This window comes from Achromobacter animicus, from assembly GCF_902859585.1.
In the GTDB taxonomy this organism is placed as follows: domain Bacteria; phylum Pseudomonadota; class Gammaproteobacteria; order Burkholderiales; family Burkholderiaceae_B; genus Achromobacter; species Achromobacter animicus.
Window position 1 is genome coordinate 683803 of record NZ_CADIJM010000001.1, and the last position, 56604, is coordinate 740406.

Genomic DNA, 56604 nt, shown 5'->3' on the forward strand with positions numbered 1-56604 from the left:
GCGGCGTGCGGCCGATCTGCACGGGCACCAGCTTGGGCAGCAGGTAGGGTCCGATGGTGTGGATCACGCCAACGCGTAGCGGGCCGGCCAGCGGATCGTGGCCCTGCCGGGCGATCTCCTTGATGCTGGCGCTTTCCTCGAGCACCTTCTGCGCCTGCGCGACGATGCGCTGGCCGATGGGCGTCACGCCGACTTCGGAGCCGCCGCGTTCGAACAGGGTCACGCCCAGTTCGTCCTCGAGTTTGCGGATGGCCACGGACAGCGTCGGCTGGCTGACGAAACAGGCCTCGGCCGCGCGGCCAAAGTGCCGCTCGCGGGCGACGGCGACGATGTACTTGAGTTCGGTGAGAGTCATGGTGGACTACGCCCCCGGGGTTACGCGCCGGCCCGATGGCCGGCGCTTGAGGATTCAAGAGAGTGGATGGGCCGCATGTCAGGTGCGCAGGAAGTCTTCGCGGCCACGCATCCAGCGGGCCAGATGGGCCTCGACGACGGAGGGATGTTCGGCGCGCAACCACACGGCAGCGTCGCGCGCGTCTTCGGCGATCGCGGCGTCGGTCTCCAGGTCGGCAAAGCGCAGGAGCGCCATGCCCGACTGACGTGTGCCCAGGAATTCACCGGGGCCGCGCTGTTCCAGGTCGCGCCGGGCGATCTCGAAGCCGTCGGACGTTTCGAACATGGCACGCAGCCGTTCGCGCGCAACCTGCGAAAGCGGCGTCTGGTAGAGCAGCACGCAAACGGACTCGGCCGTGCCCCGCCCCACGCGCCCGCGCAACTGGTGAAGCTGGGCGAGGCCGAAGCGCTCGGCGTGTTCAATCACCATCAGCGACGCGTTCGGCACGTCCACGCCGACTTCAATGACGGTCGTGGCGACGAGCAGGTCGATGTCGCCGTCGCGGAATGCCTGCATCACGGCGGCCTTCTCGGCCTGCGGCAGGCGGCCGTGCACCAGTCCGATCCGCAGGTCCGGCAGATCGGTCCGCATGCCTTCGTAGGTGTCGACGGCGGTTTGCAATTCGAGGGCTTCGCTTTCCTCGACCAGAGGACAGACCCAATAAGCCTGCTGGCCCCCGCGCGCGGCCTGCGCGATATGGGCGATAACCTCTTCGCGCCGCGCGTCCGAGACCAGCTTGGTCACGACGGGGCTGCGGCCGGGTGGCAACTCGTCGATCACGGACACGTCCAGATCGGCGAAAAAAGTCATGGCGAGCGTGCGCGGAATGGGCGTGGCGCTCATGTTGAGCTGATGCGGCACGATGCGGCCGCGCACGGTTTCGCCCTTGCGCGTCAGTGCAAGACGCTGGCCGACGCCAAAGCGATGCTGTTCGTCGACGATGGACAGGCCCAGCCGGTGGAACTCGACGTGATCCTGGATCAGCGCCTGCGTGCCGACCACAAGCTGCACGCTGCCGTCGGCAGCGGCGGCCGCGGCTTCGCGCCGGGCCTTCGCGGTCAGGCTGCCGCTCAACCACGCGACGTTCACGCCCAGCGGGGAAAGCCAGGACACCAGCTTGCGAAAGTGCTGCTCGGCCAGGATTTCCGTGGGCGCCATCAGCGCCACTTGCGCCCCGCCCGCAATGGCCTGCGCCGCCGCGATGGCCGCCACGACGGTCTTGCCGCTGCCCACGTCGCCCTGCAACAGCCGGTGCATGGGATACGGCTTGGCCAGATCCGCCGAGATTTCCTCCACGACGCGCTGCTGCGCGCCAGTCAGCTTGAACGGCAGCGTTTCATACAACCTTGCGACCAGCCCGCCTGCGCCGTTCTGCACCGGCAGCGATTCGGCTTCCTTGATGCGGCGTGCCGCACGCGCGGCGGCGAGCGAGAGCTGCTGCGCAAGCAGCTCGTCGAACTTGATGCGGCGCCATGCCGGGTGCACGCGATCCATCAAGGCCTGTTCGGATTCGCCCTGCGCGGGCGTGTGCAGCGCGCGGATGGCGGGCTCGAACGGCGGCAGGTCGTAGCGCGCGCGAGCCTCCTCGGGCAGCGTGTCGGATAGGTCAGCAGTGTTCAGCGCCTGTGCAATGGCGCGCCGCAAGGCCGGCTGAGGCAGCCCTTCGGTAGTGGGATAAACGGGGGTGAGAGCAGTCGGCAGCGGCGAATCCGCGTTGGTCAGCCGCGGATGCACCATCTCGCGGCCGAACAGCCCGCCACGCACTTCGCCGCGGGCGCGCAGGCGCTTGCCCACGGTCACTTGCTTCTGCTGGCTGGGGTAGAAGTTCAGCCAGCGCAATTGCAGTTCGCCGCTGTCGTCCGCCAACGTGGCGGTGAGCTGGCGGCGCGGCCGGTACAGGACTTCGGATTTGGTGATCTCGCCTTCGACCTGGCCGGCAAAGCCGGGGCGCAGCGAGCTGATCGGGATGACGCGTGTTTCGTCTTCGTAGCGCAGCGGCAGGTGCAGCACGAAGTCCTCGGGCAGCACCAAACCCAGGTTACGAAGCTTGCGCTCCGTATCTGTCATCGGTTTGCCGGCGCCGTTCTTGTCGGCGCCGGTACGCTTGGAGGCCACGGCTGCGGCCGGCATGTAGGAACGAACCCCTGAAATGAAACGTCCGGGCGCGCCTTACAGGACCATGATGGCTTCGACTTCGAACTGTGCGCCCTTGGGCAGGCTGGCCACGCCGATCGTGGAGCGCGCCGGGAACGGCTGGGGGATGATCTCGGCCATGATGGCGTTGGCCGCCGTGAACTTGCCCAGGTCGGTCAGGAACAGCGTGAGCTTGACCACGTTTTCCAGCGTGCCGCCTGCAGCCTTGATGACTTCCTGCATGTTGGCAAACGCCTGACGCACCTGCGCGTCGAAGTTTTCAGAGACCAGGTCGCCGGTGCCAGGCTCCAGGCCGATCTGGCCCGAGAGATAGACAGTCTTGGTGCCGCTGACGGCAACCGCTTGCGAGTAAGGGCCGACGGCGGCGGGCGCGGTGTCGGTATGAATGATTTGCTTGCTCATGGGCGGAATCCTTCTGGTGACGGATAGAAGCTACAACTATCGGAGTTTATCCAGCAATAGACTTTTGCGAAAGTAGCGGTTCGCCGTAAAGAGGGTTTAGGACTGATCCTGCGCGGCCGGCGGATGCCCTGCCCCGCCGATATCGCCACGATGCGCAATCAGCAGTTCGGCTAGCGCCTGCGCGGCCACTGACAGGCTGCGTCCTTTACGGCGCACCAGATACAGCGGCCGCGTCAAGGCGCGGCCCGCCAAAGGTACGACGCGCAGATCGGCGCTGCGGAAATGAAAAAGCGTCATCGCGGGTACGACCGACACACCCAGCCCCGCACGCACAAGACCCGTGACGGTCGCCAGATGCTCGACCTCGAAAACCGGCAGCGGCGCCTCGGCGCCCAGCGCTTCGTCCAGATGTTTGCGCACACTGCTGCCGCGCGCAAGCTGGATGATCGGATGCCGCAACACGTCGCGCAGCCGCACGCGAGACTGGTCCGCCAAAGGATGGTCCACGCGGCACACCAGAAAGTAGCGATCGGCATGCAGGAATTCGCTATCCAGATCGGTCATGTCAGGCCGCCTCGAGGCCACGGCAAAATCGGCCACCCCGCTCTGCACCATGTCCAGGCAAGGATCGAGCAAGGCGTCCCGCAGGTCCAGCACGATGCCAGGATGATCTTGCCGGAAGCGCGCCAGCAGATCCGGCAGCCAGCCCGCCGCAAGCGACGGCAGCGCGGCCAGCGTCACCCTGCCCCGCCGGCGGTCCGCCATATCCCGCAAATCGCCCATTGCAAGGTCCATGTCCGCCAGCAGGCGCCGCGCGGTCGCGTCCAGCACGCGGCCTTCGGCAGTCAGCTCGACGTGCCGCGTGCTGCGATCAAAGAGCCGGACCCCAGCACTGTCTTCCAGCGAACGGATCAACGCGCTGAAGGCCGGCTGCGTCAGGTGGCAGCGCTGCGCGGCACGCGTGAAGTGCCGTTCATCGGCAAGCGCCACGAAGGCACGCAATTGGCGGGACGATAGATTCATGGCTTTCTTGTATTAATCAATCCGATTTTTCTATTTTACGGATGATCGTGCCTTGCCTATAGTCGTCCCAACCCCTTGAACGCGCCTGGACTGCTCATGCCTCAATCTCCCTTGCTTATCGGCTGCGCCTCCGGATTTTCCGGCGATCGCACCGATGGCGCCGCGGCCGTGGTCCGCACCTTGGCCGCCCAAGGCGGCGGCACGCTGATCTTCGAGACGCTGGCTGAGCGGACGCTGGCGCTGGCGCAGCTTGCGCGCAACGACGATCCGAACCGCGGCTATGAACCCCTGCTGGACGAACTGGTGGGTCCGGTCCTGGGCGACTGCCTGCGCCACGGGATCAACATCGTCAGCAATTTCGGCGCGGCCAATCCGCCCGCCGCCGCACGCCGTATTGCTGAACTGGCGCGTGAACAAGGCTTGCCGGTTCCGCGCATCGCTGTCGTGTATGGCGACGCACTGAACGGCGCCGAGCATCGCGACCTGCTGGCGCATCGACTGGGCGCCGCACTGGACGGCCTGGACATCGTGAGCGCCACTGCCTATCTGGGCGCCACCGAAATCGCCGAGGCGCTGGCCGCCGGCGCGCAGATCGTCGTGGCCGGCCGCGTGGCCGACCCGTCGCTGACGCTGGGGCCGGCGCTGGCGCACTTCGGCTGGGATCCCGCCGACTGGCCGCGGCTGGGACGTGCCACCATGGCCGGCCACATGCTCGAATGCGGGCTGCAGGTGACCGGCGGCTATTTCTGCGTGCCGGGGCTGAAAGAAGTGCCGGACGTCCATGCGGCCGGTTTCCCCATCGCCGAGATCCAGTCCGACGGCGAATTCGTGATCGGCAAAGCAGACGGCACCGGCGGCGCCGTAGATGCGCGCACCGTGAAAGAACAATTGCTGTACGAAGTCCACGATCCGGCGCGGTATCTGACTCCCGACGTGGTGGCGGACCTAAGCCAGGCGCGTGTCGTCGAACTGGGCGGCAACCGGGTTGCGGTCCATGGCATTACGGGTCACACCCGGCCCGACGAACTGAAGGTGAACGTCTGCTATCGCGGCGGCTGGCTGGCTGAAGCGGAGATTTCGTATGCGGGCGTGCAGGCCGAAGCCCGAGCACGGCTCGCGGCAGATATCGTCCAGAAGCGCCTGGGCTCCGACTACAAGCTGCGCGCGGACCTGATCGGCGCGATCAGCATCCTGGGCGACGACGCGGGCGAGATGCGCCGCGCGCTGCCCGACAGGCACGCCCGCGACGTGCGGCTGCGTCTGGCCACCGAAAACGCCGATCGCGCACAGGCCGAACGCGTGTTGCGCGAAGTGACCGCGCTCTATACCTGCGGCCCGGCCGGCGGCGGCGGCGTGCGCACTGCACTGCGCCCGCGCTTGAACATGATGTCCTGCACCATTCCCCGCGAAGCCGTAAAGAGCGGCTGGAACTTCCTGGAGGAGATCGCGCCATGAACCAGACTTTGCTCGCCGTGCCGCTGTACCGCCTGGCCCACAGCCGATCCGGGGACAAGGGAGATATCTCCAACCTGAGCCTCATCGCCTGGGATCCCGAATGCTATGACGTGCTGGCCGCGCAAGTGACCGAAGCGCGCGTCGCACAGTGGTTCGCGTACCGCCATCCGAAGCGTGTGACACGCTATGCGCTGCCGATGCTCAACGCAATGAATTTCGTGCTGGAGGGCGTGCTGGACGGCGGCGTCAATGACGCGCTGAACCTCGACACGCACGGCAAGAGCCTGTCTTTCAGATTGCTGGACATGACGGTGGAGGTCGGCGCAGCGCTGGCGAGCCGTCTGCCAGACATACCCGGCGACCGTCCCGCGGCCGCCTGATTTGCAGTTCCGATAAAAAAACACCACAGGAGACACACATGCGCATCGCTACCAAGGGCCGGCTGGCCCTGCTGTTGGCCGCCGCCCTGCCCCTTTCGGCCATGGCGCAATTCCCGACCAAGCCCATCACCTTCATCGTCCCGTTCGCTGCCGGCAGCGCCACCGATCAGATCGGCCGCGCCATCGGCCAGGGCGTCACCGAACAAACGGGCCAAGCCGTCGTCATCGAGAACAAGCCCGGCGCCAGCGCAATGATCGGCGCGGCAGCCGGCGCGCGCGCAACGCCCGACGGCTACACGGTCCTGATCACCACCAACACCACACATGCAGCCAACGAGCACCTGTACAAGTCGTTGACCTACGATCCCGTCAAGGATTTCGCGCCCCTCACGCTGCTGGGCAAGGGCGGACAGATCATGGTCGTCAATCCCAGTTCGCCCGCCAAGACGGTGGGCGACTTCCTGGCTCAGGCCAAGCAGTCGCCGGGCAAGCTGAGCTTTGGCAGCGGCAGCTCCAGCAGCCGCATCGCTGGTGAACTGCTGCAGCAGATGGCCAATGTGCAACTGCTGCACGTGCCCTACAAAAGCAATCCGCTCGCCGTCACCGACCTGCTGGGCGGCCAGATCGACATGATGATCACCGACACCGCCACGGGCTTGCCGCAGGTCAAGTCCGGCAAGCTGCGCGCACTGGGCGTCACGGGCCAGGCGCGCTCGCCGCTGGCGCCCGACGTGCCGACCATTTCGGAGGCTGGCGTGCCCGGCTACGAGATGGGCTACTGGTTTGCCGCCTATGCGCCGGCCGGCACACCGCCCGACGTGGTCAATCGCCTGAACGAATTGCTGGTCAACGCCACCAAGGCCAAGCCCGCTCAGCAGTTCTACGCGCAGACCGGCACGGACGCGGCGTCGTCGACACCCGACGAGCTGGCAAAGTTCCAGCAAGCGGAATCGAAGAAGTGGGGCGACATCATCAAGAAGGCGGGCATTCAGCCGGAGTGATTCACACCAGGCGTGCCAAAGCAAAAAACCCATCGCGCTTGCGATGGGTTTTTTTTAGAACCTGAAGGCCGGAACCGCTTGGCTTATTTGTCCACGAAGGCGCGCTCGACGACGTAGTCGCCCGGCTGGCCCACGCCCGGCGACACGGCGAAGCCACGGCTATCCAGCATGGCGCTGATGTCAGCCAGCATGTGCGGGCTGCCGCAGATCATGGCGCGGTCGGTTTCGGGGTTGATTTGCGGAATGCCGATGTCGGCGCACAGCTTGCCGTTTTCGAGCAGTTCGGTGATGCGGCCTTGATTGCGGAAAGGCTCGCGCGTCACGGTGGGGTAATACACCAGCTTGTCGCGCACGATGTCGCCGAAGAATTCGTTGTTCGGCAGTTCGTTTTCGATGTAGTTGGCGTAAGCCAGTTCGCTGACCCACCGCACGCCGTGCACCAGGATGACCTTGTCGAAGCGTTCGTAGACGTCCGGGTCCTTGATGATGCTCATGAAGGGCGCGAGGCCGGTGCCGGTGCCGAACAGGAACAGATGCTTGCCGGGCTTGAGGTCGTCGACGACCAGGGTGCCGACCGGCTTGCGGCTGACGAGGATGGTGTCGCCTTCTTTCAAGTGCTGCAGGCGCGACGTGAGCGGGCCGTTCTGCACCTTGATGCTGAGGAATTCGAGGTTTTCTTCGTAGTTGGCGCTGGCGATGCTGTAGGCCCGCAGCAGCGGCTTGCCTTCAACTTCGAGGCCGATCATCACGAAGTGGCCGTTGTGGAACCGCAAGGCCGAATCACGCGTCGTGGTGAAGGAAAACAGGGTGTCGTTCCAGTGGTGCACGCTAAGTACGCGCTCAGTGTTGAAAGCAGCCATGTCGTATTCAGTAAGGGCGGAACGTGGCCGGGCGAAGCCCGGCTGAGCCGCGAGGTCATTCCGAACCGCAAAAAAAAGGCCGCGGTCGGCATTAGGGTTGTCCCTATTCTACAGGGTCTTGATGATAACTGCTCTCATTATTCCGTAATACCCTTATTCCAGTTTGACGGGGATCAACGTCTTGAACCCAACGCTTACTGCTAGTTGAACGGCGCAATGCTTCCTGTTATTGTCGCGTTCTCACTTGATAATCATTTTCGTTAGCAGACCGCTTTTCGCATTGGCGCGCCTCGAATTAAGGCGGGGCCGTGCGGCAACACTCGTTTCGGCCCTAGCTGGAGTTCCTTCATGATCAAGCGTCCCCAATTGAATTCCCTGCTGCGCGCGCTGGCGCTCGCCGGCGCCGCTGCCTTCACCGTGTCGGCCAACGCCGCCGAGGAAGTCAGCCTGTACACCACCCGGGAACCCAAGCTGATCCAGCCGCTGCTGGATGCTTTCACCAAGGAAAGCGGCATCAAGGTCAACACCGTCTTCGTCAAAGACGGTCTGCTGGAACGCGTCAAGGCCGAAGGCGCCAAGTCGCCCGCCGATGTGCTGATGACGGTGGATATCGGCAACCTGCTGGATCTGGTGGACGGCGGCGTGACGCAGTCGGTCAAGTCCGACACGCTGAATTCGGTCATTCCCGCCAACCTGCGCGGCGCCGATGGCAAATGGTACGCCCTGTCGCTGCGCGACCGCGTGCTGTATGTCGAAAAGGACCTGAAGCTGGAATCCTTCCGCTACGAAGATCTGGCCGATCCCAAGTGGAAGGGCAAGGTCTGCATCCGTTCCGGCCAGCACCCCTACAACACCGCGCTGGTCGCTTCCATGATCGCGCACGACGGCGCCGAGGCCACCGAAAAATGGCTGCGCGGCGTCAAGGCCAACCTGGCCCGCAAGGCCGCCGGCGGCGACCGCGACGTGGCGCGCGACATCCTGGGCGGCATCTGCGACATCGGTCTGGCCAACGCCTACTATGTCGGCCACATGAAGAACGCCGAGCCCGGCACCGACGCGCGCAAGTGGGGCGATGCCATCAAGGTCATCCGCCCGACCTTCGCCAATGCCAAGAGCGGCGGCACGCACGTGAACGTCAGCGGCGCGGCCGTCGCGGCGCACGCTCCCAACAAGGCCAACGCGGTCAAGCTGCTGGACTTCCTGGTGTCGGAACCGGCCCAAGCCCTGTACGCGCAGGCCAACTACGAATACCCCGTCCGCAAGGGCGTGAAGCTGGACCCGGTGATCGCAAGCTTCGGCGAACTGAAGGTCGATCCCCTGCCCTTGACCGAGATCGCCAAGCATCGCAAGCAAGCCAGCGAACTGGTCGACAAGGTCGGCTTCGACAACTGATAAGCTGCCGGACCGCCGTGCCTTCGGGCATGGCGTGACCTTGATGCAGTGACACGCGAGCGCCCGGCACCGGGCGCAACGCGTAGGGCCTGTTCCCGCTTTTCCGGGGGAACAGGCCTTGCCATTGATGCAACCGACTTTGAAGCATGCACACACAATCCTTGCCCACGCCGCTGCGGCTGCGCTGGTCTGAACGCGGAACCGGCTGGCTGGTTGGCGCGGCCCTGATCGCGCTGGCGGTGCTGGCGCCGGTACTGACGCTCGGCTGGTGGGCGATGGGCGGCAGCCTGGAACACTGGCAGCATCTGGCCAGCTATGTGCTGCCGCAGGCCTTCGCGAACACCGTCATGCTGCTGGCCGGAGTGGGCGTCGTTGTGACCTTGCTTGGCACCGGCGCCGCATGGCTCGTGACCGCGTACGAGTTTCCCACGCGCCGGGTCCTGACCTGGGCGCTCCTGCTGCCGCTGGCGGTGCCCACCTACATCATCGCGTTTGCCTACCTGGACCTGCTGCACCCCATCGGGCCCATCCAGTCGGCGATCCGCGCCATGCTCGGCTTCGACAGCCCGCGCCAATTCCGCCTGCCCGATCTGCGCTCCATCTACGGCGCGATCTTCGTGCTGGGCTTCGTGCTGTACCCATATGTCTACCTGAGCACCCGCGTCATGTTCATGACGCAGGCCGCCAGCCTGCTCGAAGCTGCCCGCACGTTGGGCGCGGGCCGCGTGGCGGTGTTCTGCCGCGTCGCCCTGCCCCTGGCCCGTCCCGCGATCGTGGTGGGCGTGAGCCTGGCGCTGCTGGAAACCCTGAACGACATCGGGGCCTCCGAATTCCTCGGCGTGCAAACGCTGACCGTCTCCGTCTACACCACCTGGGTCACCCGTTCAGACCTGGCTGGCGCCGCGCAGATTGCGCTGACCATGCTGGCGATCGTCATCGGGCTGATTCTGCTGGAACGCCACGGCCGCAAGCGGCAGCGCTACGCCAACACGCAGCGCATGCGCCCGATGCAGCCGCGTCGGCTGCGTGGCGCGGCGGCTGCCGTCGCGGCCGTGCTGGGCTGGATTCCCGTCCTGATCGGGTTTGTCGCGCCGGCGCTGTATCTGGTCGTTGAAACCTACAAGCGGCTTCACCTGGTGGGCGGTGTGTCGGACCAGTTGATCGGCGGCCTGAGCAACACTCTGATCGTCGCGTCCAGCGCCACGGTGGTCACCCTGCTCTGCGGACTGATCGTTGCGTGGGCGGGCCGCACCCTGCGCGAAAGCGCAGGCTTCAATCCGGGCCGCGCCTGCGCACGCATCGCCAGCCTGGGCTATGCGGTGCCTGGCACGGTGCTGGCCATCGGCCTGCTGACCCCCTTCGTGTGGATCGACACCGCGGTCGCACGGGTGTTCGGCGGCACGGGCCTGTTCCTGATGGGCTCGATGGGCGCATTGGTGTGCGCCTATGCGATCCGCTTCCTGGCGATTTCCACCGGGGCGCTCGAAGCCGGCCTGGCGCGCATCCCGCCGTCCTTGGAACAAGCGTCGCGCCTGCTTGGCGAAACCTCCGGCGGCACGTTGCGCCGCGTCCACCTGCCGTTGCTGCGGCCCGCGCTGGCCGCGAGCGCGCTGCTGGTGTTCGTGGACGCCATGAAGGAACTGCCCGCCACCCTGCTGCTGCGCCCCATGAATTTCGACACCCTGGCCACGTGGCTTTATGCGGAAGCCGCGCGCGGCACGTACGAAGAAGGCGCCGTGGCCGCGCTGGCCATCGTGCTGGCCGGCCTGCTGCCGGTCATTCTGCTGGCGCGCACCAATCTGAAAATGGGACATTGATCATCGTGCCCGATCTGCTAGAAATCGACCACCTCTCCCTGGCCTACGACACGCCCACTGGCTTGAAACCCGTCGTGCAGGACCTGTCGCTGGGCTTGCCCGCCGGCCACATTGGCTGCCTGCTGGGCGAGTCCGGCTGCGGCAAGACCACCGTGCTGCGCGCCATTGCCGGGTTCGAGCCGGTGCGCGCTGGCCGCATCCTGCTGGACGGCACGGTGATCTCGTCGCCCACCGAACAGGTCGCGCCCGAGCTGCGCCGCGTGGGCATGATGTTCCAGGACTACGCGCTATTTCCGCACCTGACGGTGGCGCTGAACGTGGCGTTCGGCCTGCGCAAGCTGCCGCGTCCGGACCGCGCCCGCCGTGTCGAAGAAATGTTGGAACTCGTCGGCCTGGCACACGCCGCCAACAGCTATCCGCATGAGATCTCCGGCGGCCAGCAGCAACGCGTGGCCCTGGCCCGCGCGCTTGCGCCCTCGCCCGACCTGCTGCTGCTGGACGAACCGTTCTCAAACCTGGATGTGGACACGCGCGAGCGGTTGGCCTTCGAGGTGCGCGAGATCCTGAAGACCACAGGCCACACCGCGATCCTGGTCACGCACAACCAGGCCGAAGCGTTCGCGATCGCCGACCGCATCGGGGTGATGGCCAAGGGCCGCATCGCGCAATGGGATACGCCCTACAACCTGCACCACAACCCAGCCGACACCTTCGTGCGCGACTTCATCCGCCGCGAAGCCCTGGAAGAACAGCGCGAACAGGCGCTGGCGCGCGGCCGGTAGCGGGACCTGCGAGGCCCGCGCGGACCTCGGCGCCCCCCGCGTCCCGCATGCCCCGCACTGCAGATCAATCCGCCGACAGCTTCACCTTCTGCGACAAGGCCTTGAAGGCCTCGTGCTGGCTTTGGGTCAGCCGCTCGACTTCCTGCGGCGACGAGCCATAAGGCATGAAGCCTGCCTTCTCAAGCTTGTCCTTGACGTCCGGCATCGCAAGCGCCGCCTGGAAGGCGTCGCTCAGCACGCGCGTCACGTCGGGCGACATGCCGGCCGGCCCATAGACCGCGAACCACGGATCCACGACCGCGCCCGAATACCCCAGTTCGGCCAGCGTCGGCACGTCGGGCAACGCCGGCGCGCGCTTGCTGCCGGTGACCGCCAGCGCGCGGACCTTGCCCGCATTGATGTGCGGCAGCGACGCGGGCAGGTTGTCGAACATGACCGGCAAGTGTCCGCCCAGCAGATCGTTCAACGCCTGGGCGCTGCCCTTGTAGGGCACGTGCTGCATGCCGGCCCCGGTCAACTGGTCGAACATCACCCCCGCCAGGTGCATGGACGTGCCCGTGCCCGGCGTGCCGTACGACGTATTGGGATTCGCCTTGGCGTACGCGACCAGGTCCTTGACACTGTCCACCTTCACCGACGGGCCCACCTCCAGCACCACGGAAGACGCCCCCAGCATGCTGATGCCCGTGAAATCCTTGGTCGGATCGAACGGCATTTTCGGGTACACGAACGGATTGAGCGCGTTCGTGGATATCGCGCCGAAGCCGATGACGTAGCCGTCCGGCGCGGCCTTGGCGACGGCGTCCATGCCGATGTTGCCGCCCGCGCCGGGACGGTTCTCGACGATGACCGGCTGCCCGAGCTTTTCGGCCACTTTCTGGCCCGCCGTGCGCGCGACCAGATCGGTCGTGCCGCCCGCGGTGTACGGCACGATGAAGGTGATGGGCTTGGCCGGATAGCCGGCGGCGTGCGCGGGCACGGCGCCCTGGATCAACGCCAGCGCGGCCAGGCCGCGCAGCGCATTGTGGGTGTAGCGATGCATGATGTCTCCCTCCCGTTTGTCGTTATGCACGGGTAGCGCATCTTATCGCCGGACAGCGGCGTCGCACAGCGCGATCCGCCTCGCTTATTCCGCCAGGTATCAATTCATGTTCCGCCGCGGGCGTTTATCGCCTGCGCGCCCGCTCCTATAGTTCGGCTCACTGTCTGAGCGCGCAGGCACCCTCAAATGCCAAACCGGAGTATTGAAATGTCGAACAAGACTGTAGTGATCACAGGCGCGTCCAGCGGAATCGGATTTGCCCTGGCGCAGGAATACCTGCGCCGCGGCGACAACGTGGTGGGCAACGCCCGCAGCCAGGAAGGCCTGAACGCCGCCGCCGAGCGCCTGGCTAAGGAAGGCCTGGGCCTGCCCGACCGCTTCCTGGCCGTGGCCGGCGACATCGCCCTGGCCAGCACTGCCCGCGATATCGTGCGCCAGGCCACCGAGCGGTTCGGCCGCATCGACGTGCTGGTCAACAACGCGGGGATCTTCATTCCCAAGCCCCTGGGCGACTACACCGACGAAGACCTGGACCGCATCATCGATACGAACCTGAAGGGCTTCTTCCACATCACCCAGCAGGCCGCCGCGCACATGTCGGAATACCGCGACGGCCACATCGTCAACATCACGGCCAGCATCGCCATGCAGCCCAGCAGCCGCGTCCCGGCGCTGCTGCCCGTGCTGATCAAGGGCGGCCTGAATCACGCCACGCGGGCGTTGGCAATAGAACTGTCTGACCGGAACATCCGCGTCAACGCGGTGGCGCCTGGCATCATCGAGACGCCGATGCACGATCCGGCCACGTTCGGCTTCCTGAATTCGTTGCAGCCTGCCGGCCGCATGGGCAAGGTGGACGACATTGTCGGTGCGGTTACCTATCTGACCGATTCGGCCTACACCACCGGCGCGATCCTTCCGGTCGATGGCGGCGCCGCTGCGGGTCATTGGTAGCATCACCACGACCGCCCGCCGCGCGGCGGGCGTCCTCACCTCGAGAGACCCACCATGTCCATTGAAGCCAGACTGGCCGAACTTGGCCTGATCCTTCCGCCCGCGCCCCAGCCGCTGGGCCAGTACACCGCCGTCAGCCAGGCGGGCGACCTGCTGTTCATCTCGGGCCAATTGCCGCTGTGCGACGGGCGCGTGGTGTGGCAGGGCCGCGTCGGCGCGGAGCTGACCGTTGACCAGGGCCGGCAGGCCGCGGAACTGGCCGCGCTGAACGTGCTGGCGCAGATCCGCCAGCACACCGGCAGCTTCGACCGGCTGGACCACCTTGTCCGCGTCGAGGGTTATGTCGCCAGCGCGCCGGGCTTTCTGGATCAGCCCGCCGTGCTGGATGGCGCGTCCGGCCTGTTTGCACGGGTGCTGGGCGAGAAGGCCGGCCACGCGCGCACCGCCAATTCGGTCGCGCAGCAGCCAGGCAACGCGGCAGTGATCCTGGTGGTGATCGCGCAGTTGAAAGGCGTCTGACGCCGCTCAGTCCGCTAGCTTGTCGACCAGGAAATCGACGAACGCCCGCACGCGGCGCGATATGTGCCGGGCATGCGGGTACAACAACACGAACGGCCGGGTGCTGCCGCCATGTTGCTGCAGCACCTCGGTCAGCCTGCCCGCGCGCAGATCGTCTTCGACCACGAAGCGATACGTCTGAAAGAGGCCGGCGCCCGCACGGGCCAGCGTCACGCCGCCCAGTACATCCTCGGCCGTGCCATAGGCGCCGTCGGTCACGATGTCGACCGCTTCGCCCTCCACCTGAAATGTCCACGGAATGCGCCGCCCGCTGCTAGGCCGGTCGAACTGGATGCAGTCGTGCGCAGCCAGATCCTCCAGCGTTTGCGGCGTGCCGCGCCGGCGCAGGTATTCCGGCGCGCCGACCACCACCAGTTCCGCGTCCTCCAGCTTGCGCGCGATCAGCGCCGAGTCGTCGGGCGCGCGCCCGCGCACCGACAGGTCATAACCGTCATCGGCGAAATCGACATTGCGGTTGCTGATGTGCACGTGCACGTCCACGTTGGGATACTTGTCGCGAAATGCGGGCAGCAGCGGCAGAACGCGGTAATGCGCATAGGGCGTCGGCAGGCTGATGCGCAGCCGCCCGGCCGCGCCCTGCCCGCCCACCTGCCTTTCGGCGTCGACCAGTTGCGCAATGGCGGGGCGCACCTGCTCGAAGTAGGCACGCCCTTCGTCGCTAAGCCGGATATGCCGCGTGCTGCGCACGAACAGCCGAATGCCCAGCCGCGCCTCCAGCCGCGAGACGCTGCGGCTGACCGCTGCCGGCGTGACGCCCGCAGCATTGGCGGCGGCCGTGAAACTGCTGAGTTCCGCAGCCAGGCAGAACATCTCGATGCTGCCCAGCTGCAGGTCGTCAAAGTGGCGCGTCATGCGGGCTCCTGCCGTGAAATCCGGCCGGGGCAACCATCAGGCCGCCCCCGCCGGTCAGCGCCCCAACACATCGATGATGCGCTGGGCGATGTACTGGCCGTGAGTTTCCAGCGCGAAGTGGCCGGTGTCCAGCAGTTCAACCACGGCATCCGGATTGTCGCGGCGATAGGCCTCGGCGCCCGGCGGAATGAAGAACGGATCGTTGCGGCCCCAGATCGCCAGCGTGGGCACCTGGGCCTGGCGGAAGAACGCCTGGAAGGCGGGGTATTGCGTCAGGTTGTTCGCGTAGTCCAGGAACAGGTCGAGCTGAATATCCTTGTTGCCCGGCCGTTCAAGCAGGGCCGCGTCCAGCGTATAGCCTTCGGGCGCGACGCTGTCCGGGTCGGCCACGCCGTGCACATACTGCCACTTGGTGCCTTCGAAGTTCAGGATGGCATCGTGAATGGTCTGGCGGTTTGCGGGCGACGGGTCGTTCCAATAGGCGCGGATGGGGGCCCACGCGTCGCCCAGGCCGTCGAGGTACGCGTTGCCGTTCTGCGAAACCAGACCGGTCACCCGCTCGGGGTGCGCCACCGCCAGCCGCAAGCCGGTCGGCGCGCCGTAGTCGAAGAAATACATCGCGTAGCGGGTCAGCCCCAGTTCGTCGACAAACGCTTCCAGCGACTCGGCCAGGTTGTCGAAGGTGTAGCGGTAGCCGCGCTCGGCCGGAACCTCGGTAAAGCCGAATCCGGGCAGATCGGGCGCGATGACGCGAAAGTGTTGGGCAAGTTGCGGGATGACGTTGCGGAACTGATGCGAAGACGTGGGAAAGCCGTGCAGCAGCAAAAGCACGGGCGCCTGCGGGTCGCCGGCTTCGCGATAGAAGAAGCGCAGGCCGTCGGCTTGCGCATGGCGGTAATGGACGGTGTTGTCGGGCTGGGCGGTCATGAGGATCTCCGGTATTCGGACAAGGAATGACGATGGGATTTCGAAGCTTCACGGCACAGTCTACGCATTTTACGTAACCTGTCAACAGCCCGTTTGCTGGTTACTCAACATCGAATCGGCGTGTGATGCGGTGCTGGAATGTGGCGGTGCGGGCCGCCCGGCTCCCACATCAACCCGACGCCAACAATGAAAAAGCCCGGCATAAGCCGGGCTGAGAACCATCGATCGTTGTCATTTCGCCTTGGCACTGGCGTCCGCCGCCTCGCGCTGCCGGAACGCCGCCACCTTGTGCCGGTTACCGCACAGCGCCATGCTGCACCACCGCCGCTTGTGCGACCGCGTCCTGTCGTAGAACCACAGCGAGCACGCATCGCTTTCGCACTTGCGCACCAATCCAAAATCGCCATGCGCGAGCAGGTCGGCCGCCGCCTCGGCCACCGGCAGCAACCACTGTGCTGCGGTTTGCGAGGGGTAACGGCGCGACATCACCAGGCTGCCATCGTCTGCCGGCGCAAGCTCGAGGTGACTGCCTCCCGCCGCCAGGGCGCGATTCAGCGCGGAAAGCGCCAGCGGCGCGTGCGCCTTGCGCTGGGCGACCAATTCCCGGACGGTTTCGCGCAGGCCGCGCGCGCTTTCCAGCAGACCGGCCGGCGCGGGGCCCTGCGCGGCGGCGAATCCCGCCAGCGCCAGCCAGCCCGCCACGTCCGCGTCCGATTGCCATCGGTCGACCGGGCCGGCGCTACTCTGCTCGACGGTGTTGATCAGATCCAGGGCGACGTGGTCGCCCAGTTGGCGGAATTCGGGTGCGTGGCTGGTGTTCATGGTGATCTCCGGCGCCAGTGTAACCCTCAAAAACAAACAATAAAAGTTACACGATCATGAGGGGCATTACGCCCCCCATCACGCATGGTTATCCCGTCCCGCTCAGGCGCGGGCTTCCGGCAGCGGGATGTACTCGGTCTCATCGCCCGGCACGATCTGATCGAACCGCGTGCGTTGCCAATCCTGCTTGGCCTGTTCGATGCGGTCTTTGCTGCTGGAGACGAAGTTCCACCACACGAAGCGCGGGCCGTCGAGCGGCTCGCCGCCCAGCACCGCGAACCGCGCGGCCGTCCTGGCGCGGATCTGCACCGGCTTGCCCGGGGCGAACACGACCAGGCGCCCGCTTTCGTACGTCTGGCCGTCGATTTCGACCTCGCCCTGCGCCAGATAGGCGGCGCGCTCTTCGTGTTCGGCCGGCAGCACCGTGGTCGCGCCTGCCTGCAGTTGCAGGTCGCCATAGAACAGGGGCGACAGCGTCTTGACCGAGGAGGTCTTGCCGAACAGCGAACCGGCCACGACCTGGGCGCGCACGCCCTCGCCTTCGATCACCGGCTGCGCGTCCAGCCCGTAGTGCGTGAACCCCGGATCGGTCTCTTCGTGCGCCTTGGGCAGCCCGACCCAGATCTGCAGGCCACAGAGGGGCTGCGGCGCAAGCCGGCTTTCCGGCGAGGAACGTTCGGAATGGACGATGCCCCGACCGGCGGTCATCCAGTTCACTTCGCCCGGCAGAATAGTCTGCGTGTGACCCGCGCCGTCGCGGTGGACCATGGAACCTTCGTACAGGTACGTCACGGTGGACAGGCCGATGTGCGGATGGGGACGCACGTCGATGCCGGCGCCGACGTCGAAGTCCGCCGGTCCCATCTGGTCCAGGAAGACGAACGGACCGACGCTGCGGCGCTGCATGGAAGGAATGGCGCGGCGGACGGAAAACCCGCCCAAGTCGCTGGTGCGCGGCACCACAACGGTTTCGATCTGGCTTTCGCCGGCTTGGGACAGGGTCGACATGGTGCAATGCTCCGCAATGGGTAGGCCTGGGGCCATCTTAATGGCCTCGCGGCCGGTATTGTGTGAAACCGGGCGGATTGCAGGATCCGCCCGGCGGTTGGCGTCAGGCCAGGTCGAAGACCAGCACTTCGGCGTCCTTGCCGCCCGACACCTCGACGCTGGCGGCGTCGGTGATCGCCACGGCGTCGCCGGCATTCAGCGCGGCGCCGTTGACCGTCACGCTGCCGCGGGCCACGTGAACCCAGGCGCGGCGGCCGGCAGCCAGCGGCAGCGAGGCCGACTCGTCGCCGTCGAACAGACCGGCGTACAGACGGGCGTCCTGATGGATCGTCATCGATCCGTCAGCGCCGTCGCCCGTCACCAGGGCTTGCAGACGGCCGCGCTTTTGCTCATCGCTGAAGGCGCGCTCTTCGTATTCCGGCGCGATGCCGGTCACGTTCGGCTCGATCCAGATCTGCAGCATGTGCGTTTCGGCATCGGGACGGGGGTTGAATTCGGAGTGCATCACGCCGCGGCCGGCGCTCATGCGCTGGACGTTGCCCGGCTGGATTTCCGAGCCGCTGCCCATGCTGTCCTTGTGGGCGATGGCGCCGTCCAGCACGTAGGTGATGATCTCCATGTCCCGGTGGCCGTGCGTGCCGAAGCCGCGGCCGGCCGCGATGCGGTCGTCGTTGATGACACGCAGCGCGCCGAAGCCCATGTGAGCCGGGTCGTAGTAGTTGGCAAAGGAGAAGGTGTGGAACGAATCAAGCCATCCGTGGTTGGCATGACCCCGTTCTGCAGCGCGGCGAATCGTAAGCATCTTGAACTCCTGTTTCAATAATATGAATGATTAGGGGGTGCATCCTGGCTGGCTTTGCGCCTTGCCGTTTGTCTGCATCCCCGGCATGAGTGGTATTCTGCGCGCCTTGCCCCTCGGTTTTGGCGCTATATTTTGATGACTTCGTTCAAATTATTTGAATACCCACATTTCGCGCTCTGACATGCAGCCCATCACCCCGGAACTTCTTGTCCTTGTCGACGCGATCGCACGCCACGGCAGCTTTGCCAAGGCGGCGCGCGAACTGGGCAAGGTGCCCTCCGCCGTCACCTACTCCATCCGCAAGCTCGAAGACGGCTTGGACGTGCTGCTGTTCGACCGCTCGGGGCACCGCGCGCTGCTGACCCCGGCGGGCGAAGCGCTGCTCAAGGATGGGCGGCATCTGTTGCAATCGCTGGACGAGCTGGCCAGCCGGGTCAAGCGCATCGCCACGGGCTGGGAAGTGCAGTTGCGCATCGCCGTCAGCGCGGTGATTCCATGGCGGCCCATCTACGACCTGATCGACGAATTCCATGCGGTGGGCAGCGCCACGACGCTGCGCTTTAGCACGGAAGTGCTGAGCGGCAACTGGGATGCCTTGACCTCCGGCCGCGCCGACCTGGTGATCGGCGCGGGCGCGGCGGGCGAACCCACGGGCCCGTATCGTTCACAAGCGATCGGCGTGATGCAATTCGGATTCTGTGTGGCGGCGAATCACCCGCTGGCCTCATTGCCGCAGCCGCTCAGCCGCGCGGACATCACGCGTTACTGCGCCGTGGTGATTGCCGATACCTCGCGCAACCTGCCCGTGCAGTCGCGCGGCATCCTGTCGGAGCAGCCGACGCTGGTGATGCCGTCGATGCAGGCCAAGATCGACGCGCAGGTGCGCGGCCTGGGTTGCGGCTATCTGCCGCTGACGCTGGCCGCGCCTTACCTTGCGCAAGGGTTGCTGGTGGTGTGCGAAACGGATGAAGGCATGTCCCTGACGGAACACGTGGCGTACGCGTGGCGGGCGGAGCCGCCCGGCGAGGCCATGAAGTGGTGGCTGCAGAAACTGAAGTCGCCGCGCCTGTGCGAAAGCCTGCTCGGCTTGTAGGCCGGCCCGAGCCCACATGCGCTCGGGTCCGGCATCCGGAACCGGCCCACTGCCGGGCCGGCGCCGGATCGGTTACTCGTCTTCGATACCCAGCTCGCGCAGCTTGCGCGTGATGGTGTTGCGGCCGATCCCCAGGCGCGAGGCGGCTTCCACGCGACGGCCCCGGCTGGCATCCAGCGCGCTTTGCAGCAGGATCTTCTCGAACTGGCGCGTCAGTGTCGCCATGACTGCGGGTTCGCCGCGCTCAAGCCGGTACTGCGCATCGCGCAGCAGCGCATCCTGCCAATTGCGCGGCGCGCCGTCCTCAGCCGGTTCCGCGGCGTAGGCGCCCGACTGCACCACCGTACCCACGCCCGCCGTCGGCGTCGCGGGCCGCATGGGCGCGGATCCTGGCTGCGGCTGATGTTCCATGGCCCGGATTTCGGGCGGCAGGTCGATACGATCCACTGTCTGGCCCGGCGCCATCACCGTCAGCCAGTGGCAGAAGTTTTCCAGCTGGCGCACGTTGCCCGGGAAGTCGAACTTGGTCAGCACGGCCAGCGCCTCGGGCGTCAGCCGCTTGACGGGCACGCCCAGCGTGCGCGCACTGGCGGTCAGGAAGTGCTGGGCCAGCGCGGGAATATCCTCGACCCGCTCGCGCAGCGGCGGCAGCCGCAGGCGGATCACGTTCAGGCGGTGAAACAGGTCTTCGCGGAAGAGGCCCTGCTCGACCCGCTGCTCCAGCGGCTGGTGCGTGGCGGCCACGATGCGCACGTCCACGCGCACGGGCTGCGCGCCGCCGACACGGTAGAAGCTGCCCTCGGCCAGCACGCGCAACAGACGCGTCTGCAACTCGATCGGCATGTCGCCGATTTCGTCCAGGAACAGCGTGCCGCCATGCGCCTCTTCGAAGCGGCCGCGGCGCAGGTTATTGGCGCCCGTGAATGCGCCGCGCTCGTGGCCGAACAGTTCGGCCTCCAGCAGGTCGCGCGGGATGGCCGCGGCGTTCAGCGCCACGAACGGGCCGCTGGCGCGCACGCCGTGGCCGTGCAGCGCGCGGGCCACCAGTTCCTTGCCGGTGCCGGACTCGCCGGTGATCAGGACGGTGACCTTGGACTGCGCCAGCCGGCCGATCGCGCGAAAGACTTCCTGCATGGCGGTGGACGACGATTGCGTCATCATCCAGCGCTCGTTGTTCTGCGCCGCTTCGCCCTGCCCGTCCGGGCTTTCGGGTTGCGCCGATTCCTGCATGGCGCGCTGGATCAGCGCGACGGCCTCGTTCACGTCGAACGGCTTGGCCAGGTAATCGAACGCACCGCCCTGGAAGGCGGACACGGTGCTGTCCAGATCGGCAAACGCGGTCATCACGATGACCGGCAGGCCAGGATGCCGCTCCTTCAGTTGGCGCAACAGCTCAAGGCCGTTGCCGCCGGGCATGCGGATATCCGACACCAGCGCCACGGGCGTCTCACGCGAAAGCGCCTCGAGCACGTCGGCCGATTGGGAAAAACTGCGGGTGGTGACGCCAGCGCGGGCCAGGGCCTTTTCGAGGACCCAGCGGATGGCCTGGTCGTCGTCGACGATCCATACGGGTTTCATCAGTTTGCGGGCTCCATCGGAAGGACCAGGCGAAACTCGGTGCGCCCCGGTCGGGATTCAAATTCGATGATGCCGCCGTGCTGTTGCACGAAGTCCTGCGCCAGGCTCAAGCCCAGGCCGGTACCGCCAGCCCTGGCCGTGACCAGCGGGTGGAAGATGCGGTCACGGATGTGGTCCGGCACGCCCGGACCGTTGTCGATGATGGACAGCACGAGCGCCAGGCGGTGCTGCCGGTGCGCCAGCATGACCTGCCGCGCCACGCGGGTGCGCAGCGTCACCACGCCGGGTTCGGTCTGCGGGCCTTGCGGGCGCGCCACCAGTTCCTGCGCAGCGTTGCGCGCCACGTTGAGCACGGCCTGCATCAGGCGGGCGGCGTCGCCCTTCAGGTCCGGCACCGAGGCGTCGTAGTCGCGCTGGATCGTGACGTCGTTGCGGAACTCGGCCTGGATCAGCGCGCAGACGCGCTCGCAGATTTCATGGATGTTCACCGGCCGCGCATTGAGCGGCACACGTTGCGGGCCGCTCAAGCGGTCCACCAGCGCCTGCAGGCGGTCGGCTTCGGAAATGATGACCTGGGTGTATTCGGCCAGGGCTGCGCTGGGCAGCTCGGCTTCCAGCAGTTGCGCGGCGCCGCGCAGCCCGCCCAGGGGATTCTTGACTTCATGCGCCAGGTTGCGCAGCAGTTCGCGGTGGGCTTCGATCTCGTCCACCAGCCGGTGGTTGCGGTCGGCCAGCACGCGCTGCTCGATTTCGCGGGTCTCGATCAGCACCGGCCAACGCTGGCCGGTCAGTCCCACGGTGGTTACGGCGACTTCCACGGATTCGGCGGCGCGGCGCAACGAGGCCAGTTGCCTCACGTCGGCGTACCTGCCGCCCGCGGCGCGGTCGATGGATGACTGGATATTCTCGGGGTTGTCGAACAGGGTGGCGGCGGAATGCCCGCCCAGTTGCTTGCGCGAGCGGCCGAACAGGTCCTCGGCGGCGGCGTTGGCGTATTCGATGTGGCCGCGCTCGTTGACCAGGAAGACTGACGTGGCTAGCAGATCGAGAGCTTCAACATTCATTTTCAACGTACCCGAAGGGACAGGGGAAAGCGGAACGCGTCCGCGACGGGCGCGCCAACCCGGCGCCCTGCCCGCCGGCGCGGGCCGGGCGGGCAATTCGTCGGGCGGCTACCTGGTGGTGCGCGTGGTGTGTAAGCCGTGCTTCTGCCTACCTCATCGCGCTCCCCCCAGCCACGGCCTCAAACCATCAGAGGCTGTAGTACATGTCGAATTCGACCGGGTGCGTCGTCATGCGCAGACGCGTCACATCGGCCATCTTCAGGTCGATGTAGGCGTTGAGCATGTCGTTGCTGAACACGCCGCCACGGGTCAGGAACTCGCGATCCTTGTCCAGCGATTCCAGCGCTTCTTCCAGCGAGGCGCAGACGGTCGGGATCTTCGCGTCTTCTTCCGGCGGCAGGTCGTACAGGTTCTTGTCGGCCGGATCGCCCGGGTGGATCTTGTTCTGGACGCCGTCCAGGCCGGCCATCATCAGCGCCGAGAAAGCCAGGTACGGGTTGGCCAGGGGGTCCGGGAAGCGCGCTTCGACGCGGCGGCCCTTCGGGTTGCCGACGTACGGAATGCGGATCGAAGCCGAACGGTTGCGGGCCGAGTAGGCCAGCTTCACGGGCGCTTCGAAGTGCGGGACCAGACGCTTGTACGAGTTCGTGCCCGGGTTGGTGATGGCGTTCAGGGCCTTGGCGTGCTTGATGATGCCGCCGATGTAGTACAGGGCGAATTCGGACAGGCCGGCGTAGCCGTTGCCCGCGAACAGGTTCTGGCCGTCCTTCCAGATGGACTGGTGGACGTGCATGCCGGAGCCGTTGTCGCCAACGATGGGCTTGGGCATGAACGTGGCGGTCTTGCCGTAGGCATGGGCCACGTTGTGCACGACGTACTTGACGATCTGGGTCCAGTCGGCGCGCTGCACCAGCGTGCTGAACTTGGTGCCGATTTCGAGCTGGCCGGGAGCAGCCACTTCGTGGTGGTGCACTTCAACCGGCACGCCCATCTGTTCCATCAGCAGGCACATTTCCGAACGCATGTCCTGGAACGAATCGACCGGCGGAACGGGGAAGTAGCCGCCCTTCACGCCCGGACGGTGGCCGGTGTTGCCGCCTTCGAATTCCAGGCCGGTCGACCACGGGGCTTCTTCGGACTTGATCTTGACGAACGTGCCCGACATGTCGGTGTTCCAGGTCACGCCGTCGAACACGAAGAATTCGGGTTCCGGACCGAAGTAGGCGGTGTCGCCCAGGCCGGAGGACTTCAGGTAGGCTTCAGCGCGCTTGGCCAGCGAGCGCGGGTCGCGGTCATAGCCCTTCAGGTCCGACGGTTCGACCACGTCGCACGACAGGATCAGGGTCGGCTCTTCGCGGAACGGATCCAGGTTGGCGGTGGCGCAGTCGGGGATGAGGAGCATGTCGGAGGCTTCGATGCCCTTCCAGCCCGGGATCGACGAACCGTCGAAAGCCTGCCCGCTTTCCAGCTTGTCTTCATCGATAGCGGTGGTGGGCACGGAAACGTGGTGCTCACGGCCAACCGTATCGGTAAAGCGGAAATCCACGAATTTCACTTCGTTATCGGCGATCTGTTTCAGGACGTCTTTCGGGCTTGCCATGTCATCTCCATTAGATAAAAGGGTCGAGGGCTTTGCCCGTCGACTGGCATAAAAGAGGGAAGCAATAAGCGTGCCAGGTTTAGCCCCGGTATTCCCGGGGGGGAGGCACGTCAGTCTTGGGGCAATGTAGCACCATCGTGGTGCAAAAGATGGGGCATGATCGCCCCATCTTGGTGCTTGCACCTTACAGGAACATTTCCTGAAGGTCATTGAGGAAGCGCCAGCCCAGGGGCGTCGCGCGCAGGCGCGTGGGATCGGCGTCGAGCAGGCCCCGTTTCGAGGCTGCCTCCAATTGGTGCGCAATGACGGCAAGCGACAAACCGGTGCGTTCATCGAACGCCGTGGCCGCCACGCCGTCCTTCAGGCGCAGGGCGTTGAGCATGAACTCGAACGGCAGTTCGTCCGGCCCGACCTGTCGGCTCTCGGCCAGATGGCTGCCGTCGCGCGCCATGGCGGCCTGCATCCACGAATCCGGACTGCGCAGCCGCGCTTCGCGCACGATGCGGTCATGAAACGAGAGCTTGCCGTGCGCGCCGGGGCCGATGCCCAGGTAGTCTCCGAACTCCCAGTAATTCATGTTGTGGCGGCAGCGGGCGCCCGGTTTGGCGTAGGCCGATACCTCGTAGCGCGCAAGTCCCGCCGCCGCCAGCTCGGCTTCCACCGCGTCCTGCATGGCGGCGCTCGTGTCGTCGTCCGGCAAGTCTTCAGGTGGAAATTTCGCGAAGACCGTGTTCGGCTCCATCGTCAGGTGATACAGCGACAGGTGCTCGGTGCCGAACGAAATCGCCTGCCGCAGATCGGCCGTACAGGCCTCCAGCGTCTGGCCGGGCAAGGCGAACATCATGTCCAGATTGACGCGGGCCGCCGCCTGCTGCGCCATCTCGATGGCCGCGCGCGCCTGGTTGGCATCGTGAATGCGGCCCAGCTTCTTCAACTGCACATCGTCAAAGCTCTGGATGCCCAGCGAGAACCGCGTGACGCCGCTGGCCGCATAGTCACGAAAGCGCCCCGCCTCGGCCGTGCCGGGGTTGGCTTCCATCGTGATTTCGGCATCAGGCCAGAGGTTCAGGTACGCCCGCAGCATTGCCAGCAGCTCGTCCAGGCCGGCCGCCGACAACAGGCTGGGCGTGCCGCCGCCGATGAAGACGGAAATGACCTGCCTGCCCCAGATGGACGGCAGCGACTGTTCGAGGTCGCTGCGCAGCGCATCCAGATAGGCGCGTTCGGGAATCTCGCCCGGCGCGGCGTGCGAGTTGAAATCGCAGTACGGGCACTTGCGCACGCACCACGGCACGTGGACGTAGACCGACAGCGGCGGCAGGCTGGTCAGCGTGGCGCCTGCGGGAACAACGAGGCGCGACTTGGTCGCGCCCATATCGTTGCGGATGGGAATGGTGATGGACATGCAAAAAAATTCCTGGCGCCTTGGCGGCGCCGTGGTCAAGCGTGGCTCAGCTTGCTGAGCAGCTCGCGCAGCGCCCGGGCGCGATGGCTGACCCGGTTCTTTTCATCGGGATCCAGCGACGCGGCGGTCAGCGCCATGTCGGGCAGGTAGAAGTGCGGATCGTAGCCAAAGCCGTTGGCGCCTTCGGGCACGTCGATGATCTCGCCGTGCCACAGGCCTTCGCCGATCAGCGGACGCGGGTCGTTCTCGGAACGCACCAGCGCCAGGACCGCCACATACCAGGCGCTGCGGTCGGCGACGGATGCCAGGTTGCGCACGAGCAGTGCGTTGTTGGCTGCATCCGACTTTTCGCCGCCGTTCATCTTGGCATAGCGCGCTGAATACACGCCGGGCGCGCCGTCCAGCGCGGCGACGCACAGGCCCGAGTCGTCCGCCAACGCGGGGAGCCCGGTCAGGCGGCTGGCATGGCGCGCCTTGGCCAGCGCGTTTTCCACGAACGTGACGTGCGGCTCTTCGGCTTCCGGCACGCCGAGGTCGCCCTGCGGCACCAGCTCGATGCCCAGCGGCGCGAACAAGGCGGAAAACTCGCGCAGCTTGCCGGCGTTATTGGACGCCAGGACAACACGGCGCAGGGAGTCGGGAATCTTGGGGGAAGTCATAGGCCGGATTGTATAGGGCGAGGCCGGCGGCGGGCGGGCATTCCACGATATTGGCGTGGGTACCACGTACGTGAGAATTCGTTGTTGACACGGATGTAACAGCGACTGAAGATTGCACGTCACGACATGGCGCAACAACGCAGACATATTTTGTTGTCAATATGACTGATCTTGTCACTGATCGTATCCCAATGCCCCAGCGATGAACTCCATTCACGCTTTGCCACGGCCCGCCGCGGCCCGCGCTCCGCTCAATCCTCCCGGCGGCGCGCCCGCGCACGCCAGCCTGGCTGGCATTCTGCGCGAAAGATTATTGCGGCCGCGCTTCCAGCCTGTGGTCGACCTGTCGCACAGCCGCATCTACGGCCACGAAAGCCTCATCCGCGGTCCCGCCGACACCCCCCTGCACTTTCCCGACGCCCTATTCGCCGAAGCGCGACGCCAGGGACTGCACCCGCAGCTTGAACTGGCCAGCTTCCGGGCGGGCGCACGCGGGTTCGAACAGAACGACGCTGCGGGCAAGCTGTTCCTGAACCTGTCCGGCTCCGCCCTGCTCCATTACTGGACCCTCTGGGGCCACGACATGCCCGGGCGGCTGCTCAAGGACTGCGCGCTGGAACCGGCCAGCATCGTCGTCGAACTGACCGAGCAGGATCCGCTGTCGGACCGCATGGGCGAACTGCACAACGCCTTTGCCTGCCTGCGCGAGGCCGGCATGCGCATCGCGCTCGACGACTATGGCGTCGGTAATTCCAACCTGCAGCTCTGGGCCGAAACCCAGCCCGAGCTGGTCAAGATCGACCGCTATTTCTTTGACGGCATCGGCCACGACGAGCGCAAGCAGAACATGGTGCGCGCCATCCTGAAGGTGGCGCAGCACCTGGGCACGTCGGTCATCGCCGAAGGCATCGAAACCGCCGAGGACCTTGCCGTCGTGCGCGAGCTGGATATCCGCTACGCGCAGGGCTGGTTCCTGGGGATGCCCGACGAAACCCTGCTGACCGAACTGACCCCGCCCCTGCGCGACTCGCTGCGCTCGCGCACGTCGGCGCCGGTGTCGCAGCGCGCCGCCGGCGGCACGGCCGTCAGTCTGCGGGTCGAGGCTCCCGCCGCGCTCCTGACCAAGCACACCAACGACGACGTGCATCGCCTCTTCATCGAGCACAAGAACCTGCACGCCGTGGCGGTGGTCGACGCCGACAACCGGCCGGTCGGCATCATCAACCGGCGGGACTTCTCCGAACACTACGCGCAGCGCTACACGCGCGAGCTCTTCGGCCGCGACGCCTGCTCCACCTTCATGAACGCCGAGCCGGTGCTGGTGGACGTGAACGTGTCGATCGACCAGCTGAGCCACGTGCTGATTTCCGAAGACCAGCGCTACCTGATGGACGGGCTGATCATCACGCGCGACGGCCGCTATGACGGCCTGGCCACGGGCGAAACCCTGGTGCGCTCGGTGACCGAGATGCGTATCGAGGCGGCGCGCTACGCCAATCCGCTGACGTCCCTGCCCGGCAATATCCCCATCAGCCGGCACATTGCCACGCTGCTGGAAGACGCCGCGGACTTCACGATCTGCTACGGGGACCTGAACAACTTCAAGCCTTTCAACGACGTCTACGGCTACTGGCGCGGCGACGACATGATCATGCTGACCGCCGACGTCATCAAACGCCATTGCGACCCCCAGCGCGATTTCGTGGGGCATGTGGGCGGTGACGACTTTGTGGTGCTGCTGCGCAGTCCGGACTGGATGACGCGCATCGAGCGCATCATTGCCGAATTCAACGAGGGCGCCATGGCCCTGTACGACGAACAGGGCCGCCGCAACGGGGGCATCGAGGCCGAAGACCGTTACGGCGTGCCGCGCTTCTTTCCGTTCGTGACGCTGGGCGTGGGCGCCCTGACCGTCACGCCCTCGTTATGCGAGCGCATCCGCCCTGAGGACATCGCCTCGGCGGCTGCCCATGTCAAGCACAAGGTCAAGCACGGGAACCTGTCGCTCGTGGCCGAGCGCTACACGGGCGCCATCCTGCCGCAGCTCACCGGCTGAGGCTTCGCGCGCTGCCGCATGCGCGCCCTCTGCAATCTGGAATTTGGCCACGGCCCGGCGCAGTCCTTGCGCCTGGGCTTCGAGCGCCGCCGCAGCGGCCGCCGTCTGTTCGACCATGGCGGCCGTCTCCTGCGTGGACCGCTCGATATCGGCCACCGCATCGTTCACCGAGGCAATGCCGGACGCCTGTTCGGCGGTGGCGCTGGAAATCTCGTTCACGATCTGCGTCACACGGTCCACGGAAGCCACCATATCGCGCATGGTGTCGCCCGCCAGGTTCACGTGACGCACGCCCGCATCCACGCGCGCGGCCGAGTCTTCGATCAGGCCCTTGATCTCGCGCGCCGCCTGGGCGCTGCGCTGCGCGAGCGACCGCACTTCCCCCGCCACGACGGCAAAACCCTTGCCCTGCTCGCCCGCGCGCGCCGCTTCCACGGCCGCGTTGAGCGCCAGGATGTTGGTCTGGAACGCAATGCTGTCCACCACGCCCACGATCTCGCCGATGCGCCGCGCGCTGTCGGCGATGCCCTGCATGCTGTGCACCACTTCGTCGACGGCCTGGCCGCCGCGCTGCGCCAACTGCGTGGCGCTGACCGCTTGCCGGCTGGCCAGGTCCGCGTTGCCGGCGGTCATTTGCACGGTGTGCGCCAGCTGCGTCATGTTGGCCGACGCTTCCTGCAGCGAGCCCGCCTGCCGGGCCGCGCGGTCCGACATGTCCGCGCCGCCGGCTGCGATTTCGCCGGCGCCGGTATGGATCTCTTCGACGCCCAGACGCACCGACGCGACCGCGGTCGACAGCCCTGTTTGCATGCGGCGCATGGCCGAATACAGCACGCCGATCTCGTTGTCGCCGCGCTGCGTGATCGCGCCGGTCAGATCGCCGTCCGCGATGCGGTCAAAGTGCGCCCCCGCCTCGTTCAGCGGCCGCACGATGCTGCGGCGGAATCCCAGCCGGATCAGGATCGCCAGCACCAGGACGAAACCCAGCACGGCGGCCGCCACCACGATCACACGCTCCAGGGTGCGGCTTGCGCCGGCCACCGCCTCCTGCCCGTGTTCGCGGGCGTAGGCTTGGTAGGCCTCGACCTGCTTCACATAGCCCGCGCCACTGGCGGGCAGCGCCTTGTCCGTCAACCGGTTGACCTCGATGCCGTTCCAGCCCTGGATCGCCTTGCTCATCGGCGCAAGCGTCTGGTCCGCAAAGGCGGCATAGGCCGTCAGCACCTGGCCGAACAGCGGCGCGCCCTGGGCACTGTCGTCGGGGTTGGCGCGCAAGCGCGCCAGACTGGCGGCGGCCTGCTTGAGCAGCCCATCGGCCTGGGCCAGCGACGCGTTGCGCGCGTCTTCCAGCCCGCCTTCCATCGCCGTCTTGGCGTCGGTCAGCGCCGCGCGCGCCTGAAACAGCCGGCTGGTCATATCCGCGAGATCACTCGCCCTTTCGATGCTGCCCCGGCCCAGGGCCTCGATATCGGCGCGGTTGTCGCGCAAGACCGTGATACCCGCCGCCGCAGCGACAGCGAACAGCACGACGAACAACGCAAGAATGGCCGATAGCGCCGTCGTGACTCTCAGATTTTTCCGCATATCCATCCGTGTGTAGCCTTGGCCGCCTTCGCGGCAGTGCCACGGATTATGGAGATGCAGTTTGGCAATTTCTTGACACAACCTTGGCGGAAACATGACGCACAGCGGTCATGAAGGTGCGCTTTTGCGTTCAGGAACCCCGTATTAATGATTCGTGAATTGGCACCTGGCCGCCCTTGCGGCACATTCGATCCTGTACCGAACCATTCCTTCACATAGAACAGTCAGCCACATGCACCAAGCCTCCCACGCCTACCAGGACATCCGCGAAGCCGTGCGCGACCTCTGCGCGCAATTCCCCTCCGAATACTTCCGCAAGGTCGACGAAGAGCGCGGCTATCCCGAGGACTTCGTCCGCGCCCTCACCGAAGCCGGCTGGCTGGCGGCGCTGATCCCGCAGGAATACGGCGGCTCGGGCCTGGGGCTGACCGAAGCCTCGGTCATCATGGAAGAAATCAACCGCAGCGGCGGCAATTCCGGCGCCTGCCACGGCCAGATGTACAACATGGGCACACTGCTGCGCCACGGCTCCGAAGCCCAGAAGCGAGAATACCTGCCCCGCATCGCCGCCGGCGAACTGCGCCTGCAGTCGATGGGCGTCACCGAACCCACCACCGGCACCGACACCACCAAGATCAAGACCACCGCCGTCAAGCGCGGCGACCGCTATGTCATAAATGGGCAGAAGGTCTGGATCTCTCGGGTGCAGCATTCGGACCTGATGATTCTGCTGGCGCGCACCACGCCGCTGGATCAGGTCACGCGCAAGTCCGAAGGCATGTCGATCTTCCTGGTCGACCTGCACCACGCGGTCAAGCACGGCATGTCGATCCGCCCGATCCCCAACATGGTCAACCACGAGACCAATGAGCTCTTCTTCGACAACCTGGAAATCCCCGAAGAAAACCTGATCGGCGAAGAAGGCAAGGGTTTCAAGTACATCCTGGATGGCCTGAACGCCGAGCGCACGCTGATCGCCGCCGAGTGCATTGGCGACGGCTACTGGTTTGTCGACAAGGTCACCGCCTACGCCAAGGAACGCGTGGTGTTCGGCCGCCCCATCGGCCAGAACCAGGGCGTGCAGTTCCCCATTGCGCGCGCGCACATCAACGTTGAAGCGGCCAGCCTGATGCGCTACGAGGCCTGCCGGCTGTTCGATGCCCACGAGCCCTGCGGCGCCCAGGCCAACATGGCCAAGCTGCTGGCGGCGGACGCATCCTGGGAAGCCGCCAACGCCTGCTTGCAGTTCCATGGCGGCTTCGGCTTTGCCAATGAATACGACGTCGAACGCAAGTTCCGCGAGACGCGCCTTTACCAGGTGGCGCCCATCTCGACCAACCTGATCCTGTCGTACGTCGCCGAACACATCCTGGGCCTGCCCCGCTCCTTCTGACACGCCATCTTCCGACATGACCGCAGACAAAGACACCCCGCACCTGAGCGCCGAACTCGCGGCCTTTGCCGCCAACCTGCGCTACGAAGACATTCCCGCCCCGGTGCTGCGCCGCGCCGAAGACCTGCTGCTCGATTGCCTGGCCTCCATCCTGGCCGGCGCGTCGGCCCGCGCGGTCCAGGCGATCGACCGCTATGCCGCCGCGATGGGGCCGGCGGATGGTCCCAGTGAAGTCCTGATCACGCGCCGCCGCACCACCCCGCTCTTTGCCGCCATGGTCAACGCGGCGGCCGCGCACGTGGTGGAACAGGACGACGTGCACAACGGCTCGGTCTTTCACCCGGCGGCCGTGGTGTTTCCGCCTGCCCTGGCCGTGGCGCAGGCGCTGGGTTCATCGGGCCGCGATCTGCTCACCGCCGCCGTGGCCGGCTACGAGGTTGGCATTCGGGTCGGCGAGTTCCTGGGCCGCTCGCACTACAAGATCTTCCACACGACCGGCACGGCTGGCACGCTGGCCGCCGCGGTCACCACCGGCCGGCTGCTGGGCCTGTCCCCTGAGCAGATGCTGCACGCGCTGGGCTCGGCCGGCACGCAAGCGGCGGGTCTGTGGGAATTCCTGCGCGACGCCGCCGATTCCAAGCAATTGCACACTGCCAAGGCGGCTGCGGATGGCATCACCGCGGCCTACCTGGCGCGCGAAGGGTTCACCGGCGCACGCCACATCCTGGAAGGCCCGCAGGGCATGGCGGCCGGCATGTCCACCGACGCCGACCCCAGCCGCCTGTGCGACCGCCTGGGACAGCGCTGGGCGCTGGCCGAAACCTCGTTCAAGTTCCATGCCTCGTGCCGCCACACGCATCCGGCCGCCGACGCGCTGCAGCAGGCGCTGCGCGACAACCACCTGACCGAGGACGACGTCGAACGCGTCGTGGCGCACGTCCACCAAGGCGCCATCGACGTTCTTGGTCCGGTTGTGAATCCGCAGACCGTCCACCAGTCCAAGTTTTCGATGGGCACGGTGCTGGCGCTGATCGCGCGACAAGGCCGCGCCGGTCTGGCGGAATTTGACGCGGGCCTCGACGACCCGGGCGTCGCCGCCTTCCGCGGAAAAGTGGAAATGGCGCTCGACCCCGAAGTCGACGGCGCCTACCCGCAACGTTGGATCGGCAAGGTTACGGTGTACACCCGCGACGGCCGCGTGCTGCATGGCCGCGTCGACGAACCCAAGGGCGACCCGGGCAACACGCTCAGCCGCCCCGAAATCGAGGACAAGACGCTCAGCCTGGGCCGGTACGCCGATGCGGCGACGGAACAGGAACTGCGTGGCTTGATCGCGACGATCTGGGGGCTTGAAAAAGTGGGCAAGGTGGAGGCGCTGTTGCCGAAGTAATTCACGAATGCCTGAAACTCAGGCACCAACAAAGCCGCATCTGCGGCTTTGTTTGCGTTGTGGCTACGCTGCAAGTGTCTGCGGCAGAAGTCAGACACCGGATTCGCACGACGGACCAGGCGCCACACAGCTCACGCCAGCGCGGCGCGCTGGGCCTTCACCAGGTTGGCAATCCCGTTTTCCGCCAGCACCAGCATCGTGTCCAGCTCAGCCCGCGTGAACGTCGCGCCCTCGCCCGTGCCCTGCACTTCCACGAATGCGCCGCTGCCCGTCATGATGACGTTCACGTCGGCGTCGCAGGCCGAATCTTCCAAGTAGTCCAGATCCAGCACCGCCTGGCCGTTGACCAGGCCCACCGACACCGCAGCGACGGCGTCGCGGATCGGATTGGTGGCCAGATCGCCACGTTTCATCAGCAGACCAACCGCGTCGGCCGCCGCGACCCAGGCGCCCGTGATGCTGGCGCAGCGCGTGCCGCCGTCGGCCTGCAGCACGTCGCAATCAAGGTGCAGCGTGCGTTCGCCCAGCGCCTTCATGTCGAACACCGCCCGCAAACTGCGTCCGATCAGGCGCTGGATCTCCTGCGTGCGGCCGCTCTGCTTGCCGCGCGCGGCCTCGCGGTCGCCGCGCGTGTGCGTGGCCCGCGGCAACATGCCGTATTCAGCCGTTACCCAGCCTTCGCCCTTGCCCTTCAGAAAAGGCGGTACCTTGTCCAGGACGCTTGCCGTGCAAAGCACATGGGTGTCGCCCGCCTTCACCAGCACGGAGCCTTCGGCGTATCGCGTAAAGCCACGCTCCAGGCTGAACGGACGCAATTGGTCGGCGGCGCGGCCCGACGGCCGGACATTCGTGGGGATGGTGGTCACAACTGGCTCCAGACTTGGCTTAGATTCGCGGCATTGTACGGGCAGGCGTCACAAGACAATCTCGCTTGGAGTATCCTGCCGCGATGTATCCGGTTGAAAACACAGACCCGCTGCCCAGGACCTGGGCGCCGCGGGCCCCGGCGCAACCGGCTCCTATTCCAAGAATCACCAGGACACGCACACCATGATCCGCAGCATGACCGCCTTCGGCAACGCCCGAGCAGACTTAGAACAAGGCACTCTCGCCATAGAACTGCGCAGCGTCAACAGCCGCTTTCTCGACCTGTATTTCCGTCTTCCCGACGAACTGCGCCACGTGGAAACGCCCCTGCGCGAGCTGCTGACCACCAACCTGGCCCGCGGCAAGGTCGAAATCCGCGTGTCCTTCACCCGTGCGGCCAACGCCGACCTGTCCAAGCTGGATCCCGCCTGGCTCGACAGCCTGGCCGAACAGCTGCAGGCCGCGCGCCGCATCATTCCGGACATCGCGTCCCCGCGTCTGGCCGAACTGTTCAACTGGCCCGGCCAGCGCGGCAACGACGCCCTGGACCCGCAGATCTGGGGCGCCGCGTGCCTGCAGGCCGCGCAGCAGGCCCTGACCCAGCTTCAGGAAGGCCGCGAGCGCGAAGGCGAACGCCTGGCCGGCATGATGCGCGAATGCGCCGATGGCGTCGCGCGCGTCGTGGACATCGTGCAGGCGCATCTGCCGCAACTGCTGGCTGACCACCGCGAGCGCCAGGCCGCCAAGCTGCGCGAAAGCGTCGAATCCGCATTCCCCGGCGGATTCACGCACATTTCCGGCGCGGAACTGTCCGAACGCCTGTCGCAGGAAGCCAACCTTTTTGCCCTGCGCATCGACGTGGCCGAAGAACTGTCCCGCCTGCGTTCGCACCTGGAAGAACTGCGTCACCTGCTGTCCGACGGCGGCGGCAAGCCCGCGGCCGGCAAGAAGAACGCCGGCAGCGCGGGCAAGCGCCTGGATTTCCTGTTCCAGGAAATGAACCGTGAAGCCAACACGCTGGGTTCCAAGGCCGGCAGCATGGAAGTCACCCGCGCCGCCATGGACCTGAAGCTGCTGATCGAGCAGATGCGCGAGCAGGCGCAGAACATCGAGTAAGGGGCGCGGCGCCCGCGGGGGTTGCTACCCCCGCCTGGCGGCCACCCTGTTAGCGGCTCTCGCCCGTCGCCGGCTCGCCCCGCAGGGCCGAATCCAGGTATTCGCTACGGGCGCGCGCGTCCGGAAAACGCATGTCGCGGTAGCTGACGAAGCGCGATCCGCGCGTCAGGCGGTAGCCGGCCCAGATCAGCAGGAAGAGCGGAATGCCGATGTAGGTGGCCACCACGCCGCCCCACTGGATCTTGTCCTCCAGGAACGCCTGGTAGTTCTGACCCAAGGTGATGATCAGGCACAGCACGAACGCGAAGATCGGACCGAAGGGAAAGAACGGGGACACATACGGCAGATCCGCCAGGCTGTTGCCCTGCTTCACGTAACCCCGCCGGAACCGGTAATGGCTGATGGCAATGCCCAGCCACGCAATGAACCCGGTCATCCCCGACGTATTGAGCAGCCAGATATAAACGTCGTTGGGACTGAAGAGGAAGGTGAAAAAGCACAGCGCCGCGACGACGGTGGTGGCCAGCAGCGCCCACAGGGGCACGCCGCTACGTGAAATCCGGCCGAAGATCCGCGGCGCCTTGCCTTCGCGCGCCAGACTGTAGAGCATGCGCGTGGCCGCATACATGCCCGAATTGCCGGCGGACAGCACCGACGTCAGCACCACGGCGTTCATCACGGAGGCCGCACCCAACAGTCCCGCGCGTTCGAAGATCAGCGCGAACGGGCTGACGCTGATGTCCTCGACATCGTTGCGCAGCAGGTGGGGGTCGGTATAGGGAATCAAGAGACCGATGACCAGGATCGCCGCCACGTAGAACAGCAGAATGCGCCAGAACACCTGGCGCACCGCGCGCGGCAGATTGCGGGCCGGATCCTTGGATTCTCCTGCGGCAATGCCGATCAGTTCGGTGCCCTGGAACGAAAATCCCACCACCATCGCCACGCCGATCAGCGCAGCAAAGCCGCCTGCGAAGGGCGCGTCGCCCACCGTCCAGTTGGCCAGCCCGCCCGTCTCGCCACCGCGGATGATGCCCAGCAGCATCATCACGCCCATGGTGACGAAGGCCAGCACCGCAATCACCTTGATCAGCGCAAACCAGAATTCGGCCTCGCCGAACCCGCGGGCGGACATCGCGTTCAGTCCGAAAGTGATGGCCAGGAACAGCGCGCTCCAATAGAAGCCGGGCACGTCGGGAAACCAGTACGCCATGACGAGCTGCGCCGCGACCAGGTCGACCGCCACCGTCACCGCCCAGTTGTACCAATAGTTCCACCCGAGCGCGAAGCCGAAGCCGTCTTCGACATAGCGCGCGCCATAGGTCGAGAACGAACCGGACACCGGCATGGCGGCCGCCAGTTCGCCCAGGCTGGTCATCAGGAAATAGACCATGATGCCGATCAGCACATAGCCCAGCAGCGCACCGCCGGGGCCGGCCTTGGCGATGGTCGCGCCCGACGCCACAAAGAGTCCGGTGCCGATGGACCCGCCGACCGCGATCATGGTCAGGTGGCGCGCCGACAGCGTGCGCCGCAATTCGGACGGCCTGTCCGCCTGCGCGTTGCGCGTGCCGCCTGAGCGACGGTCATCGTGTTCCGATGGTGCCAAAATGCGTTCCTTCACGTCTGGATGGCGCTCGCGCAATTCGCTGCGAACGCCCTGGGATTACCGAGCAACGCGCGAGAATAGCGCAATCGGCCCCGACATGAAAAATGGCCGGGAGCTGGGGACGGATTCGCCCCGGAGCCCTCCCGGCAGCGGCCGTCTTATTGAAACGCCGTTTCCATGAACGTGCGCAGCTTGCGCGAATGCAGCCGCTCCGGCGGCATGTCGCGCAGCCGCTCCAGCGCCCGGATGCCGATTTCCAGATGCTGGTTGACCTGACGCCGGTAAAAGGCGCTGGCCATGCCGGGCAGTTTCAATTCGCCGTGCAGCGGCTTGTCCGACACGCACAGCAAGGTGCCGTAAGGCACCCGGAAACGGAATCCGTTGGCCGCGATCGTGGCCGATTCCATATCCAGCGCAATCGCGCGCGACTGGGCAAAGCGTTCCACCAGATCGACGTGGTCGCGCAACTCCCAGTTGCGGTTGTCGATTGTCGCCACTGTGCCCGTACGCATGATGCGCTTCAGGTCCCAACCGGACAGCCCGGCCACTTCTTCGACCGCCTGCTCCAGCGCCACCTGCACTTCCGCCAGCGCCGGCACGGGCACCCAGGTGGGCAGATCGTCATCCAGCACGTGGTCTTCACGGACATAGCCGTGCGCCAGGACGTAGTCGCCCAGGCGCTGGGAATCTCGCAGGCCGGCGCAGTGACCCAGCATCAGCCACGCGTGCGGGCGCAGCACGGCGATGTGGTCGGTGATCGTCTTGGCGTTAGACGGCCCGACGCCGATGTTGACCAACGTGATGCCGGAGTGATCGCCGCGCACCAGGTGGTAAGCCGGCATCTGCGGCAAGCGCACGGCCTGGGCCTCGTCGCCCGGACCGCTTTCGCCGCGGCGCGTAATACGGTTGCCGGGCTCGACCAGCATTTCGTAGTCTTCGTTGCCGCTGGACATCAGGGCGCGGGCCCGGGCGCAGAACTCGTCGACATAGAACTGGTAGTTGGTGAACAGCACGAAATTCTGGAAGTGCGTGGGCGCCGTCGAGGTGTAGTGCTGCAGCCGGTGCAGCGAATAATCCACGCGCTGCGCGGTAAACGGCGCCAGCGGCTTGGGTTCGCCTTCCTTGCCGCGCCACGATCCGTTCACGATGGCGTCGTCGGTGACCGCCAGATCCGGCACGTCGAACAGGTCGCGCAGCGGGCGCTTGAGCGCCTCGAGGTGCTCGCCTTCCACGTAGGCGCCCTCGGGAAACGCGAAATGCAGCGGAATCGGGGAATCCGACTCGCCCACTTCGACCGCCACCCGATGGTTCTGCAACAACTGGCCGATCTGCTCGATCAGGTAATCGCGAAACAGGACCGGCTGTGTGATGGTGGTCTGGTAGTAACCCGGTTCGGCCACGTGGCCATAGGAAAGCCGGGTGTCGATGGGATCGTAGGTTTCGACGACGATGCGGATGGCCGGGTAGTAGGCGCGGAATCGCGCGCTGCCATTGCCCGTGCCCTTCAAGACCTCGCGAAACGCGGTACGCAGGAACGCCGTATTGCGCGCATAGATTTCCGCCAGCCGGTCTACGGCGGACAACGCGTCCTGGAAGGGTTCAAACGGCAGGGCCTCAGGCCGGTTCATGGACGACAAAGGGTGTACTGCGTTCATCATTGAGCTTTACTCCGCCTTCTTATCTGTCTTTTTTGGCATCGGCTCTGCGCAACGGCAATACCGAGGGCCGATGCGGTCGATTATGCCCGAGGCGTTAGGCAATGAAATGTCATCAGAGCCGCCGTCGTGGCTATCGCACACAACGGCCCGCGGATACGCGATTTCCGATGAGCCTGTTACGTGGCGCGGTGGGCGCACAGTAACAACAGGCCGGCGATTATGCTGCATTGCACTACAAATGTAATGAAACATTATTACACTATAATCTTGAGGCGTTTCTTGCTTTCTGCCTGGAAACCGCTCCCCTTTCCGCCGGCTTGCCTCATAGGCAAAGCCATGCCGCCCACTCCGATTTCTGAAGTGACGTAATGACGCCGCCCACGCGAAAGTTTCGCTTTACCCAATTCCGCACGCCCGCATTTCTGTCAGCGCCCCTGCTGGCCCTGACGCTCTCCTGGATTCCTGGCGCCGCCCAAGCCTCGCTGGCCGCCGAACAAGCCCGCCCCACCCTCAGCGGCTTAAGCCTCGCGCAAGAGCCCACCGTCCTGACGCTGCGCGAGCGCGTCGTGCAGGCCGGCCTGGAGGCCATCGGCACGCCCTACAGCTGGGGCGGCGATGACGCCGACGGCTTCGATTGCAGCGGGCTCGTCCTGTATGTCTACCGCGAAATCGCGGGCCTGGAGCTGCCGCGCACCGCGCGCGCCCAGCGCAGCGAAGGCAAGACCGTGTCCGCCAAGAAGGAACTGCGCCCCGGTGATCTGGTGTTCTTCGCCACCCGTGGACGCGGCGTCACCTCGCACGTCGGCATCTATATTGGCCAGAACAAGTTCGTTCATGCCCCCCGCCGCGGCACCAAGGTGCGCGTCGACGACATGAAGACGGCCTACTGGTCCAAACGTTACCTGGGCGCCCGCGCCTATCTGGATACCCCGCCCAAGCAACTGCTTGCTCAGGCCTCGCGCTAAGCGCAAGGCCGGCGGACGGCGCCCACTGGGCGCCTGGGGATAAACGCAAAAACGCCGGCACGCTTGTGCCGGCGGTTTCGTTCCTTAAATGACGCTCAGCCCCGGCCCACGAACGGCATGTTGGTGGCCATGAGCGTCATGAATTGCACGTTGGCGTCCAGCGGCAGACGGGCCATTGCGGCCACGGCCTGCGCTACGTGCGCAACGTCCATGCGCGGTTCGACCTTGGTGCTGCCATCGGCCTGCAGGATGCCGGCAGCCATGCGCTCAGTCATTTCCGTGGCAGCGTTGCCGATATCGATCTGGCCGCATGCAATGTTGTACGCTCGGCAATCCAGGGAGATCGACTTGGTCAGCCCGGTCACCGCGTGCTTGGTGGCGGTATAGGCAATGGAAAACGGCCGCGGCGCGTGCGAGGAAATCGAGCCGTTGTTGATGATGCGGCCGCCTCGCGGGTTCTGCGCTTTCATGATGCGGATCGCAGCCTGCGCGCACAGGAACATGCCCGTCAGGTTGGTGTCGACGACTTCGCGCCACACGGCCACCGGCAATTCCTCGATCGGCACGGCCGGCGCGCCGCGCCCGGCGTTGTTGAACAGCACGTCCAGGCGGCCGTATTCGCGCTGGGCGGTATCGAAGAGATCGCGGACTGCCTGCTCGTCGGATACGTCCGTGGGCACGACGAGTGCCCGCAGACCGTCTTCCCCGGCGGCCGTCCGGGTGGCTTCCAGGGGCTCACGCCGGCGGCCCGCCAGCACGACCCGGTAACCCTGCGCCAGGAATTCCAGCGCGACTGCGCGGCCAATGCCGGTGCCGGCGCCCGTGACCAGGGCGACGCGGGGCGGATCGATCTCGTTCGTGTTCATCGGATTCTCCGTCTTATGAATGCGCGAAATCCTACCCGAATCGTCTCACGGATGCTGCAAGCGAAGGTTCCAGACGCGACACACTTTCTACATTCCCGCCAAAGGGATGACACGCGCCCGTTGCGCCGCCCACACTGCGCGTCGGCCGCCTGTGTCCAACGTCGGCCCGGCATGGATTAACACGTTGCCGGACCGCGCGGCCAACCGCGCGATTTGCTATTCTTCGACTCTCAGCATCACAGCCGGTCACATTCATTCATGCACGCCACTCCCGGAAACGTCTTCATGGTCGTCGCGCCCAGCGGCGCCGGCAAGTCCAGCCTCGTGAAGGCCCTGCTTGCCCAGGACTCCTCCATCCTGCTTTCCATTTCCTGCACGACGCGCGCGCCCCGCCCCGGCGAAGAAGACGGCCGCGAGTACCGGTTCGTGTCGATCGACGATTTCAAGCGCATGCGCGAAGCGCAGAACCTGCTGGAATGGGCCGAAGTCCACGGCAATTTCTACGGCACGCCGCGCGACCGCATCGACGAGGCGACCAGCCAGGGACGTGACGTGCTGCTGGAAATCGACTGGCAAGGCGCGCGCCAGGTGAAGCAGCGTTTTCCGCGCGCGATCGGCATTTTCGTGCTGCCCCCGTCCATCGACGAGCTTGAAAGCCGCCTCAAGGCGCGCGGCCAGGACGAGCCCCAAGTCATCGCCCGCCGGCTGATGGCCGCAGGCGGCGAAATCGCCCATGCGCCTGAATGCGAATATGTTATTATTAATCAAGAATTTAGCGTAGCCCTGTCGGAGCTGACCCAAATCGTCAGCGCCGCACGGCTGCGTTTTTCGTCTCAGGCCGCCCGTCACGCCGAGTTGTTTGCGCAACTTGGCATCCCGGCCGAACACTGAGCCGAACGCATTCTCCCCATCATCCATCAGCACCAGGTGTCCTAATGGCTCGCATCACTGTCGAAGACTGTCTGAATCAAATCCCCAATCGTTTCAAGCTCACGCTGGCCGCGACCTACCGCGCCCGTGAATTGGCGCAAGGCCACGCCCCGCGCCTGGACAGCAAGGACAAGCCCACGGTCACGGCCCTGCGCGAAATCGCTGGCGGACTCACCGGCGTGGAAATGCTGCGTAAAGTTCCCACCTGATACGCTCCGGGGGGCTGCAAGCATGGCTTTTCCCGGGCTGAAGTACGCTTCATCTGGTCTGCTTGCCGCACTACGTGCCGGCTCCCGTCTCGGGCGCCGCACGGGCAAGAAAGACAAGAACTCCCCCACGCCACCGTCCGTCGCCGCACAAGAAGCGGCGGACGCGACCGGATCCCCGGTTGCCTCGCTGGCGCCGCTGACCGAAATCATCGGCAGCTATCTCGACAAGAATGATGTAGAGCGCGTGCGCGAAGCCTATCGCTTTGCGGACCAGGCGCACCTGGGCCAGTTCCGCGCCAGCGGCTCGCCCTACATCTCTCATCCCATCGCCGTCACCGAAATCTGCGCGGGCTGGAAGCTCGACGTCAACGCGCTGTCTGCCGCTCTGCTGCACGACGTGATGGAAGACCAGGGCATCGCCAAGCACGAGCTGGCCGAGAAGTTCGGACCGGAAGTCGCCGAGCTGGTCGATGGCCTGTCCAAGCTGGACCGCCTGGACTTCGCCACCAAGGCCGAACAACAGGCAGAGAGCTTCCGCAAGATGCTGCTGGCGATGGCGCGCGACGTGCGCGTCATCCTCATCAAGCTGGCCGACCGGCTGCACAACATGCGCACGCTGGACGCGGTCAATCCCGAAAAGCGCCGCCGCATCGCCCGCGAAACCTTGGACATCTATGCGCCCATCGCGCATCGGCTCGGCCTGAACCTGCTGTTCCGCGAACTGCAGGACCTGTGCTTTGCCGCGATGCACCCGAACCGGTATCAGGTGCTGTACAAGGCCGTCCTGGCCGCGCGCGGCAACCGCCGCGAGGTCATTACCAAGATCGCCGACTCCGTGCGCGCCGCCCTGCCCGCGGCCGGCATCGAGGCCGAAGTCAGCGGCCGCGAAAAGACGCTGTTCGGCATCTACCGCAAGATGGTCGACCAGAAAAAGTCCTTTTCTGACGTGTTGGACATCTACGGTTTCCGCATCGTCGTCCATACCCTGCCCGAGTGCTATCTGGCGCTGGGGACGCTGCATCAGCTCTTCCGCCCGGTGCCCGGCAAGTTCAAGGACTACATCGCCATCCCCAAGGTGAACGGCTATCAGTCCCTGCACACGACGCTGGTCGGCCCCTACGGCACGCCGGTCGAGTTCCAGTTCCGTACGCGCGACATGCACCACGTCGCCGAGGAAGGCGTCGCCTCGCACTGGCTATACAAGGGCGCGGATCTGACGCTCAACGACCTGCAAAAGCGCACGCACCAATGGCTGCAATCGCTGCTGGACATTCAGAGCCAGACTGGCGATTCAGGCGAATTCCTCGAGCACGTCAAGGTCGACCTGTTCCCGGACGCCGTGTACGTCTTTACGCCGCGCGGCAAGATCATTTCGCTGCCCCGCGGCGCCACGCCCGTCGACTTCGCCTACGCGATTCACACCGACATCGGCAATCAGGCCGTCGCGGCCAAGGTCAATGGCGAGTTCGTGCCGCTGCGCACCGAACTGAGCAGCGGCGACACCGTGGAAATCGTCACGTCGCCGGCCTCGCGACCGAATGCGCAATGGCTGAACTATGTGCGCACCGGCCGGGCGCGTTCTGAAATCCGCCACTACCTGCGTACCGTCAAGTACGAAGAGTCGGTGGCTTTCGGCGAACGATTGCTGGCCCAGGCAATGCAGGAATTGCACATGCCTTTGCCCGCCACCGACGACCCGGGCTGGCAAAAGCTGGCACGTAGCACCGGCGCCAGTTCGCGCGAGGAAATCCTGGCCGACATCGGGCTGGGCAAGCGGCTTGCCGCGGTGGTTGCCCGCCGATTTGCGCCGGAGCACCAACTGGTCGCCACCACGGCCGCCGCGGTCGACGAACTGACCTCGGCGCGCAGCGCGCCCATCCTGATCCAGGGCAACGAAGGCCAGGCAGTGCAGCTTGCTCCTTGCTGCGGTCCGCTGCCCGGCGATCCCATCGTGGCAGGGATGCGCATGGGTCACGGCCTGGTGGTGCACACGGCCGATTGCCCCGTCGCGTTGCGCCAGCGCCTGCGCGAGCCCGAGCGGTGGATCAACGTGGGCTGGGATGCGCAGACCGCCAAGCATCTGGCGACGCGTCTGGACATCGTCACGCGCAATGAACGCGGCGTGTTGGGACGGCTGGCAGCGGAAGTTACCGCCGCCGACGCCAATATCATGCATGTCACGATGCACGACGACGCCGTGTCCACCGTGTCGCTGCACCTGACCATCCAGGTCGACAGCCGCAAGCATCTGGCCCAGGTCATCCGCGCCATCCGGCACGTGCCGCAGGTGCAGAAGATCGTCCGCGTGAAGGGCTGAGGCCCTCCTTACCGCGCACACCAAAAAAGGCGTCCGGCCACAAGCCGGACGCCTTTTTTGCGTCACGTCAGGTCACGTGCTGCAGAAAGTCCTTCAAGCGCTGGCTGGGCGGATTGCTGAGCAGCTCCTCCGGCGGACCATCATGAGCGATCTTGCCGGCATCGATGAAGATCAGCCGGCTGCCGACCTTGCGCGCGAATTCCATCTCGTGCGTGACGACCACCATCGTCATCCCCTCCTCGGCCAGGTCGCGCATGACCTTCAGCACTTCGTGACGCAGCTCGGGATCCAGCGCAGACGTGGGCTCGTCGAACAGCATCAGCTTGGGCATGATCGCCAGCGCGCGGGCAATTGCCACACGCTGCTGCTGCCCCCCGGACAGTTCCGAAGGGTAGTGATTCATGCGTTCGGCCAGACCCACCTTTGCCAGCAACCCCTGAGCAAGCTGACGGGCCTCGTCTCGGCTCTGGCCCCGGGTGTGGACGGGTCCGAACATGACGTTTTCCAGTGCCGTCATCTGCGGGAACAGATTGAACTGCTGGAACACCATGCCCGCCTCGCGCCGGATCTCGCGTACGGTGGCCGGGTCGCCTTTCACACTGAGGCCATCGACCAGCAGGTCGCCGTCGTTGATCGTTTCCAGCACGTTGATGCAACGCAGGAAAGTGGACTTGCCCGAGCCTGAAGGCCCGACCACCACCACGACCTCGCCAGCATCGATGTTGAGCGAGATGCCGTTCAGCACCGTCGAGTCGCCAAAGCGTTTGGTGACGTTATGAAATTCAACCATGCTCATATGATGCGCATCCTCTTTTCGACCAGATGCAGGGTCAACGCCATCAGCCCCGTGAGGATCAGATAGATGATCGCCACGGCGGACCAGATTTCGACCGCCCGGAAATTGCTGGCCATGATTTCCTGCCCTTGACGGGTCAGTTCCGCCACGCCGATCACGATGAACAGCGACGAATCCTTAAGGCTGATGATGCACTGGTTGCCCAGGGGCGGAATCATGCGCCGGAACGCAACGGGACCAATGATGTGCAGCAGGATCTTGTGAAACGGCAGGCCCATCGCCTGCCCTGCTTCCTTCAGGCCCTTATGGACCGACAGCAGCGCCCCCCGCACGATCTCCGAGATGTACGCCCCCGAATTGATGATGAGGGTGGCGATCGCCGCGAATTCGGCGTCGACCCGGATGTCTGCCAGCAGCGGCAGCGCAAAGTAGATGAACATGACCTGCACCACGATCGGCGTGCCGCGGATGACCGCGACATAGACCTGCGCGATGCCCGACAAGATCGCGTTCCCGTAGGCCCGCGTCACGCCCGACAGCGCCCCGAGCAGAAAGCCGCCCGCCAGGCCCCAGAACGTGATCTTGATGGTCATGAGCGTACCCGTCAGCAGATTGGGTAACGCTTCCTCGATGACAGCCCAGTCAAACTCCACGATCTTCCCCCTATGGCGCGCAGCGGCGCGCCCGCATCATGGCGGACGCGCCTCGCGGTCGGGAGCGGTGGCGCTTGCCACCACCGAATCCGGCAACGCGCCGGACCCGGTCCTTCACCGCGGCTTACACGGCGCGTCCGTGAAAAGTGCCGCTTGGCGAGCCGGTCAGGGCTTCTTGCCGAACCACTTGGTGTAGATCGCGTCGTATTCGCCGCTGGCCTTCAGGTTGGCGAGCGCCTTGTTGACCTCGGGGACCAGTTCGCTGCCCTTCGGGAAGGCAATGCCGTAGAAGTCGCCGCTCTTGACCGAGCCGACCACCTTCACGCGGCCCTTGCCGGCCGTATTGGCGTAATACTGGACGTTCGGCGTGTCGTGGACGGCGGCATCGACCCGGCCGGTAGCCAGTTCAAGGTACGCGTTGTCGATGTTGGGGAACAGCTTGAGCTTGGCGTCCGGCACCTGGGCCTTCAGGAAGTCCACGGTCGCGGTGCCCGTCTTGACGGCGACGGTCTTGCCGGCCAGGGACTTGGCGTCCTTGATGTCGGTGTTCTTTTCGCCCACCAGGATAGCCAGGCCGCTTTCGTAGTAGGGATCCGAGAAGTCGATGACCTTCTTGCGGTCGTCGCGGATCGTGATGCCCGCAAGCGCGGCGTCGATGTTCTTGGTCTGCAGGCCGGGAATGATGCCGGCGAAGTCCATCGGTTGCAGCTTGTACTTGAGGTTGAGTTCCTTCGCGATGGCCGCCCACAGGTCGACGTCGAAGCCGACGTACGTGTTGCCCTGCTTGAATTCGAACGGCACGAAAGCGGTATCGGTGGCCACCACCAATTCCCTGCCCTGGGCCTGAGCGGCCGACGCGGCGCCGAACAGGGTCAGGGACAGGCCCACCATAGCGGCGGCGACTTTACGTTTGATCATGAAACTCTCCTCTTGGGGAGCGCCAGGCACCCCGGGCTTGTTGTAAGGGCATGATTCCTGGGCCGCGCCGGGTTCGCCGGCGCAACTTATCGACGATCTTAACGCATCGGATGGAGCCCGGCGGAACGGCAGACCCCGTACAATCCGCGAGACATCCGGAGGTTTTCGATGGCCTGCAAATACGTACGCATCGCTGGAAACCGCCGCCAGGTCGGCGTGGCGCTGGGCAAGCTGGCCCGTCCCATCATGGGGTCCTATCTGGAACAGAGCGGCACCTGGGAAGCCCTGCGGCCGTGGCGCGGTCATCCTTTCGTCGACGAGCTGGCGCAGCAGACGCAGGCCGCCCTGCCCGAGATCTGGGATGAATTCGAAGGTTTGGCCGAAGGCCTGCGCATGCCGCTCAAGGACGTGCTGCTATGGCATTGCCGCGGCGATCTGCTGCACAGCACCACGGATGGCTGCACGTCGGCCGCCCTGCGCACCGCCGACGGCACGCGCTGGATCGGTCACAACGAGGACGGCGACCCCTATCTGTATGGCCGCTGCCATCTGGTGGACGTGGCGCTGGACGACGCGCCGGGTTATCTCAGCTTCTATTACCCGGGTTCCCTGCCCGGCCACACCTTCGCCGCCAATCGCGTGGGCCTGGTGCAAACCATCAACAACCTGCGTACCCGGCAGCGCCATGCGGGCGTGCCCCGCATGTTCGCGGCGCGCGCGGTCCTGGACTGCACGACGCTGGACGAGGCGGTGGCGCTGCTGCACGACCTGCCCCACGCCGGCGGTTTTCATCACACGCTGGGCGCGGCGTCGGACCCACGCCTGCTCAGCGCCGAGGTCACGCCGGGTTCGGTGTCCATTCAGGAGATCGGCCGGCGCTACGGCCACGCCAACCACATGGTGCACGCGGCCACCCGCGGCCAGGCGCAGATCGTCACCGATTCGTCGCGGGCGCGGCAGAACCGGATCGAAGGCCTGGTGGATGGATGGCTACCGGAATCGGGCAGCGCCGACATGCTGGCTGCCCTGCTGGATACCGAGGGCAAGCTGCCGATCCTGCGGACCGCCAAGGACGATCCCGACGACGAGAACACCTTGGCGACGGCGATGTTCGAAATAACCGATGAGGCGGTCGTCCTGCGCGTCTACGACCGTAAGGCACGCGCCGATATCGCGCTGGACGTGATGTCCGATCCCGAGTGATCGGGACCGGACATCCTGGCGTGCATCACTGCGCGCCGTAACCGCCGCCTCCGGGCGTTTCCACCACGAAGACATCGCCTGGACGCAGTTGCGCGCTGTCCTGCGGACCGAGTTCCTCGATGGTGCCGTCCACGCGTTCAACCGTGTTGCGGCCCATGGCGCCCGGCTCGCCGCCCGCCAGACCAAACGGCGCGTAACGCCGGTTGTTCGACAGGATGGCCGCGGTCATGTGTTCCAGGAAGCGGATGCGGCGTATGCCGCCGTCGCCGCCGGGATACCGGCCCTTGCCGCCCGAGCCCTTACGAATCTCGTAGGACTCCAGACGGACCGGGAAGCGGAACTCCAGCACTTCCGGATCGGTCAGGCGCGAGTTGGTCATGTGCGCCTGAACGACCGACGTACCCGCAAACCCTTCGTCGTGGGGACCCGCCGCATCGATGCGCACCGGACCCGCACCCGTGCCGCCCGAGATGGTCTCGTAGTACTGATGGCGCGCGTTGCCGAACGTGAAGTTGTTCATGGTGCCCTGGCTGGCGGCCAGCACGCCCAGCGCGCCATACAGCGCATTGACGATGCACATGGACGTTTCCACGTTGCCCGCGACCACCGAAGCCGGCGGGTTCGGACGCAGCATCGAGCCTTCCGGCACGATGATGGACAGCGGCACCAGGCAGCCGTCGTTCAGCGGGATGTCGTCGTTGACCATCGTGCGGAACACATACAGCACGGCGGCCACGGCGATCGCGCCCGGCGCGTTGAAGTTGTTGTCCAGCTGCGCCGAGGTGCCCGTAAAGTCGACCACCGCGCTGCGCGCTTCGGTGTCCACCCGCACGGCCACGCGAATCACCGCGCCGTTGTCCAGCGGGTACTCGTAGCTGCCGTCCTTCAGCACCGAGATCACGCGGCGCACGGCCTCTTCGGCGTTGTCCTGCACGTGGCCCATGTAGGCGCGCACGACATCCAGGCCGAAGTGATCGCACATGCGCAAGAGTTCCTGCACGCCCTTTTCGTTGGCGGCGATCTGCGCGTGCATGTCGGCGATGTTCTGATCCGGGTTGCGCGCCGGCCAGCGGCCCGATCCCAGGATCCCGCGCGCGGCCGCTTCGCGGAACTCGCCGTCCTTGACGAGCTGGAAGTTCGTGAACAGCACGCCTTCGTCTTCGACCGTCTTGGAATCCGGCGGCATCGAGCCGGGCGTGGTGCCGCCGATGTCGGCGTGGTGGCCGCGCGATCCCACGTAGAACAGGATCTCGCGCCCCGCCTTGTCGAACACCGGCGTGATGACCGTGACGTCAGGCAAGTGCGTGCCGCCGTGGTACGGATCGTTCACGACGTACGCGTCGCCGGGCATCATCTTGCCGGCATTGGCGTTCATGACCGTGCGCACGGACTCGCCCATGGAACCCAGGTGCACCGGCATGTGCGGCGCGTTGGCGATCAGGCGGGCCTGCGCGTCGAAGATGGCGCAAGAGAAGTCCAGGCGTTCCTTGATGTTGACCGAGTACGCCGTGTTCTGCAGGCGGTAGCCCATCTGCTCGGCGATCGACATGAAGAGGTTGTTGAAGACCTCGAGCATGACAGGATCCGCCTGCGTGCCGACCTTGCGCTGCTCGCGGCGCGCTTCCACGCGGCGGATCACGAAGTGATCCTGCGCCGTCAGTTCGGCCTGCCAGCCGGGCTCGACGACCGTGGTCTGGTTGGGCTCGGAAATGATCGCGGGGCCTGCAACGACATCGCCGCCGGCCATGTCCTCACGCACGTAAAGCGGCGTGTCGCGCCAGGCGCCGGCGCTGTACATGCTGACCACGCGGCGGGCTGTCAGCGCGCCTTCGCGGGTGCGCGACGTGGACGCTTCGCCAACGCGCTCACCGCCGCCCGTCGCCTCGACCGAGATGGTCTCGACCACGAGTTCGCGGTTGGGCATCAGGAATGAATAGCGCTGGCGGTAGGCGGCTTCGAAGTCGCGGCGCGCCTGATCCAGGTCCGAGTACGCCACTTCCAGCGCGGTGTCGGTGCCGCGGTACTTCAGGTGCAGGCGGCGCTGCACCGTGATGTCGGCTTCGGCGACGTGCTGGCGGCGCAGTTCGCCGACCGCCTGGCCCGCCAGAACATCCAGTTCGTCCTTCAACTCGCCCATCAGGCTCGCGTCCAGCACCTTCTCGACCGTCTTCTGGCGCATGTCGGTCTGATCGGCCAGGCCCATGCCGTAGGCCGACAGCACGCCGCCCAGCGGGTGCGCGAACACTGTCGTCATACCCAACGCGTCGGCCACCAGGCAGGCGTGCTGCCCGCCAGCGCCGCCGAACACGGTCAGCGCGTATTCGGTGACATCATGGCCGCGCTGCACCGAGATGCGCTTGATGGCTTCGGCCATGTTGCCCACGGCGATCTCGAGAAAGCCTTCGGCAAGCTGCTCGGGCGACATCTCGCGGCCCGTGGCGGCGCGCACTTCATCAGCCATGGCCGAAAAGCGTTCGACCACGGCGTCGCGGTCCAGGGCCTCGTTGGCATCGGGTCCGAACACCTTGGGGAAGAAATCGGGCTGGATCTTGCCCAGGAGGACGTTGCAGTCCGTCACCGCCAGCGGACCGCCGCGGCGATAGCACGCCGGTCCCGGATTGGCGCCCGCGGAATCGGGACCGACGCGCAGCCGCGCGCCGTCGAAATGCAGGATCGAACCGCCACCGGCTGCGACCGTATGGATGCTCATCATCGGCGCGCGCATGCGCACGCCGGCCACCTGGGTTTCGAATTCTCGTTCGAACTCGCCCGCGTAATGCGACACGTCGGTGGACGTGCCGCCCATGTCAAAGCCGATCACCTTCGGGAAACCGGCGATCTCACTGGTGCGCACCATGCCGACGATGCCGCCGGCCGGGCCCGAGAGAATTGCGTCCTTGCCGCGGAAGCGGTGCGCGTCGGTCAGGCCGCCGCTGGACTGCATGAACATGAGCCGGATACCCGGCAGTTCGCCGGCCACCTGATCGACGTAGCGCTTCAGGATGGGCGACAGGTAGGCGTCCACCACGGTCGTGTCGCCGCGCGAGACGAACTTGATCAGCGGGCTGACCTCGTGCGAGACAGACACCTGGGTAAAGCCGATCTCGTTGGCGATGCGCGCGACCTGCTGTTCGTGGCCGGTGGCGTGCCAGGCGTGCATGAAGACGATGGCGACCGCGCGGATGCCGCTGTCGTATGCGGCCTGCATGTCGCGGCGCAGCGCGGCTTCGTCCAGCGGCTGAATGACCTCGCCGTCCGCGGCGACGCGCTCGTCCGCCTCTACCACGGATTCGTACAGCATCTCGGGCAGCAGCACATTGCGGTCGAAAAGCCGCGGGCGGTTCTGGTAGGCGATGCGCAGCGCATCGCGGAAACCGCGCGTCGTGACGAGCAAGGTGCGTTCGCCCTTGCGCTCGAGCAGCGCGTTGGTGGCCACCGTGGTGCCCATCTTCACGCACTCGACCTGGTCGACGGGCACCGGCTGGCCGGGTGCGATGCCCAGCAGCTTGCGGATGCCGGCCACTGCGGCGTCGCGGTACTGCTCGGGGTTTTCCGACAGCATCTTTGCGGTGGTGGTCGTGCCATCGGGACGGCGCGCCACGATGTCGGTGAAGGTGCCCCCACGGTCAATCCAGAATTGCCACTTCATAGGTGTCCTTGAAAACAAGAGACCGCCGGAGCGCGTTCGGCCACGGTCGGGTTGCTGACAGATCGGGGCGTTGCCCCGCATGTTGGGTTCAGAGAGATGTCGCGGCGCGGGCCGCCTGGTCGTACAGGCCGGACAGCGCGCGCAGCGTGTGCGCCAGTTGCCGGCTGAATTCCAGACCACCGCCGCCGCCCGGGCCATCCAGGCCGGCGGTCAGGCATTGCTCGCGGATTTCGCCGTAGCGCTTGAGAATCGCCGCGCCCTCGGGCGTGACGCTGTAGAAGACTTCCTTGCTGCTGCGTTCGCCACGGACCACGCCCAGCCGATCCAATTTCTTTAGCGCATAGCTGACGATGTGGGTGTCTTCGACGTTGAGCGTGAAGCAGATGTCGGCCAGCTTCTTGGGCCGCTCGCGGTGGTAGACGTGGTGAAACACCATCACATCAGTGGGCGTCAGATCGGGCAGGCCTGCGGCCGCCATGCACCGCACCGTCCAGCGGTCGAATGCGTGGCTGGCGATCATGAGGCCGAACTCCACCTCGGATAGATCGGGCGCGCTGCCGCCGGCAAGATGCGCGGACGAGGCAATCAGAGTGGGGGTCATAGGGGCGGACGGCGAGGTTTAACTGAGAGAAATACTAATAATTTATCTACATTTCATCAATAAAAAATACTCCAACGCCACAAAAAATCCCTCGTTTCGAGGGAATACCCCTACCGCACGGGCGGCGCCGCGGCCATTTACGGCGCGGTCCACCCCATCGGCAGATTGGCCCGGATCAGCCAGCCCGCGATGGAAATACGGGCCGCGATGTCGGGCATCTCGTCACCCGGGCCGAACCAACGGGCGTCGGCGATCTCGTCTTCCTGGATGCGGATGTCGCCTGACACGTAGTCCGCGGTGAACGCGACCATGAGCGAATGCGGGAACGGCCACGGCTGACTGCCGAAATATTGCAGATTGCCGACCTTGAGGCCGACTTCTTCGAAGACCTCGCGGTGGACCGTCTGCTCGATGCTTTCGCCGGGTTCCACAAAGCCGGCCAGCGCCGTGTAGCGCGCCGCTGGCCCATTGGCATGGCGCGCCAGCAGGATGCTGTCGCCCTTGCGGATAAGGACCATCATGGCCGGCGAGATGCGCGGATACGCGGACAGGCCGCAGGCCGGGCAGCGCAGGCAGAATTCGTGCGCCACACGTTCGGCGGGCGTGCCGCAGGCGCCGCAAAACCGGTGAGTGCGCGCCCATTCGGCGATCTGATAGGCGCGGCCGGCCAGCGCCATGCCTTCGTCGTCGAATACGCCGAAGAGCGAACGCAGCTTCTTGAAGGCGTAGCCTTCGGGCGCTTCGAGGCCGGGGTCGACGCAGACCGTGCGATACGGCGACCCGGTTTCCATCCAGACCGGCTGCAGAGCCGCAGCCGCCAAGCCAATGCGTTCACACAACGCCGCATCCGGCAACACGCTGGACGATGCTTCGACCAGCAACTCATCACGGCGAAAAACGAAATTCACGCGACCCTCTTCACCACATCTGCGATTCCGCAATCTTAGAAGAAAAAAATGCGCGCCGGATGGCTTGCCATCAGCGCGCAACGCAAACTTCGCGGGGTCATTGAACCTTCAACCAATGAACAACAACTCCCCCTAGGAATTACCCGTAATACGGCGATTTCCCGCGCTTTGTTACCGCACAGCAACATAGAATGGCACGGCATTCAGGCGGCGCGACGCGGCGCCGCGCTTTCTTTTTTTCGCAATGCCAATCGGGTCAGACCCGTCTTCATCATTCGCAAAGAAGGACCACCATGTACAAGAAAATCTCGCTGTTGACCGGCAGCATCGTCCTGGCATTCAGCGCGGGCGCACAGGCCCAGACCAAGTGGGATCTGCCCAGCGCCTACCCGGCCAGCAACTTCCACGTCGAGAACCTGACGACCTTCATCAAGGACGTCGATTCGCTGTCGCAAGGCAAGCTCAAGATCACGCTGCACAACAATGCCTCGCTGTACAAGGCGCCTGAAATCAAGCGCGCGGTGCAAGGCAACCAGGCGCAGATCGGCGAAATCCTGCTGACCAACTTTGCCAACGAAGACCCGATCTACGAACTGGACGGCCTGCCCTTCCTGGCCACCGGCTACGACGCGTCGTTCAAGCTGTATCAGGCCCAGAAGCCGTTCCTGGAAAAGAAGCTGGCCTCGCAAGGCATGACGCTGCTGTATGCGGTGGCATGGCCGCCCCAAGGCATCTTCGCCAACAAGGACATCAAGCAGATCAACGACATGAAGGGCCTGAAGTGGCGCGCTTATAGCCCCGTCACGGCCAAGATTGCTGAACTGGTCGGCGCGCAGCCCGTGACCGTGCAGCAGGCCGAACTGGCCCAGGCGCTCGCCACCGGCGTGATCGACTCGTACATGTCGTCGGCGTCCACCGGCTACGACACCAAGACGTACGAGTACATCAAGAAGTTCTACGACACCCAGGCCTGGCTGCCCAAGAACGCCATCATCGTGAACAAGAAGGCATTCGACGCGCTGGATCCCGCCACGCAGGAAGCGCTGAAGAAAGCCGGCGCGCAGGCCGAGGAACGCGGCTGGAAGCTGTCGCAGGAAAAGAACAAGTGGTACCAGGCCGAGCTTGCCAAGAACGGCATGGAAACGATCCAGCCCACGGTCGAGCTCAAGGAAGGCCTGAGCGTCATCGGCAAGCGCATGCTTGAAGACTGGCTCAAGAAAGCCGGTGCGGACGGCCAGGCCATGATCGACGCGTACAAGAAGCAGTGATATCGCCATGCGCCGTTTTCTAGATAGCCTGTACGGCGCGGCCGGCCTGCTGGCCGGCCTGTGCACGATAGGTGTGCTCGTCTCGGTGCTGGCGGCGATCATCGCCCGCCAGCTTAGCTTCAACATACCCGGCACGGACGCCTATGCCGGGTATTTCATGGCCGCTGCGGGCTTCCTTGCGCTGGCCAGCACCTTCAAGCACGGTGAACACATCCGTGTGACGCTGCTGCTCAATTCGCTGAATCCCGCTGGCAGCCGCCGTCTGGACATTTTCGCGTTGGCCGTCGGCTGCCTGCTGGCTGCCGCCTTCGCCTTCTTCAGCATCAAACTGACCTACGACTCCTGGCTGTTCAACGACGTGTCCACGTCGAACGACGCCACGCCGCTCTGGATCCCGCAAACGACCATGGCCGTCGGCACCGTCCTGTTCTTCGTCGCCCTGGTCGATGAACTGGTCCGCCGTTCGCGCGGCGTCGCCGCCGCCACTTCGCAGCAAACCCATGAATGAACTTCTCGTCATTACCTTATTGGTCGTTTCGATCTTCGTCCTCCTTGGCTGCGGGGTCTGGGTCGGCCTGACCCTGGCGGGCACCGCGTGGATCGGTATGGAGATCTTCTCCAGCCGTCCCGCCGGCGACGCCATGGCCGTCACGATCTGGGGCGCCTCGTCCAGCTGGACGCTGACCGCCCTGCCGCTCTTTCTGTGGATGGGCGAGATCCTGTTCCGCACGCGGCTGTCCGAAGACCTGTTCAAGGGGCTCGCGCCCTGGCTGAACCGGCTGCCGGGCCGCCTCTTGCACACGAACGTGATCGGTTGCGCGATCTTTGCCGCCGTGTCGGGCTCGTCCGCGGCCACCTGCGCCACGGTCGGCAAGATGACCATCCCCGAGCTGACGCGCCGCGGCTACCCCGAGGAAAAGATTCTCGGCACGCTGTCCGGCGCGGGCACGCTGGGCCTGCTCATCCCGCCCTCGATCATCATGATCGTGTACGGGGTGGCGGCCGATGTGTCGATCGCCAAGCTGTTCATCGCCGGCATCATTCCGGGCATCCTGCTCGCCTTGCTGTTCAGCGGCTACATCGCCTGGTGGGCCATCCGCAATCCCGGACAGGTGCCGGCGGCGGATCCCGGCCTGACCTTCATGCAGAAGCTGTCCCGCTCACGCCACCTGATCCCGGTGCTGCTCCTGATCGGCGCGGTGCTGGGCTCCATCTACACCGGCATCGCCACTGCCACGGAAGCGGCGGCGGTGGGCGTGGTGGGCGCGCTGATCCTGTCGGCGCTGCAGGGATCGCTGAACGGCTCGACGTTCATGCAGTCGCTGCTGGGCGCCACCCGGCTGTACTGCATGATTGCCCTGATCCTGGCGGGTGCGCAGTTCCTCACACTGGCGATGGGCTATATCGGCCTGCCGCGCGCGCTGGCGGAATGGATCGGCGGATTGGGCCTGTCGCAGTTCGGCCTGATCATGGCGCTGATGGTGTTCTTCATCATCCTGGGCTGCTTCCTGGACGGCATCTCGATCGTGGTGCTGACCATGGGCGTACTGTTGCCGACGGTGCAGGCCGCGGGCATCGACCTGATCTGGTTCGGCATCTTCATCGTGTTCGTGGTGGAAATGGCACAGATCACGCCGCCGGTGGGGTTCAACCTGTTTGTGCTGTCCGGCATGAGCGGACGTGAACTGCCCTACATCGCGCGCGCATCGCTGCCGATGTTCTTCCTGATGATCGCGGCCGTGCTGCTGCTCTATGCGGTGCCTGGCATCGCCACCTGGCTGCCGCTGCACATGACGCTGTAACGTCGCGCTGACGCCACAAAAACCCCGTTCCCGCGAACGGGGTTTTTTCTTTTCAGTTCGCACGTCAACGGGGCGGCGCGGGTTTATCGGCCTGTAAACCCGGGAAAACGCCGAATATTTTCGATATTCGCCATCCCCCAACTTACTTAGAATCCCCAGTCGCTCGTGTCCGGCAACGGCACGGCGCATTTCTGCAAGCTGGCCTCTGCTCCGGACCCGCGCCAACCCTGGCGTCGGTGCAGCGGCCAGGCATCCGGCCAACCGTCGGGCGCAGCAAGCCAAGCCACAAGCACGGCGCAACCACAAATCAGCTACACCTGGAGGAGTCCAACATGAAGCGCATCACCTTATCGCTGGCTGCGGCCGGCCTTGGCCTGGCCGCCGGCGCGGCAAGCGCCGAAACCAGCGTCACCCTGTACGGCATCGCCGACGTCAGCATCCGCTACCTGAGCACCAGCTCGGGCGCCGTGGGCGAAGACGGCAGCCGCATCTCCATGGAAAACGGCGCCATCTCCAACAGCCGCTGGGGCCTGCGCGGCTCCGAAGACCTGGGCAACGGCAACCGCGCCTTCTTCCGCCTGGAAAACGGCATCAATCTGCAGAACGGCCGGGGATCGGACACGTCCAAGGCCTTCAGCCGCCTGGCTTATGTCGGCCTGGACGGCGGCAGCATCGGCACCCTGACCCTGGGTCTGCAGAACACCCCCATGTTCGACCTGCTGGCCGACTACTTCGACCCGCTGACCGTCGGCAACTACGAACAGAACGCCTGGCTGCCCGCCGCCATGTCGCGCGTGCGCACCAACAACATGACCAAATACGCCAACACGTTCGGCAATCTGGCCGTGGTGGCATCCTGGGCAAACGGCGACGACTGGGAAGACCGCAAGGCGGGCCAGCAGTACGGCGCCAGCCTGCGCTACACGAACGGCCAGCTTGGCCTGGGCGCCGCGTGGCAGCAAACCTATGCCGCCACCGATTCCGACGAGCGCCAGCGCGCCTGGAACCTGAACGCGTCCTATCAGTTCGAGTCGGCCAAGGTCTTCGCGGGTTACTTCAACGGCCGCGATGAAACGGGCTGGGTCAACGGCGTCATGGGCGGCACCACTACCGCCAGCCTGGACCGCAAGGACAACGGCTACTTCGCCGGCGTGACCTGGCAGGCCACCCCGCGCTGGGCCATCACGGGCGCCGCGTACTACGACCGCAGCGAGAACGTGGTCGTCGAAGGCGACAAGGGCAAGCGCTATGCGCTGGTCGCCGTGGCCGAATACTCGCTGTCCAAGCGCTCGCAACTGTACGGCACCGTCGACTGGAACAAGGTCAGCGATGCCGCCAGCGGCGAAATCGCGGGCAAGAGCAACCAGTTCGGCGCGGCCGTGGGCTACCGCCACATTTTCTAACCCTGTTCCCCCCAAACGCGGGCCCCCTCACGGGCCGGCGCTTGACCCCGCCGCCCCGCGTCCCCAACCGGGGCGGCGCCCCTCCCCGCATCCCCCGGCAGTCTCTCCCCCCACGGCGGCATTCGCAGCCGCGCCACACGTTTTCCCTCCCCCTTGATCGCCGCCGGAACCACGGCGACAATCCTCGCGTCCCTTCGCCGATTCGCGCCAACCCCCAACACGCACCGGGCCCATCGCATGCGCTTTCTCGAAGCCCGCTCACTTGCGTCGCCGCTATGCCCGTGGTGGACCGCCCGCGCCGTCCTGGCGGCGTGCTTGACGGCGCTGTTGGCCGCCTGCTCCTCGCCCGTGCAGTTGATGCCCACCCCGGTCAAGTTCACGACCGGCCAGGTGGAGCC

The 56604-nt window shown here is 65.6% G+C and carries 49 protein-coding genes and 1 pseudogene (2 of these 50 cut by a window edge); 23 read left to right on the plus strand and 27 right to left on the minus strand.

The features are described from left to right. The 4 genes from HV681_RS03060 to HV681_RS03075 form a co-directional block, all read right to left on the minus strand. Positions 1–355, minus strand: partial view of a LysR substrate-binding domain-containing protein gene (locus HV681_RS03060; RefSeq protein WP_175121648.1) — the 5' portion only. It extends 596 nt beyond the left edge of the window; the window shows 355 of its 951 coding nt (coding positions 1–355); the start codon lies at positions 353–355; its stop codon lies off the left edge, out of view. Positions 356–433: 78 nt separating this feature from the next. After that, positions 434–2524 carry an ATP-dependent DNA helicase RecG gene (gene recG / locus HV681_RS03065; RefSeq protein WP_175121649.1) on the minus strand — a complete coding sequence of 697 codons (2091 nt, stop codon included), beginning with the start codon at positions 2522–2524 and terminating at the stop codon, positions 434–436. Positions 2525–2563: 39 nt separating this feature from the next. Then, positions 2564–2950 (minus strand): Rid family detoxifying hydrolase, encoded by a 387-nt coding sequence (locus tag HV681_RS03070; RefSeq protein WP_056561027.1) that lies wholly within the window; start codon positions 2948–2950, stop codon positions 2564–2566. A gap of 96 nt (positions 2951–3046) precedes the next feature. Then, positions 3047–3973: a LysR family transcriptional regulator gene (locus tag HV681_RS03075; RefSeq protein ID WP_175121650.1), complete on the minus strand. Its 927-nt coding sequence runs from the start codon at positions 3971–3973 to the stop codon at positions 3047–3049. A gap of 96 nt (positions 3974–4069) precedes the next feature. Here HV681_RS03075 and HV681_RS03080 point away from each other — a divergent pair, with 96 nt between their 5' ends. From HV681_RS03080 to HV681_RS03090, 3 genes are read left to right on the plus strand one after another with little or no spacing between them, the layout of a single operon-like run. Continuing rightward, positions 4070–5428 (plus strand): acyclic terpene utilization AtuA family protein, encoded by a 1359-nt coding sequence (locus tag HV681_RS03080; protein ID WP_175121651.1) that lies wholly within the window; start codon positions 4070–4072, stop codon positions 5426–5428. Beyond that, positions 5425–5808 carry an AtuA-related protein gene (locus HV681_RS03085; RefSeq protein WP_175121652.1) on the plus strand — a complete coding sequence of 128 codons (384 nt, stop codon included), beginning with the start codon at positions 5425–5427 and terminating at the stop codon, positions 5806–5808. Before HV681_RS03080 ends, HV681_RS03085 begins: the two co-directional genes overlap by 4 nt. A 38-nt stretch (positions 5809–5846) precedes the next feature. Further along, complete coding sequence (locus HV681_RS03090; RefSeq protein WP_175121653.1) at positions 5847–6809, plus strand: Bug family tripartite tricarboxylate transporter substrate binding protein; 963 nt, start codon at positions 5847–5849, stop codon at positions 6807–6809. 83 nt (positions 6810–6892) lie between these two features. On the opposite strand, the gene HV681_RS03095 is transcribed toward HV681_RS03090, so the two are convergent. After that, positions 6893–7669 (minus strand): ferredoxin--NADP reductase, encoded by a 777-nt coding sequence (locus tag HV681_RS03095; RefSeq protein ID WP_175121654.1) that lies wholly within the window; start codon positions 7667–7669, stop codon positions 6893–6895. Between the two features lie 348 nt (positions 7670–8017). Here HV681_RS03095 and HV681_RS03100 point away from each other — a divergent pair, with 348 nt between their 5' ends. From HV681_RS03100 to HV681_RS03110, 3 genes are all read left to right on the plus strand, one after another. Further along, a complete protein-coding gene (locus tag HV681_RS03100; protein ID WP_105238804.1) occupies positions 8018–9061 on the plus strand; it encodes a Fe(3+) ABC transporter substrate-binding protein in 1044 nt (347 codons plus the stop codon). A 146-nt stretch (positions 9062–9207) separates the two neighbouring features. Next, positions 9208–10878, plus strand: coding sequence for an ABC transporter permease (locus HV681_RS03105; protein ID WP_175121655.1), 1671 nt, complete (start codon positions 9208–9210; stop codon positions 10876–10878). Between the two features lie 5 nt (positions 10879–10883). Beyond that, a complete protein-coding gene (locus HV681_RS03110; protein ID WP_175121656.1) occupies positions 10884–11660 on the plus strand; it encodes an ABC transporter ATP-binding protein in 777 nt (258 codons plus the stop codon). Between the two features lie 64 nt (positions 11661–11724). Here the strand turns inward: HV681_RS03110 and HV681_RS03115 are convergent, their stop codons facing one another. After that, positions 11725–12702, minus strand: a complete 978-nt coding sequence (locus HV681_RS03115) for a Bug family tripartite tricarboxylate transporter substrate binding protein (protein WP_175121657.1) — start codon at positions 12700–12702, stop codon at positions 11725–11727. Between the two features lie 207 nt (positions 12703–12909). Between HV681_RS03115 and HV681_RS03120 the strand changes: the two genes are divergently transcribed. Further along, positions 12910–13656, plus strand: coding sequence for an SDR family NAD(P)-dependent oxidoreductase (locus HV681_RS03120; RefSeq protein ID WP_175121658.1), 747 nt, complete (start codon positions 12910–12912; stop codon positions 13654–13656). A 54-nt stretch (positions 13657–13710) separates the two neighbouring features. Continuing rightward, positions 13711–14175 (plus strand): RidA family protein, encoded by a 465-nt coding sequence (locus tag HV681_RS03125; protein ID WP_175121659.1) that lies wholly within the window; start codon positions 13711–13713, stop codon positions 14173–14175. 6 nt (positions 14176–14181) lie between these two features. On the opposite strand, the gene HV681_RS03130 is transcribed toward HV681_RS03125, so the two are convergent. The 5 genes from HV681_RS03130 to HV681_RS03150 all read right to left on the minus strand — a co-directional run bounded on the left by HV681_RS03130 (position 14182) and on the right by HV681_RS03150 (position 18646). Then, positions 14182–15087 carry a LysR family transcriptional regulator gene (locus tag HV681_RS03130; RefSeq protein ID WP_175121660.1) on the minus strand — a complete coding sequence of 302 codons (906 nt, stop codon included), beginning with the start codon at positions 15085–15087 and terminating at the stop codon, positions 14182–14184. A 54-nt stretch (positions 15088–15141) separates the two neighbouring features. After that, positions 15142–16014 (minus strand): alpha/beta fold hydrolase, encoded by an 873-nt coding sequence (locus HV681_RS03135; RefSeq protein WP_175121661.1) that lies wholly within the window; start codon positions 16012–16014, stop codon positions 15142–15144. Positions 16015–16245: 231 nt separating this feature from the next. Next, the gene (locus HV681_RS03140) at positions 16246–16836 is read right to left on the minus strand and encodes a CGNR zinc finger domain-containing protein (RefSeq protein ID WP_175121662.1); all 591 of its coding nucleotides are present in this window, start codon (positions 16834–16836) and stop codon (positions 16246–16248) included. Positions 16837–16938: 102 nt separating this feature from the next. Next, positions 16939–17844, minus strand: coding sequence for a pirin family protein (locus tag HV681_RS03145; protein WP_175121663.1), 906 nt, complete (start codon positions 17842–17844; stop codon positions 16939–16941). Between the two features lie 103 nt (positions 17845–17947). Beyond that, positions 17948–18646, minus strand: coding sequence for a pirin family protein (locus HV681_RS03150; protein ID WP_175121664.1), 699 nt, complete (start codon positions 18644–18646; stop codon positions 17948–17950). Positions 18647–18827: 181 nt separating this feature from the next. Here HV681_RS03150 and HV681_RS03155 point away from each other — a divergent pair, with 181 nt between their 5' ends. Continuing rightward, positions 18828–19739, plus strand: coding sequence for a LysR family transcriptional regulator (locus HV681_RS03155; RefSeq protein WP_175121665.1), 912 nt, complete (start codon positions 18828–18830; stop codon positions 19737–19739). 72 nt (positions 19740–19811) lie between these two features. On the opposite strand, the gene ntrC is transcribed toward HV681_RS03155, so the two are convergent. The 5 genes from ntrC to rdgB form a co-directional block, all read right to left on the minus strand. Then, positions 19812–21317, minus strand: coding sequence for a nitrogen regulation protein NR(I) (gene ntrC, locus HV681_RS03160; RefSeq protein ID WP_175121666.1), 1506 nt, complete (start codon positions 21315–21317; stop codon positions 19812–19814). Further along, the gene (gene glnL, locus HV681_RS03165; RefSeq protein WP_056560977.1) at positions 21317–22381 is read right to left on the minus strand and encodes a nitrogen regulation protein NR(II); all 1065 of its coding nucleotides are present in this window, start codon (positions 22379–22381) and stop codon (positions 21317–21319) included. The genes ntrC and glnL overlap by 1 nt, the downstream gene beginning before the upstream one ends. A 187-nt stretch (positions 22382–22568) precedes the next feature. Further along, entirely contained in the window at positions 22569–23981 is a 1413-nt protein-coding gene (glnA, locus tag HV681_RS03170) for a type I glutamate--ammonia ligase (protein WP_056560974.1), read from the minus strand. A gap of 184 nt (positions 23982–24165) precedes the next feature. Continuing rightward, entirely contained in the window at positions 24166–25386 is a 1221-nt protein-coding gene (gene hemW / locus HV681_RS03175; RefSeq protein WP_175121667.1) for a radical SAM family heme chaperone HemW, read from the minus strand. Positions 25387–25421: 35 nt separating this feature from the next. Continuing rightward, positions 25422–26045 (minus strand): RdgB/HAM1 family non-canonical purine NTP pyrophosphatase, encoded by a 624-nt coding sequence (rdgB, locus tag HV681_RS03180; RefSeq protein ID WP_175121668.1) that lies wholly within the window; start codon positions 26043–26045, stop codon positions 25422–25424. Between the two features lie 202 nt (positions 26046–26247). Between rdgB and HV681_RS03185 the strand changes: the two genes are divergently transcribed. Then, positions 26248–28101 (plus strand): EAL domain-containing protein, encoded by a 1854-nt coding sequence (locus tag HV681_RS03185; protein WP_254594874.1) that lies wholly within the window; start codon positions 26248–26250, stop codon positions 28099–28101. Positions 28102–28251: 150 nt separating this feature from the next. Here the strand turns inward: HV681_RS03185 and HV681_RS03190 are convergent. Beyond that, positions 28252–29781 (minus strand): annotated as a pseudogene (locus HV681_RS03190) (methyl-accepting chemotaxis protein); the annotation flags it as partial. Positions 29782–29917: 136 nt separating this feature from the next. Between HV681_RS03190 and HV681_RS03195 the strand changes: the two are divergent. Then, positions 29918–31078, plus strand: a complete 1161-nt coding sequence (locus HV681_RS03195) for an acyl-CoA dehydrogenase family protein (RefSeq protein ID WP_105238791.1) — start codon at positions 29918–29920, stop codon at positions 31076–31078. 16 nt (positions 31079–31094) lie between these two features. Then, on the plus strand, positions 31095–32468 hold the full coding sequence (locus tag HV681_RS03200) for an MmgE/PrpD family protein (RefSeq protein WP_175121669.1): 1374 nt from the start codon (positions 31095–31097) through the stop codon (positions 32466–32468). A 131-nt stretch (positions 32469–32599) separates the two neighbouring features. Here HV681_RS03200 and rph read toward each other — a convergent pair whose 3' ends face one another. Further along, the gene (rph, locus tag HV681_RS03205) at positions 32600–33334 is read right to left on the minus strand and encodes a ribonuclease PH (RefSeq protein ID WP_175121670.1); all 735 of its coding nucleotides are present in this window, start codon (positions 33332–33334) and stop codon (positions 32600–32602) included. 184 nt (positions 33335–33518) lie between these two features. Here rph and HV681_RS03210 point away from each other — a divergent pair, with 184 nt between their 5' ends. Further along, entirely contained in the window at positions 33519–34451 is a 933-nt protein-coding gene (locus HV681_RS03210; protein WP_175121671.1) for a YicC/YloC family endoribonuclease, read from the plus strand. A gap of 49 nt (positions 34452–34500) precedes the next feature. On the opposite strand, the gene HV681_RS03215 is transcribed toward HV681_RS03210, so the two are convergent. Together HV681_RS03215 and HV681_RS03220 are read right to left on the minus strand one after the other, a co-directional pair. Then, the gene (locus tag HV681_RS03215) at positions 34501–36060 is read right to left on the minus strand and encodes an amino acid permease (RefSeq protein ID WP_175121672.1); all 1560 of its coding nucleotides are present in this window, start codon (positions 36058–36060) and stop codon (positions 34501–34503) included. Between the two features lie 158 nt (positions 36061–36218). Further along, a complete protein-coding gene (locus HV681_RS03220; protein WP_370633028.1) occupies positions 36219–37718 on the minus strand; it encodes an AMP nucleosidase in 1500 nt (499 codons plus the stop codon). A gap of 368 nt (positions 37719–38086) precedes the next feature. Here HV681_RS03220 and HV681_RS03225 point away from each other — a divergent pair, with 368 nt between their 5' ends. Next, positions 38087–38683: a C40 family peptidase gene (locus HV681_RS03225; RefSeq protein WP_175121673.1), complete on the plus strand. Its 597-nt coding sequence runs from the start codon at positions 38087–38089 to the stop codon at positions 38681–38683. A 95-nt stretch (positions 38684–38778) separates the two neighbouring features. On the opposite strand, the gene HV681_RS03230 is transcribed toward HV681_RS03225, so the two are convergent. Continuing rightward, positions 38779–39549, minus strand: a complete 771-nt coding sequence (locus HV681_RS03230) for an SDR family oxidoreductase (RefSeq protein ID WP_175121674.1) — start codon at positions 39547–39549, stop codon at positions 38779–38781. 258 nt (positions 39550–39807) lie between these two features. Between HV681_RS03230 and gmk the strand changes: the two genes are divergently transcribed. The 3 genes from gmk to HV681_RS03245 are packed head-to-tail and all read left to right on the plus strand — an operon-like array spanning position 39808 to position 43005. Further along, positions 39808–40440 (plus strand): guanylate kinase, encoded by a 633-nt coding sequence (gmk, locus tag HV681_RS03235; RefSeq protein WP_175121675.1) that lies wholly within the window; start codon positions 39808–39810, stop codon positions 40438–40440. 44 nt (positions 40441–40484) lie between these two features. Further along, positions 40485–40688 (plus strand): DNA-directed RNA polymerase subunit omega, encoded by a 204-nt coding sequence (gene rpoZ / locus HV681_RS03240; protein WP_006219679.1) that lies wholly within the window; start codon positions 40485–40487, stop codon positions 40686–40688. Between the two features lie 22 nt (positions 40689–40710). Next, positions 40711–43005, plus strand: a complete 2295-nt coding sequence (locus HV681_RS03245; protein ID WP_175121676.1) for a RelA/SpoT family protein — start codon at positions 40711–40713, stop codon at positions 43003–43005. A gap of 67 nt (positions 43006–43072) precedes the next feature. On the opposite strand, the gene glnQ is transcribed toward HV681_RS03245, so the two are convergent. The 3 genes from glnQ to glnH all read right to left on the minus strand — a co-directional run bounded on the left by glnQ (position 43073) and on the right by glnH (position 45372). Continuing rightward, positions 43073–43801 carry a glutamine ABC transporter ATP-binding protein GlnQ gene (gene glnQ / locus HV681_RS03250; protein WP_175121677.1) on the minus strand — a complete coding sequence of 243 codons (729 nt, stop codon included), beginning with the start codon at positions 43799–43801 and terminating at the stop codon, positions 43073–43075. Continuing rightward, positions 43798–44454, minus strand: a complete 657-nt coding sequence (gene glnP / locus HV681_RS03255; protein ID WP_175121678.1) for a glutamine ABC transporter permease GlnP — start codon at positions 44452–44454, stop codon at positions 43798–43800. The genes glnQ and glnP overlap by 4 nt, the downstream gene beginning before the upstream one ends. A gap of 165 nt (positions 44455–44619) precedes the next feature. Next, positions 44620–45372 (minus strand): glutamine ABC transporter substrate-binding protein GlnH, encoded by a 753-nt coding sequence (gene glnH, locus HV681_RS03260; RefSeq protein WP_175121679.1) that lies wholly within the window; start codon positions 45370–45372, stop codon positions 44620–44622. Between the two features lie 168 nt (positions 45373–45540). On the opposite strand from glnH, the gene HV681_RS03265 reads away from it, so the two are divergent. Beyond that, positions 45541–46575, plus strand: a complete 1035-nt coding sequence (locus HV681_RS03265) for a C45 family autoproteolytic acyltransferase/hydrolase (RefSeq protein WP_175121680.1) — start codon at positions 45541–45543, stop codon at positions 46573–46575. 25 nt (positions 46576–46600) lie between these two features. Here HV681_RS03265 and HV681_RS03270 read toward each other — a convergent pair whose 3' ends face one another. The 3 genes from HV681_RS03270 to nudC form a co-directional block, all read right to left on the minus strand. Beyond that, complete coding sequence (locus HV681_RS03270) at positions 46601–50224, minus strand: hydantoinase B/oxoprolinase family protein (protein ID WP_175121681.1); 3624 nt, start codon at positions 50222–50224, stop codon at positions 46601–46603. An 88-nt stretch (positions 50225–50312) separates the two neighbouring features. Next, the gene (locus tag HV681_RS03275; RefSeq protein WP_175121682.1) at positions 50313–50825 is read right to left on the minus strand and encodes a winged helix DNA-binding protein; all 513 of its coding nucleotides are present in this window, start codon (positions 50823–50825) and stop codon (positions 50313–50315) included. Between the two features lie 137 nt (positions 50826–50962). Further along, positions 50963–51733 (minus strand): NAD(+) diphosphatase, encoded by a 771-nt coding sequence (gene nudC, locus HV681_RS03280; protein ID WP_175121683.1) that lies wholly within the window; start codon positions 51731–51733, stop codon positions 50963–50965. A gap of 293 nt (positions 51734–52026) precedes the next feature. Here nudC and HV681_RS03285 point away from each other — a divergent pair, with 293 nt between their 5' ends. From HV681_RS03285 to HV681_RS03305, 5 genes are all read left to right on the plus strand, one after another. Then, positions 52027–53001 carry a TRAP transporter substrate-binding protein gene (locus HV681_RS03285; protein WP_175121684.1) on the plus strand — a complete coding sequence of 325 codons (975 nt, stop codon included), beginning with the start codon at positions 52027–52029 and terminating at the stop codon, positions 52999–53001. Positions 53002–53008: 7 nt separating this feature from the next. Continuing rightward, positions 53009–53509: a TRAP transporter small permease gene (locus HV681_RS03290; protein WP_175121685.1), complete on the plus strand. Its 501-nt coding sequence runs from the start codon at positions 53009–53011 to the stop codon at positions 53507–53509. Continuing rightward, complete coding sequence (locus HV681_RS03295; protein ID WP_175121686.1) at positions 53502–54803, plus strand: TRAP transporter large permease; 1302 nt, start codon at positions 53502–53504, stop codon at positions 54801–54803. The genes HV681_RS03290 and HV681_RS03295 overlap by 8 nt, the downstream gene beginning before the upstream one ends. Before the next feature lie 332 nt (positions 54804–55135). Further along, entirely contained in the window at positions 55136–56206 is a 1071-nt protein-coding gene (locus HV681_RS03300) for a porin (protein WP_175121687.1), read from the plus strand. Between the two features lie 237 nt (positions 56207–56443). Further along, on the plus strand, positions 56444–56604 hold the 5' end (the start) of the coding sequence (locus HV681_RS03305; RefSeq protein ID WP_175121688.1) for an alpha/beta hydrolase. Its footprint extends 1141 nt past the window's final position; 161 of the gene's 1302 nt are visible here — the first part of the coding sequence; its start codon is at positions 56444–56446; the stop codon falls past the right edge of the window.

What these genes read in the sequence shown, in the direction of transcription:
- recG (WP_175121649.1), bottom strand. Translation starts at nt 2,524, where the DNA reads ATGCCGGCCGCAGCCGTGGCCTCCAAGCGTACCGGCGCCGACAAGAAC.
- HV681_RS03070 (WP_056561027.1), bottom strand. Translation starts at nt 2,950, where the DNA reads ATGAGCAAGCAAATCATTCATACCGACACCGCGCCCGCCGCCGTCGGC.
- HV681_RS03075 (WP_175121650.1), bottom strand. Translation starts at nt 3,973, where the DNA reads ATGAATCTATCGTCCCGCCAATTGCGTGCCTTCGTGGCGCTTGCCGAT.
- HV681_RS03080 (WP_175121651.1), top strand. Translation starts at nt 4,070, where the DNA reads ATGCCTCAATCTCCCTTGCTTATCGGCTGCGCCTCCGGATTTTCCGGC.
- HV681_RS03085 (WP_175121652.1), top strand. Translation starts at nt 5,425, where the DNA reads ATGAACCAGACTTTGCTCGCCGTGCCGCTGTACCGCCTGGCCCACAGC.
- HV681_RS03090 (WP_175121653.1), top strand. Translation starts at nt 5,847, where the DNA reads ATGCGCATCGCTACCAAGGGCCGGCTGGCCCTGCTGTTGGCCGCCGCC.
- HV681_RS03095 (WP_175121654.1), bottom strand. Translation starts at nt 7,669, where the DNA reads ATGGCTGCTTTCAACACTGAGCGCGTACTTAGCGTGCACCACTGGAAC.
- HV681_RS03100 (WP_105238804.1), top strand. Translation starts at nt 8,018, where the DNA reads ATGATCAAGCGTCCCCAATTGAATTCCCTGCTGCGCGCGCTGGCGCTC.
- HV681_RS03105 (WP_175121655.1), top strand. Translation starts at nt 9,208, where the DNA reads ATGCACACACAATCCTTGCCCACGCCGCTGCGGCTGCGCTGGTCTGAA.
- HV681_RS03115 (WP_175121657.1), bottom strand. Translation starts at nt 12,702, where the DNA reads ATGCATCGCTACACCCACAATGCGCTGCGCGGCCTGGCCGCGCTGGCG.
- HV681_RS03120 (WP_175121658.1), top strand. Translation starts at nt 12,910, where the DNA reads ATGTCGAACAAGACTGTAGTGATCACAGGCGCGTCCAGCGGAATCGGA.
- HV681_RS03125 (WP_175121659.1), top strand. Translation starts at nt 13,711, where the DNA reads ATGTCCATTGAAGCCAGACTGGCCGAACTTGGCCTGATCCTTCCGCCC.
- HV681_RS03130 (WP_175121660.1), bottom strand. Translation starts at nt 15,087, where the DNA reads ATGACGCGCCACTTTGACGACCTGCAGCTGGGCAGCATCGAGATGTTC.
- HV681_RS03135 (WP_175121661.1), bottom strand. Translation starts at nt 16,014, where the DNA reads ATGACCGCCCAGCCCGACAACACCGTCCATTACCGCCATGCGCAAGCC.
- HV681_RS03140 (WP_175121662.1), bottom strand. Translation starts at nt 16,836, where the DNA reads ATGAACACCAGCCACGCACCCGAATTCCGCCAACTGGGCGACCACGTC.
- HV681_RS03145 (WP_175121663.1), bottom strand. Translation starts at nt 17,844, where the DNA reads ATGTCGACCCTGTCCCAAGCCGGCGAAAGCCAGATCGAAACCGTTGTG.
- HV681_RS03150 (WP_175121664.1), bottom strand. Translation starts at nt 18,646, where the DNA reads ATGCTTACGATTCGCCGCGCTGCAGAACGGGGTCATGCCAACCACGGA.
- HV681_RS03155 (WP_175121665.1), top strand. Translation starts at nt 18,828, where the DNA reads ATGCAGCCCATCACCCCGGAACTTCTTGTCCTTGTCGACGCGATCGCA.
- ntrC (WP_175121666.1), bottom strand. Translation starts at nt 21,317, where the DNA reads ATGAAACCCGTATGGATCGTCGACGACGACCAGGCCATCCGCTGGGTC.
- glnL (WP_056560977.1), bottom strand. Translation starts at nt 22,381, where the DNA reads ATGAATGTTGAAGCTCTCGATCTGCTAGCCACGTCAGTCTTCCTGGTC.
- glnA (WP_056560974.1), bottom strand. Translation starts at nt 23,981, where the DNA reads ATGGCAAGCCCGAAAGACGTCCTGAAACAGATCGCCGATAACGAAGTG.
- hemW (WP_175121667.1), bottom strand. Translation starts at nt 25,386, where the DNA reads ATGTCCATCACCATTCCCATCCGCAACGATATGGGCGCGACCAAGTCG.
- rdgB (WP_175121668.1), bottom strand. Translation starts at nt 26,045, where the DNA reads ATGACTTCCCCCAAGATTCCCGACTCCCTGCGCCGTGTTGTCCTGGCG.
- HV681_RS03185 (WP_254594874.1), top strand. Translation starts at nt 26,248, where the DNA reads ATGAACTCCATTCACGCTTTGCCACGGCCCGCCGCGGCCCGCGCTCCG.
- HV681_RS03195 (WP_105238791.1), top strand. Translation starts at nt 29,918, where the DNA reads ATGCACCAAGCCTCCCACGCCTACCAGGACATCCGCGAAGCCGTGCGC.
- HV681_RS03200 (WP_175121669.1), top strand. Translation starts at nt 31,095, where the DNA reads ATGACCGCAGACAAAGACACCCCGCACCTGAGCGCCGAACTCGCGGCC.
- HV681_RS03210 (WP_175121671.1), top strand. Translation starts at nt 33,519, where the DNA reads ATGATCCGCAGCATGACCGCCTTCGGCAACGCCCGAGCAGACTTAGAA.
- HV681_RS03220 (WP_370633028.1), bottom strand. Translation starts at nt 37,718, where the DNA reads ATGATGAACGCAGTACACCCTTTGTCGTCCATGAACCGGCCTGAGGCC.
- HV681_RS03225 (WP_175121673.1), top strand. Translation starts at nt 38,087, where the DNA reads ATGACGCCGCCCACGCGAAAGTTTCGCTTTACCCAATTCCGCACGCCC.
- HV681_RS03230 (WP_175121674.1), bottom strand. Translation starts at nt 39,549, where the DNA reads ATGAACACGAACGAGATCGATCCGCCCCGCGTCGCCCTGGTCACGGGC.
- gmk (WP_175121675.1), top strand. Translation starts at nt 39,808, where the DNA reads ATGCACGCCACTCCCGGAAACGTCTTCATGGTCGTCGCGCCCAGCGGC.
- rpoZ (WP_006219679.1), top strand. Translation starts at nt 40,485, where the DNA reads ATGGCTCGCATCACTGTCGAAGACTGTCTGAATCAAATCCCCAATCGT.
- HV681_RS03245 (WP_175121676.1), top strand. Translation starts at nt 40,711, where the DNA reads ATGGCTTTTCCCGGGCTGAAGTACGCTTCATCTGGTCTGCTTGCCGCA.
- glnQ (WP_175121677.1), bottom strand. Translation starts at nt 43,801, where the DNA reads ATGAGCATGGTTGAATTTCATAACGTCACCAAACGCTTTGGCGACTCG.
- glnH (WP_175121679.1), bottom strand. Translation starts at nt 45,372, where the DNA reads ATGATCAAACGTAAAGTCGCCGCCGCTATGGTGGGCCTGTCCCTGACC.
- HV681_RS03265 (WP_175121680.1), top strand. Translation starts at nt 45,541, where the DNA reads ATGGCCTGCAAATACGTACGCATCGCTGGAAACCGCCGCCAGGTCGGC.
- HV681_RS03270 (WP_175121681.1), bottom strand. Translation starts at nt 50,224, where the DNA reads ATGAAGTGGCAATTCTGGATTGACCGTGGGGGCACCTTCACCGACATC.
- HV681_RS03275 (WP_175121682.1), bottom strand. Translation starts at nt 50,825, where the DNA reads ATGACCCCCACTCTGATTGCCTCGTCCGCGCATCTTGCCGGCGGCAGC.
- HV681_RS03285 (WP_175121684.1), top strand. Translation starts at nt 52,027, where the DNA reads ATGTACAAGAAAATCTCGCTGTTGACCGGCAGCATCGTCCTGGCATTC.
- HV681_RS03290 (WP_175121685.1), top strand. Translation starts at nt 53,009, where the DNA reads ATGCGCCGTTTTCTAGATAGCCTGTACGGCGCGGCCGGCCTGCTGGCC.
- HV681_RS03295 (WP_175121686.1), top strand. Translation starts at nt 53,502, where the DNA reads ATGAATGAACTTCTCGTCATTACCTTATTGGTCGTTTCGATCTTCGTC.
- HV681_RS03300 (WP_175121687.1), top strand. Translation starts at nt 55,136, where the DNA reads ATGAAGCGCATCACCTTATCGCTGGCTGCGGCCGGCCTTGGCCTGGCC.